The sequence below is a fragment of the Mesorhizobium sp. B2-5-3 genome, from assembly GCF_006441005.1.
Lineage (GTDB): Bacteria > Pseudomonadota > Alphaproteobacteria > Rhizobiales > Rhizobiaceae > Mesorhizobium.
The window spans coordinates 115344-170041 of record NZ_VFUS01000009.1; the positions used below are offsets into that span (position 1 = coordinate 115344).

Annotated in this window: 60 protein-coding genes and 2 pseudogenes (2 of these 62 cut by a window edge); 24 read left to right on the forward strand and 38 right to left on the reverse strand. The window is 61.6% G+C overall.

Going from position 1 to position 54698, the window contains the following annotated elements; translation table 11 throughout:
* Positions 1 to 1174 carry the 5' portion of an alkene reductase gene (locus FJ867_RS21500; protein ID WP_140818537.1) on the reverse strand. Its footprint begins 2 nt before the window's first position, so only the first 1174 of its 1176 coding nucleotides appear in the window; it begins with the start codon at positions 1172 to 1174; only part of the stop codon is in view: it crosses the left edge, with 1 base visible at position 1.
* Between the two features lie 111 nt (positions 1175 to 1285).
* On the opposite strand from FJ867_RS21500, the gene FJ867_RS21505 reads away from it, so the two are divergent.
* Positions 1286 to 2197: a LysR family transcriptional regulator gene (locus FJ867_RS21505; RefSeq protein ID WP_140818538.1), complete on the forward strand. Its 912-nt coding sequence runs from the start codon at positions 1286 to 1288 to the stop codon at positions 2195 to 2197.
* 21 nt (positions 2198 to 2218) lie between these two features.
* Here FJ867_RS21505 and FJ867_RS21510 read toward each other — a convergent pair whose 3' ends face one another.
* Positions 2219 to 3646 (reverse strand): PLP-dependent aminotransferase family protein, encoded by a 1428-nt coding sequence (locus tag FJ867_RS21510; RefSeq protein WP_140818540.1) that lies wholly within the window; start codon positions 3644 to 3646, stop codon positions 2219 to 2221.
* Positions 3647 to 3731: 85 nt separating this feature from the next.
* Here FJ867_RS21510 and FJ867_RS21515 point away from each other — a divergent pair, with 85 nt between their 5' ends.
* From FJ867_RS21515 to FJ867_RS29120, 4 genes and pseudogenes are all read left to right on the forward strand, one after another.
* Positions 3732 to 4145 (forward strand): cupin domain-containing protein, encoded by a 414-nt coding sequence (locus tag FJ867_RS21515; RefSeq protein ID WP_140557381.1) that lies wholly within the window; start codon positions 3732 to 3734, stop codon positions 4143 to 4145.
* A gap of 13 nt (positions 4146 to 4158) precedes the next feature.
* Entirely contained in the window at positions 4159 to 4614 is a 456-nt protein-coding gene (locus FJ867_RS21520; RefSeq protein WP_140498278.1) for a carboxymuconolactone decarboxylase family protein, read from the forward strand.
* A 318-nt stretch (positions 4615 to 4932) separates the two neighbouring features.
* Positions 4933 to 5114 (forward strand): annotated as a pseudogene (locus FJ867_RS21525) (SDR family oxidoreductase); the annotation flags it as partial.
* Positions 5115 to 5406 (forward strand): annotated as a pseudogene (locus tag FJ867_RS29120) (NADP oxidoreductase coenzyme); the annotation flags it as partial. It abuts the pseudogene before it with no gap.
* A gap of 133 nt (positions 5407 to 5539) precedes the next feature.
* On the opposite strand, the gene FJ867_RS21535 reads toward FJ867_RS29120, so the two are convergent.
* Entirely contained in the window at positions 5540 to 6127 is a 588-nt protein-coding gene (locus FJ867_RS21535; protein WP_140498277.1) for a TetR/AcrR family transcriptional regulator, read from the reverse strand.
* 134 nt (positions 6128 to 6261) lie between these two features.
* On the opposite strand from FJ867_RS21535, the gene FJ867_RS21540 reads away from it, so the two are divergent.
* From FJ867_RS21540 to FJ867_RS21570, 7 genes are all read left to right on the forward strand, one after another.
* Complete coding sequence (locus FJ867_RS21540; RefSeq protein ID WP_140623885.1) at positions 6262 to 6903, forward strand: NADPH-dependent F420 reductase; 642 nt, start codon at positions 6262 to 6264, stop codon at positions 6901 to 6903.
* A gap of 46 nt (positions 6904 to 6949) precedes the next feature.
* On the forward strand, positions 6950 to 7903 hold the full coding sequence (locus FJ867_RS21545; RefSeq protein WP_140623883.1) for an SDR family oxidoreductase: 954 nt from the start codon (positions 6950 to 6952) through the stop codon (positions 7901 to 7903).
* Positions 7904 to 7934: 31 nt separating this feature from the next.
* A complete protein-coding gene (locus FJ867_RS21550; RefSeq protein WP_140557388.1) occupies positions 7935 to 8555 on the forward strand; it encodes an NAD(P)-binding domain-containing protein in 621 nt (206 codons plus the stop codon).
* A 46-nt stretch (positions 8556 to 8601) separates the two neighbouring features.
* Positions 8602 to 9711 (forward strand): epoxide hydrolase family protein, encoded by a 1110-nt coding sequence (locus FJ867_RS21555; protein WP_140623881.1) that lies wholly within the window; start codon positions 8602 to 8604, stop codon positions 9709 to 9711.
* Positions 9712 to 9721: 10 nt separating this feature from the next.
* The gene (locus FJ867_RS21560) at positions 9722 to 10066 is read left to right on the forward strand and encodes a hypothetical protein (protein ID WP_140673521.1); all 345 of its coding nucleotides are present in this window, start codon (positions 9722 to 9724) and stop codon (positions 10064 to 10066) included.
* 356 nt (positions 10067 to 10422) lie between these two features.
* A complete protein-coding gene (locus FJ867_RS21565; RefSeq protein ID WP_181167172.1) occupies positions 10423 to 10770 on the forward strand; it encodes a non-heme iron oxygenase ferredoxin subunit in 348 nt (115 codons plus the stop codon).
* Positions 10771 to 10820: 50 nt separating this feature from the next.
* On the forward strand, positions 10821 to 11486 hold the full coding sequence (locus FJ867_RS21570) for a substrate-binding domain-containing protein (protein ID WP_140673523.1): 666 nt from the start codon (positions 10821 to 10823) through the stop codon (positions 11484 to 11486).
* Between the two features lie 415 nt (positions 11487 to 11901).
* On the opposite strand, the gene FJ867_RS21575 is transcribed toward FJ867_RS21570, so the two are convergent.
* Positions 11902 to 12504, reverse strand: a complete 603-nt coding sequence (locus tag FJ867_RS21575) for an NAD(P)-binding domain-containing protein (protein WP_140673525.1) — start codon at positions 12502 to 12504, stop codon at positions 11902 to 11904.
* An 86-nt stretch (positions 12505 to 12590) separates the two neighbouring features.
* Entirely contained in the window at positions 12591 to 13325 is a 735-nt protein-coding gene (locus tag FJ867_RS21580; protein ID WP_140498268.1) for an SDR family oxidoreductase, read from the reverse strand.
* A gap of 277 nt (positions 13326 to 13602) precedes the next feature.
* On the opposite strand from FJ867_RS21580, the gene FJ867_RS21585 reads away from it, so the two are divergent.
* Together FJ867_RS21585 and FJ867_RS21590 are read left to right on the forward strand one after the other, a co-directional pair.
* Entirely contained in the window at positions 13603 to 14499 is an 897-nt protein-coding gene (locus FJ867_RS21585; RefSeq protein ID WP_140818542.1) for a LysR family transcriptional regulator, read from the forward strand.
* 115 nt (positions 14500 to 14614) lie between these two features.
* Complete coding sequence (locus tag FJ867_RS21590; protein ID WP_140560466.1) at positions 14615 to 15184, forward strand: GNAT family N-acetyltransferase; 570 nt, start codon at positions 14615 to 14617, stop codon at positions 15182 to 15184.
* A 109-nt stretch (positions 15185 to 15293) separates the two neighbouring features.
* Here the strand turns inward: FJ867_RS21590 and FJ867_RS21595 are convergent, their stop codons facing one another.
* The gene (locus FJ867_RS21595) at positions 15294 to 16133 is read right to left on the reverse strand and encodes a hypothetical protein (RefSeq protein ID WP_140649820.1); all 840 of its coding nucleotides are present in this window, start codon (positions 16131 to 16133) and stop codon (positions 15294 to 15296) included.
* A gap of 557 nt (positions 16134 to 16690) precedes the next feature.
* Here FJ867_RS21595 and folP point away from each other — a divergent pair.
* Positions 16691 to 17467, forward strand: a complete 777-nt coding sequence (gene folP / locus FJ867_RS21600) for a dihydropteroate synthase (RefSeq protein ID WP_246671017.1) — start codon at positions 16691 to 16693, stop codon at positions 17465 to 17467.
* 9 nt (positions 17468 to 17476) lie between these two features.
* Here folP and pqqE read toward each other — a convergent pair whose 3' ends face one another.
* The 8 genes from pqqE to FJ867_RS21645 all read right to left on the reverse strand — a co-directional run bounded on the left by pqqE (position 17477) and on the right by FJ867_RS21645 (position 25016).
* Positions 17477 to 18598 carry a pyrroloquinoline quinone biosynthesis protein PqqE gene (gene pqqE, locus FJ867_RS21605; protein WP_140818544.1) on the reverse strand — a complete coding sequence of 374 codons (1122 nt, stop codon included), beginning with the start codon at positions 18596 to 18598 and terminating at the stop codon, positions 17477 to 17479.
* Positions 18595 to 18885: a pyrroloquinoline quinone biosynthesis peptide chaperone PqqD gene (pqqD, locus tag FJ867_RS21610; protein ID WP_224680292.1), complete on the reverse strand. Its 291-nt coding sequence runs from the start codon at positions 18883 to 18885 to the stop codon at positions 18595 to 18597. The genes pqqE and pqqD overlap by 4 nt, the downstream gene beginning before the upstream one ends.
* The gene (pqqC, locus tag FJ867_RS21615; protein ID WP_140498254.1) at positions 18885 to 19643 is read right to left on the reverse strand and encodes a pyrroloquinoline-quinone synthase PqqC; all 759 of its coding nucleotides are present in this window, start codon (positions 19641 to 19643) and stop codon (positions 18885 to 18887) included. Before pqqC ends, pqqD begins: the two co-directional genes overlap by 1 nt.
* On the reverse strand, positions 19640 to 20578 hold the full coding sequence (gene pqqB / locus FJ867_RS21620; RefSeq protein ID WP_140498251.1) for a pyrroloquinoline quinone biosynthesis protein PqqB: 939 nt from the start codon (positions 20576 to 20578) through the stop codon (positions 19640 to 19642). Before pqqB ends, pqqC begins: the two co-directional genes overlap by 4 nt.
* A gap of 413 nt (positions 20579 to 20991) precedes the next feature.
* The gene (locus tag FJ867_RS21630) at positions 20992 to 21552 is read right to left on the reverse strand and encodes a PQQ-dependent catabolism-associated CXXCW motif protein (protein WP_140581044.1); all 561 of its coding nucleotides are present in this window, start codon (positions 21550 to 21552) and stop codon (positions 20992 to 20994) included.
* Positions 21549 to 22442 (reverse strand): substrate-binding domain-containing protein, encoded by an 894-nt coding sequence (locus FJ867_RS21635; protein ID WP_140524717.1) that lies wholly within the window; start codon positions 22440 to 22442, stop codon positions 21549 to 21551. Before FJ867_RS21635 ends, FJ867_RS21630 begins: the two co-directional genes overlap by 4 nt.
* Positions 22414 to 22938: a c-type cytochrome, methanol metabolism-related gene (locus FJ867_RS21640; protein ID WP_140515133.1), complete on the reverse strand. Its 525-nt coding sequence runs from the start codon at positions 22936 to 22938 to the stop codon at positions 22414 to 22416. The genes FJ867_RS21635 and FJ867_RS21640 overlap by 29 nt, the downstream gene beginning before the upstream one ends.
* Positions 22939 to 23114: 176 nt before the next feature.
* Positions 23115 to 25016, reverse strand: a complete 1902-nt coding sequence (locus tag FJ867_RS21645; protein ID WP_140498243.1) for a methanol/ethanol family PQQ-dependent dehydrogenase — start codon at positions 25014 to 25016, stop codon at positions 23115 to 23117.
* Positions 25017 to 25702: 686 nt separating this feature from the next.
* On the opposite strand from FJ867_RS21645, the gene FJ867_RS21650 reads away from it, so the two are divergent.
* A complete protein-coding gene (locus FJ867_RS21650; protein WP_140498241.1) occupies positions 25703 to 26056 on the forward strand; it encodes a hypothetical protein in 354 nt (117 codons plus the stop codon).
* A gap of 52 nt (positions 26057 to 26108) precedes the next feature.
* Here the strand turns inward: FJ867_RS21650 and FJ867_RS21655 are convergent, their stop codons facing one another.
* The 6 genes from FJ867_RS21655 to FJ867_RS21680 form a co-directional block, all read right to left on the reverse strand.
* Positions 26109 to 26972 carry a quinoprotein dehydrogenase-associated SoxYZ-like carrier gene (locus FJ867_RS21655; RefSeq protein WP_140515257.1) on the reverse strand — a complete coding sequence of 288 codons (864 nt, stop codon included), beginning with the start codon at positions 26970 to 26972 and terminating at the stop codon, positions 26109 to 26111.
* Positions 26973 to 27089: 117 nt separating this feature from the next.
* Positions 27090 to 28061 (reverse strand): quinoprotein relay system zinc metallohydrolase 2, encoded by a 972-nt coding sequence (locus FJ867_RS21660; RefSeq protein ID WP_140656735.1) that lies wholly within the window; start codon positions 28059 to 28061, stop codon positions 27090 to 27092.
* 34 nt (positions 28062 to 28095) lie between these two features.
* On the reverse strand, positions 28096 to 28836 hold the full coding sequence (locus FJ867_RS21665; RefSeq protein WP_140498534.1) for an ATP-binding cassette domain-containing protein: 741 nt from the start codon (positions 28834 to 28836) through the stop codon (positions 28096 to 28098).
* On the reverse strand, positions 28805 to 29551 hold the full coding sequence (locus FJ867_RS21670) for an ABC transporter permease (RefSeq protein WP_224519073.1): 747 nt from the start codon (positions 29549 to 29551) through the stop codon (positions 28805 to 28807). The genes FJ867_RS21665 and FJ867_RS21670 overlap by 32 nt, the downstream gene beginning before the upstream one ends.
* A gap of 77 nt (positions 29552 to 29628) precedes the next feature.
* Positions 29629 to 30615 carry an ABC transporter substrate-binding protein gene (locus FJ867_RS21675; protein ID WP_140498234.1) on the reverse strand — a complete coding sequence of 329 codons (987 nt, stop codon included), beginning with the start codon at positions 30613 to 30615 and terminating at the stop codon, positions 29629 to 29631.
* A 31-nt stretch (positions 30616 to 30646) separates the two neighbouring features.
* Positions 30647 to 30856, reverse strand: a complete 210-nt coding sequence (locus FJ867_RS21680; protein WP_140498232.1) for a hypothetical protein — start codon at positions 30854 to 30856, stop codon at positions 30647 to 30649.
* Positions 30857 to 31216: 360 nt separating this feature from the next.
* Here FJ867_RS21680 and FJ867_RS21685 point away from each other — a divergent pair, with 360 nt between their 5' ends.
* A complete protein-coding gene (locus FJ867_RS21685) occupies positions 31217 to 31597 on the forward strand; it encodes a cytochrome c family protein (RefSeq protein ID WP_140498230.1) in 381 nt (126 codons plus the stop codon).
* A 48-nt stretch (positions 31598 to 31645) separates the two neighbouring features.
* Here FJ867_RS21685 and gph read toward each other — a convergent pair whose 3' ends face one another.
* The 10 genes from gph to FJ867_RS21735 form a co-directional block, all read right to left on the reverse strand.
* Entirely contained in the window at positions 31646 to 32347 is a 702-nt protein-coding gene (gene gph / locus FJ867_RS21690) for a phosphoglycolate phosphatase (RefSeq protein ID WP_140515137.1), read from the reverse strand.
* Positions 32344 to 32901, reverse strand: coding sequence for a thioredoxin family protein (locus FJ867_RS21695; protein WP_140515138.1), 558 nt, complete (start codon positions 32899 to 32901; stop codon positions 32344 to 32346). Before FJ867_RS21695 ends, gph begins: the two co-directional genes overlap by 4 nt.
* A gap of 21 nt (positions 32902 to 32922) precedes the next feature.
* Entirely contained in the window at positions 32923 to 33609 is a 687-nt protein-coding gene (rpe, locus tag FJ867_RS21700) for a ribulose-phosphate 3-epimerase (protein WP_140524711.1), read from the reverse strand.
* Between the two features lie 61 nt (positions 33610 to 33670).
* Positions 33671 to 34609: a CbbX protein gene (gene cbbX / locus FJ867_RS21705; RefSeq protein WP_140818546.1), complete on the reverse strand. Its 939-nt coding sequence runs from the start codon at positions 34607 to 34609 to the stop codon at positions 33671 to 33673.
* A gap of 7 nt (positions 34610 to 34616) precedes the next feature.
* Positions 34617 to 35051 carry a ribulose bisphosphate carboxylase small subunit gene (locus FJ867_RS21710; RefSeq protein ID WP_140498220.1) on the reverse strand — a complete coding sequence of 145 codons (435 nt, stop codon included), beginning with the start codon at positions 35049 to 35051 and terminating at the stop codon, positions 34617 to 34619.
* Positions 35052 to 35069: 18 nt separating this feature from the next.
* Complete coding sequence (locus tag FJ867_RS21715; protein ID WP_140498217.1) at positions 35070 to 36563, reverse strand: ribulose-bisphosphate carboxylase large subunit; 1494 nt, start codon at positions 36561 to 36563, stop codon at positions 35070 to 35072.
* Positions 36564 to 36584: 21 nt separating this feature from the next.
* On the reverse strand, positions 36585 to 37664 hold the full coding sequence (gene fba / locus FJ867_RS21720) for a class II fructose-bisphosphate aldolase (RefSeq protein ID WP_140515142.1): 1080 nt from the start codon (positions 37662 to 37664) through the stop codon (positions 36585 to 36587).
* Between the two features lie 11 nt (positions 37665 to 37675).
* Positions 37676 to 39685, reverse strand: a complete 2010-nt coding sequence (tkt, locus tag FJ867_RS21725) for a transketolase (RefSeq protein WP_140818548.1) — start codon at positions 39683 to 39685, stop codon at positions 37676 to 37678.
* Between the two features lie 10 nt (positions 39686 to 39695).
* On the reverse strand, positions 39696 to 40568 hold the full coding sequence (locus FJ867_RS21730) for a phosphoribulokinase (RefSeq protein ID WP_140498210.1): 873 nt from the start codon (positions 40566 to 40568) through the stop codon (positions 39696 to 39698).
* Positions 40569 to 40576: 8 nt separating this feature from the next.
* Positions 40577 to 41623, reverse strand: coding sequence for a class 1 fructose-bisphosphatase (locus FJ867_RS21735; protein ID WP_140515144.1), 1047 nt, complete (start codon positions 41621 to 41623; stop codon positions 40577 to 40579).
* Positions 41624 to 41747: 124 nt separating this feature from the next.
* Between FJ867_RS21735 and FJ867_RS21740 the strand changes: the two genes are divergently transcribed.
* Positions 41748 to 42680, forward strand: a complete 933-nt coding sequence (locus tag FJ867_RS21740) for a LysR family transcriptional regulator (RefSeq protein WP_140498205.1) — start codon at positions 41748 to 41750, stop codon at positions 42678 to 42680.
* 101 nt (positions 42681 to 42781) lie between these two features.
* Here FJ867_RS21740 and FJ867_RS21745 read toward each other — a convergent pair whose 3' ends face one another.
* From FJ867_RS21745 to FJ867_RS21770, 6 genes are all read right to left on the reverse strand, one after another.
* Positions 42782 to 43408, reverse strand: a complete 627-nt coding sequence (locus FJ867_RS21745; RefSeq protein WP_140524706.1) for a hypothetical protein — start codon at positions 43406 to 43408, stop codon at positions 42782 to 42784.
* Positions 43408 to 44268, reverse strand: coding sequence for an ABC transporter permease (locus FJ867_RS21750; RefSeq protein WP_181167723.1), 861 nt, complete (start codon positions 44266 to 44268; stop codon positions 43408 to 43410). Before FJ867_RS21750 ends, FJ867_RS21745 begins: the two co-directional genes overlap by 1 nt.
* An 11-nt stretch (positions 44269 to 44279) precedes the next feature.
* Positions 44280 to 45068, reverse strand: a complete 789-nt coding sequence (locus tag FJ867_RS21755) for an ATP-binding cassette domain-containing protein (RefSeq protein ID WP_140498199.1) — start codon at positions 45066 to 45068, stop codon at positions 44280 to 44282.
* Positions 45069 to 45138: 70 nt separating this feature from the next.
* A complete protein-coding gene (locus FJ867_RS21760; protein ID WP_140557423.1) occupies positions 45139 to 45582 on the reverse strand; it encodes a hypothetical protein in 444 nt (147 codons plus the stop codon).
* Between the two features lie 29 nt (positions 45583 to 45611).
* Positions 45612 to 46562: a YVTN family beta-propeller repeat protein gene (locus tag FJ867_RS21765; RefSeq protein WP_224681759.1), complete on the reverse strand. Its 951-nt coding sequence runs from the start codon at positions 46560 to 46562 to the stop codon at positions 45612 to 45614.
* Positions 46563 to 46604: 42 nt separating this feature from the next.
* A complete protein-coding gene (locus FJ867_RS21770) occupies positions 46605 to 47834 on the reverse strand; it encodes an ABC transporter substrate-binding protein (protein ID WP_140818550.1) in 1230 nt (409 codons plus the stop codon).
* A 38-nt stretch (positions 47835 to 47872) separates the two neighbouring features.
* On the opposite strand from FJ867_RS21770, the gene FJ867_RS21775 reads away from it, so the two are divergent.
* Genes FJ867_RS21775 through FJ867_RS21795 form a run of 5 tightly spaced genes read left to right on the forward strand, consistent with a single transcriptional unit; the run spans position 47873 to position 52468 of the window.
* Positions 47873 to 48118, forward strand: coding sequence for a hypothetical protein (locus FJ867_RS21775; protein ID WP_140818552.1), 246 nt, complete (start codon positions 47873 to 47875; stop codon positions 48116 to 48118).
* A complete protein-coding gene (locus FJ867_RS29125) occupies positions 48115 to 49941 on the forward strand; it encodes a (5-formylfuran-3-yl)methyl phosphate synthase (RefSeq protein WP_140818554.1) in 1827 nt (608 codons plus the stop codon). Before FJ867_RS21775 ends, FJ867_RS29125 begins: the two co-directional genes overlap by 4 nt.
* Before the next feature lie 3 nt (positions 49942 to 49944).
* Positions 49945 to 50496 carry a flavoprotein gene (locus FJ867_RS21785; protein ID WP_140515154.1) on the forward strand — a complete coding sequence of 184 codons (552 nt, stop codon included), beginning with the start codon at positions 49945 to 49947 and terminating at the stop codon, positions 50494 to 50496.
* Complete coding sequence (locus FJ867_RS21790; protein WP_140818556.1) at positions 50489 to 51883, forward strand: DUF6513 domain-containing protein; 1395 nt, start codon at positions 50489 to 50491, stop codon at positions 51881 to 51883. The genes FJ867_RS21785 and FJ867_RS21790 overlap by 8 nt, the downstream gene beginning before the upstream one ends.
* Positions 51884 to 52468: a DUF447 domain-containing protein gene (locus FJ867_RS21795; RefSeq protein ID WP_140581018.1), complete on the forward strand. Its 585-nt coding sequence runs from the start codon at positions 51884 to 51886 to the stop codon at positions 52466 to 52468.
* A gap of 20 nt (positions 52469 to 52488) precedes the next feature.
* Here the strand turns inward: FJ867_RS21795 and FJ867_RS21800 are convergent, their stop codons facing one another.
* The gene (locus tag FJ867_RS21800) at positions 52489 to 53535 is read right to left on the reverse strand and encodes a hydantoinase/oxoprolinase family protein (RefSeq protein ID WP_140515157.1); all 1047 of its coding nucleotides are present in this window, start codon (positions 53533 to 53535) and stop codon (positions 52489 to 52491) included.
* Here FJ867_RS21800 and FJ867_RS21805 point away from each other — a divergent pair.
* Entirely contained in the window at positions 53485 to 54276 is a 792-nt protein-coding gene (locus tag FJ867_RS21805; protein ID WP_140818558.1) for a HisA/HisF-related TIM barrel protein, read from the forward strand. The genes FJ867_RS21800 and FJ867_RS21805 overlap by 51 nt on opposite strands.
* A 135-nt stretch (positions 54277 to 54411) precedes the next feature.
* On the opposite strand, the gene fae is transcribed toward FJ867_RS21805, so the two are convergent.
* Positions 54412 to 54698, reverse strand: the 3' portion of a protein-coding gene (gene fae, locus FJ867_RS21810; protein WP_140498176.1) for a formaldehyde-activating enzyme. Its footprint extends 220 nt past the window's final position; only the last 287 of its 507 coding nucleotides appear in the window; its start codon lies beyond the right edge, outside the window — the gene reads right to left on this strand; the stop codon is at positions 54412 to 54414.

Here is a 54698-nt window from a genome sequence, read left to right on the forward strand (position 1 = left end):
AGGCGGCCCTGCTTGCGGCGCCATTCTTCGAATAGGTGGGGAAGTCCGTGTACCCCACCTCGCCATTGCGGGTGTAATAGACGGACCGGTCCGCTACGGCCAATGGCCAGCCGCTCCGAAGACGCTCGACGAGATCCGGGTTCGCGATATACGGCCTGCCGAAGGCAATCAGGTCCACCAGCCCGGTATCGAGCGCTGCCTGGGCGCGCTCGACGTCATTGAAGCCGCCGCACCAGATGAACGCGCCGGGGAACGACGCTCGCGCCTTGGCGAGCATGTCGTGGTCGAGATGGCGCGCCTCGAACGTGGCCGATTCCATGTTGCCGTCGGGCAGCAGTTCGTAGAGCAGATGGACATAGGCCACGCCGCGGCGCCCGAGCTGCTCGACGAAGTACAGGAACGTCTCCTCGACGAGCGGATCAGCGGGCATTGAACCATATTTGCCGAACGGTGAGAGGCGAACCCCCACGCGTCCCGCGCCGAATTCCGCCACGACCGCGTCGACGACTTCCATCAGGAAGCGCGCACGATCTTCCATGCTGCCGCCGCCGTAGCGGTCGGTGCGGGTGTTGAGCACCGAGTTCATGAACTGCTCGATCAGATAGCCGTTGGCGGCATGGATCTCGATGCCGTCAAACCCGACCTCCCGCGCATTGGCGGCGGCTTTGGCGAAGGTTCCCACCATGGCCGTCACTTCCTCGGTGCTGAGCGGCCTCGGCGTCTCTGCCGCCATGAAGCGCAACCGGCCGTCCGGGCCATGGGCGAACACCTCTGAGCCGACGGCCCGTTCCGCGGTCACGCCCACTGGCGCCTGGCCGTTCGGCAGAAGCGAGGAATGCGCCAGTCGGCCGACATGCCACAGCTGCATGAAGATGGTGCCGCCCTGACGATGAACCTCTTCGGTCACCGGGCGCCAGGCCTGCTTCTGGGCTTCGGAGTGAATCCCGGGAATGCGCGCGTAGCCGTGGCTGGATTGATCCACGTCGTTGACTTCGGAGATGATCAGGCCGGCGCTGGCGCGCTGACCGTAATATTTGACGGTCAGTTCGTTCGGGAGGTCGCCATCTGTCGGAAGGGCGCCCTCGGAGGTGCGGGTGCGCGTCATTGGCGGCATGACGATGCGGCTCGTGAGGTGGACGGGACCTAGATCGAAGGAATCGAATAGAGAGGGCATGGGGCGGCTCCTGTGGAGAATTAAAGCTCCGAAAGATATAAAGGGATACTCCTCAGCAGATTAGTGCCGGCCTGGTGGACTCACTAATGCATCTGAAGCTACAATAACCCGATGAACTCGCGTTTCGATGGCATCGCCGAATTCGTCGCAGTGGTTCGGCTCGGTAGTTTCACGGCGGTTGCCGCGGAAATGGGCATGGCCAAGTCCGCGATCGGCCGGGCGGTGTCACGTCTGGAGGCGCGCTTGGGCTCCAAGCTGCTCCACCGGACGACCCGCCGCCTGACCTTGACGCCTGCCGGAGAGGCCTGGCTGGAGCACTGCGTCGCGGCACTCGACGAACTTGAGCGTGGTGAGAGCGCCCTCGCGCTCGCGCGGGACACGCCGGGCGGCGAAGTTCGCATCGATCTGCCGACTGCGTTTGGCCGACTGCACGTCATGCCCGTACTGTTAGGGGTGGCGAAACGCTATCCGGCGCTGAACCTCAATGTCAGCTTCACCGACCGGCGGGTCGACCTGATCGGCGAAAACATCGACCTTGCCGTGCGTATTGGCAATCTTGAGGATTCGAACGACCTCGTCGCACGACAGATCGGGGTCCAGCAGACGGTGATAGTCGGAGCGCCTGGCTATCTCGCACAGCGGGGCGTTCCGCGATCCTGGAGCGATCTTGCCGGACACGATTGCATCGTCGGACGGCGGCAAGGCAACCGCATCGCGTGGCTGATGAAGCAACCGGACGGCTCGACAGCGCGGCAAACCGTCCCCGTCAAGCATGAACTACAGGATTTCGAGACGGTGCTGATGGCCGCTAAGGCAGGACACGGTCTGACGCAACTTCCGTCATGGATGGTGGAAGGCGATCTTCAAGAAGGAACCCTTCAGATTGTCCTGGATGGCCTGTCAGGCGGCGAACTGCCGATCAGCGTCCTGTGGCCGCAGACAAAGGCGCTGCCGGCGAAGATTCGCGTTACCATAGACGGCCTCGTTCAGTGGTCGCTTGTTTCAACGAGTGTCGCTGCCTAGCACGTCTTACTTGGAGCAGTCTCAAATCGGCTGTCCGCCGTCGATCTGCCTAATCGCCTCGAAGAGCCGATCACAGGATTTTGCCAGGTTCTTGCCCGGCGTGGTGGCGACCCCGAGCAAGAGGCCGGATTCGGCGGTGGCGGGCGACGCATACCACGCGGAGAGCGGTGCGGGCGACATGCCGAAGGCCGAAACCTCGCACGCCACGGCAATGTCCGATATTTCCCTCGGCAGCTTCAGCAGCACGGCCAGGCCCGGCGTTGCGATCTGGTCGGCATTCACATTCGCCCAAAGCTGCTCGAGCAACGTCGCGCGCCTTGCGACATAGGCCCGCTTCGTGCGGCGGAGATGGCGAATATAGTGGCCCTCCCGCATGAATTCGGCGGTCGCGAGCTGCACTGCCGGTCCCGGGGCGGGCGCTAAGCACGCCGCGACTTCAGCGAAAGCGCATACGAGGCTGGCCGGCACGATCGCGAAACCCAGCCGAAGGGTCGGGCTGATCGTCTTGCTGAAGGAGCCGATGTGAATGACGCGTCCGTCGCGGTCGAGCGACGCGAGCGCCGGCGCGGCCCTGCCGGTCAGCTGAAGCTCGCTCAGATAATCGTCTTCGATCACCCAGGCCTGGGTCGAAGCTGCCCATTCGAGCAGGCGCAGGCGCCGCTCGAGCGACAAGGTCGAGCCGAGCGGCGCATGTTGACCCGGTGTGACCAGGGCAAGCTTCGCGGTCGGATGCTGGCACAGTGCGTCATCGAGATCGATGCCGTTGCAATCGACCGGGACCGGAGCGAGAGACAAACCGGCGAGTTCGAGCCCCTTTCGGGTCCATGGGAAACTGGGCTCCTCGATCCAGGCGGTCTCCCCCGCCAGCTTCAGAACGGATAGCGCCAGGCCGAGCCCCGCACCGAAACCTCCAGTGATAATGACCTGCGACGGCAGACAGATGATGCCCCGTGCTACGGCGAGGTAGCCAGCGATTTCCCGCCTCAACTCGAGTTCGCCGCGAGGATCGGGGTAGAGGGCGGCGGCAGCGGCTTCGGCGCGGATGGCGTGCGCGCGTATCCGCGCGAACAAGGTGGCGGGGAAGATATCGCTTGCGGGGATGCCCATCTGGAAGATCCGGGGACCCTGCGTCATCTCCTGATAAATCCGCATGAAGGAGCCTTCATCCGGCACCGGCTCGGATTTCGCGACGGTGCGGGGGCGCTGTGCGACGCGCGTTCCCTCAGCTGGCGTTGCCTCGATCAACTGGGCGGCCGCGAGCTTCTCATAGGCGGTCCGGACGGTGCCGCGCGCGACGCCCAGCTGTGCTGCCAGGTCCTGCCATGAGGGCAACCGTGCGCCTGGTTCCAGCGCGCCTTCCTCGATTGCGACGGCCACGCCCTTGCGAATTTGCTCCGCAAGGGAAGTCTTGGCGGCGCGATCCAAATCCAGGTCCAGCGGCTTGCTCATGAAGCCTCAGTACACGATTTTTTTGCGTTCTTGGTGCTTTTTCCTGGCCCGATTCGCCGGCATCTAGACGGGCAAGGAGATGCCAATGCGAATTCGTGCCATTTTCACCGCCGCCTGCGCCGCGATTGCCATCGTCGGGCCGGCCTGGGCGCGCGACGACCAATCGGAGACGGTCACGCCGAAGTTCGAGCAGGTGATCCCCAACATCCCCGGCAAATCGATGGTCGTCGTCGAGGTCGATTATGCGCCGGGCGCCGCTTCGCAGCCGCACCGGCATGCCAGGTCCGCCTTTATCTTCGCCTATGTCGTCTCGGGCGAGATCGAGTCCAAGGTGAACGATGGCGAGACCCGCATCTACAAAGCGGGCGAGAGTTGGTCGGAGCTGCCCAACGCAACCCATTCGGTCAGCCGCAACGCCAGCAAGACCAGGCCAGCGAAGCTGCTTGCGGTCTTCGTCGTCGATTCCGACGACAAGGCCCTCACTACTCCCCTCAATTGAACGGATCGGAACGATGGCCAAGAGGCTCGACTACAACCAGATCGCCCCGAGCGGCGCCAAGGCGCTCGGCACCGTCTACGGCTATGTTCTCCAGAGCGGCTTGCCTGCCGAACTGGTCGAGCTCGTCTATCTGCGGGTCTCCCAGATCAACAACTGCGCCTATTGCCTTGACATGCACACGCGTGACCTCGTCAAGAAGGGCGTGAAGATCGAGAAGATCGCGCTGGTGCAAGCCTGGCAGGAAGGCGGCAGCCTGTTCAGCGAGAGAGAGCGCGCCGCGCTTCGCTGGGCCGAGAGCGTGACCAATGTTGCACAGACCGGGGTTCCGGACGCCGCCTATGAAGCCGTGCGTGCCGTCTTCGATGAAAAGCAGCTCGTCGACCTGACGATCGCGATCAGCCTGATGAACAGCTACAACCGAATGGCCATCAGCTTTCGGAATACGCCCCAGGCCGTTCTCGAGAATTGATGGAGCAGAATAATGAATGGTAACGTGATTTCCAGGATCAAGATCCCGGACAGCAAATTGGCGCGCGAGGCGACCGAGTTCGTTCGCGACAGCAAATCGAGTTCCTTTTCAATCACTCTGTTCGCTTGCGCCTTCTGGTGATCGTAACCTGACAGATGGCGGCCCTAAGGAGAGGCGGCTCAACTCGCAAGCCGGCAGCCCCATTGTCGTCGGTCAGGAGTGTGCACGGCGATTCCGAAACCGGCCGTTCCGTATGCGGCCTGAGAAGCGGTACACTCACGTTTCAGCTTGGACTTTGCAGCTATTCCCGCTTGCATCGCGACCGAACTCGCGACCGAAGCGCTCGGAGAGGACGGCTTGAAGGCTTACGGCTCAATGACTGCGTTTCAGCGCATGGGCGATCCGGCAGAGCTCGGGGCGGCGGCACCCTTCCTCGCCTCATCGGACAGCAGCTTCATGACAGCGAGGTAGCGGTCGACGGCGGCCTAGCCCAACTCTGACAGCCGTCTTCCAAGTTCATTGAGCAGGCCTTCTCAGGTGCAAACTGGTCAAGGGTTTCAATCATTTGATCGCTGCCATCCTTGACCAGAATCCGGCCGTAAAGGGCGGCAGGAGAGTCATATTCCTGGCGAGCGATGATGAAGACGCCGCGGCGCAGATTGGTACGCTCGCGGAAAATCTCGGCTTTGCGCCGATAAAGCTAGGCGGGCTTTCCGAAGGCGACTGCTCGTGCAGGCGCGCAGGAACAACTGGGGCCGGCTGGTCTTCAAGGACCTGGTCAAGTTTGACTGATGAACATGACGTCCCCACCGGCAGGGACACGATGCACGCATCGGATCGAGCACTATCCGATGCGTGCGGCCGAGGTGATGCTTGGAAGCAAACGATGAAGTGCTCCGCCTCTCGTCAGCAGTATGATGAATACTTAGTTTTGACGGTCGAGCGCAGCAGAAGCCGATCCGGTCGACGGGTTCGCCAGGATGGCGCCCGTAATGATGCGAAAGAGATGATCGGCCCGCGGCGCGAATGAGGGTTGGTCGACCGCCCAGCCGAGCGCCGTCATCAGGGCGAACAGGTCATCCCCATTCATGTCGGGCCGCGCCGCGCCTTCGGCCTGTGCGCGGAGCAGCAGTCGCGCGCTCGCCGAGTGCACCGCTGCGCATGAAGCGTAAAGAGCGGAGTTCGGATTCGTGTGGGCGGCGGCCATCATGGCGACGACGCCCCTATAGCTTTGGGCGAACGCCAACCACTCCTGGAACCAGGAGATGAGCGCTTCGTCAGGCGAATCCGAGGTTTCGAGTTCATCTGCCCTCTGAGTCAGTGCGTCCAGATTCGTACACAGCAGCGCCTCGAACAGGGCTTCTCGCGTCGGGAAATGACGAAGCAGCGTGGCTAACCCGACCTCGGCCCGACGGGCGATATCGCGCATGGACGCATTGATACCGTGCTCGGCGACGACGTCACGCGCGACCGCGAGGATATGGCTGTAATTTTTTTTTGCGTCGGCTCGCATGAGATGCCTTGATAAGCGGATCAGTGATCCGTATATGTGGATCGATGATCCAGTTACTAAGCGGATCGGTGAACCACTAAATAGAGTGCGTCTGCACAAATGGCAACAAAGGCGCTGCCCGCCCCGCAAGGAAAATGAACATGAGCACTATCAGCATCATCGGGTCAGGCGGTATGACCGCAGCGATCGGCGACCTTGCCGCCAAGGCCGGACACACCGTCGAGGTGATGAGCCGCGACAGTGCCAAGTCGCGGGCGCTGGCCGAGCAGGTCGGAGCCGGCGCGACGACCGGAACGTTTGGCGCCGCTCCGGTCGGGGACATTGTCATCCTGGCGGTTCCCTATTCGGCCGTTCTCGACGTGGTGAAGCAGTACGGCGAAAAGCTGGCAGGCAAGCTCATTGTCGACATCACCAACCCCATCAAATCCGACTTCACGGGTTTCTTGACTCCTGAAGACAGTTTCGGCGCGCAGGAGATCGCCAAGGTTGCTCCTGCCAATGCCACTATCGTCAAGGCGTTCAACACCCAGAACGCCCGGGTCTTGGCTGCCGGTCCAATCGGGGGCCATCCATTGGACGTGTTCATCGCCGGGGACGACTCTCAAGCGAAGGCGCGCGTCTCGGCGTTCATCGACAGCCTCGGACTACGTCCGATGGATACCGGGCGGCTGATTATGGCCCGAACGCTGGAGCACGCCTGCATGCTGTGGCTGGGCCTCATGACCCACTCCGTCAAACACACCAACTTCTCAATCCGCGTCAGCCTCCTCGGCTGAGCCCGCGGCACCACGTCTCGCATCACATTACCCAAGGAGCAGCAGCATGCGCGTTTTCGTTACCGGCGGGACCGGCCATATCGGTTCGTATGTCATCCCCGAGCTCATCGCGGCCGGACATGAGGTCATTGGCCTGGCCCGGTCGGACACGTCCGCGACTGCGGTATCGGCACTCGGCGCCAAGGTACGTCGCGGGGATATCACCGACCTCGATGGGCTCAAGGTCGCGGCGGCGGAGTCCGACGGCGTCATCCACGTCGCGCACCGGCAAGACCTGCTGCCCTCCGGCGGGATCGACGCCGTGGCAGCCGCGGAGCTCCAGATCATGCTCGCCTACGGCGAGGCGCTGGCGGGGACCGGAAAGCCGCTCGTCGTCTCAGGGAGCATCGGCTCGCCGGGGTGGGAAGGCCTGGGCCGGCCAGCCACCGAGGAAGATCCGGCTCTTCCCGGCGGCGAAGCATACAAGGGCACCCTGCGGGTTCGCAACGCCGTGGAACTCGCCGTGATCGGCTTAGCGGGACGGGGCGTGCGGTCTTCGGTCGTCCGAATTCCTCCCATCGCGCACAGCACGACCGATGCCGGCTTCCTCCAGCTGCTGATCGGTCTCGCGAAGGAGAAGGGCGTAATCGGTTACCCCGGAGACGGCGCGAACCTCTGGCCGGCTGTGCATGCCCGCGACCTGGCCTCCCTGTTCCGCCTGGCGCTGGAGAAGGGGCCGGCTGGCAAATATTGGCACGGGATTGAGGGCGAGGGCATCCGGTTCCGCGAGATCGCTGAGGCCATTGGCAGCCGTATGGGCATGCCTGCTGTGCCCATCCCTGCGGACGTACTGATGTTGCCGGGCTTCTTCGGCTTTCTCGCGAACTTGGTCACGCTGGACCTTCCGGCGTCCAACGCCATCACCCGCCAGACGCTCGGCTGGGAGCCAGCTCAGCCGGGCCTGCTCGAGGACCTCGACAACGGCCATTACTTCCCGGCGGATCGTATCGCGATCCCGTGATCCGTCCACCCAACTCACAAGGAGACAACACATGAGCACTATCAGCATCATCGGCTCAGGAGCCATGGCCGCCGCGATCGCGGGCCGTGCCGCCAAGGCCGGACATACCGTCGAGGTTGTCAGCCGCGACCCCGCCAAGGCGCGGGTGCTCGTCGACCAACTTGGAGTCGGAGCGACCACCGGGACATACGGCGCCGCCCCCGCGGGCGACATCGTCATCCTCGCCGTGCCGTACAGCGGTGCCGCGGCGGCGGTAGCCGACTTTGGGAAAGCGCTCGATGGCAAGGTGATCGTCGACATCGCCAACCCGGTTGCCCCCGACCTCTCGGGCCTCGTCACGCCCCACGGCAGTTCCGGCGCGCAGGAGACCGCAAAGGGCCTCCCCGCCGGCGCGCATGTTGTGAAGGCATTCAACACGATCTTTGGTCACGTGCTTGCGAAGGGCGGACGCCTCGACGCGTTCATCGCAGCCGACGATGCGGAGGCGAAAGCGCGCGTCTCGACGTTTCTCGAAAGTCTCGGGCTGCGTCCGCTCGACGTGGGCGGCTTGCACATGGCCCAGACGTTGGAGGCGCTCGGTTTGATGATGATTGGCCTCGCCAAAAACGGCGCCGGCACCTGGGACTTCGCCATGAACGTCGATATCGGCTGAACCACCGACATCAGCCCTCCGCTGCACTACAGCCAAGGAATCGATCATGATCACTCCCTTCCAGATTCCCTATGATGCGGACCAGGCCGCTGACCTTCGTAGCCGCCTCGCACGGACGCGTTGGGCCGACGCGGTAACTGACGACTGGACCATGGGAACCGAGCGCGGCGTCCTCAACCAGTTCATCGATTTCTGGCGTGACGGCTATGACTGGGCGCAGCGACGAGACCGGCTTAACCAGCTTCCCCATTTCCGGACGACGGTCGACGGCCATGGCATACACTTTCTGCATTTTCGCAGCGGCCAAAGGGGATCGATCCCGCTACTGCTGATGAACGGCTGGCCGTCAAGCTTCGTGGAGTTTCAGCGTATAGCACCGCTGCTTACCCAGGGAACGCCGGCATTCGATGTCGTGATCCCCACCATGCCCGGCTTCGGCTACTCGGACAGGCCAACCCGGCCCTACGAGGCGGAGCCCAGCGACCTTTATCCGAAGCTAATGACGATGCTGGGCTATGGGCGGTTCGTCGTGGCTGGGACTGACATCGGCTCCGGCCTTGCCACGCGAATGGCGCTTCGGCATCCGGCGCGTTTGCTGGCTCTCCATGTCTCGGCGGTCGCGCCGAAGCCGATTCCAGAAGATGCATCGCCCCTGTCGAAGGCCGAGATCGACTATGACGAGCGCCTCCAACTGTGGAGCCGGGAGGAAGGGGGCTATCAGGCGATCCAGAGCTCGAGGCCACAAACTCTCGCCTTTGGGCTTGCCGACAGTCCTGTTGGCCTAGCCTCGTGGATTGTCGAGAAATTCCGGGCCTGGACGGACTGCGATGGCGACGTCTTCTCTGTCTGGCCCCTCGAAGCCTTGATTGACACCCTGATGATCTACTGGATGACCAACACGATCGGGTCGTCTGTCCGCTACTATTACGATGCCGCCCGGCTGCGGCCGCCGCTGCGGGCAGATGACTTCGTGCATGTCCCCACCGCCGTCGCGATGTGGCCACATGATCTGGCGCTCGCGCCGCGCGAGCGGGCCGAGCGGCTCTACAATGTGCAGAGTTACACCGTCTTTCCGCGTGGCGGGCATTTTCCGGCCTGGGAAACGCCGGAACTCTACGCCGACGATTTGCGAAAGATCGCGCTCGCCGCGATCTGAACGAACAAGCGTGTTCCGCTTCACCCACGAGCGGGCACGGATCGTGGAGATTGCCCGCCAGCGGCGTGCCGAGCAGGCGAGGCTGGCCAAGCTCGAAGAACAGCGGGTGGAATATCTCGATCGCAAGCTCGCGCAGCCAGAGCAGCGTGATCGACTACGGACGTTTCTGATGACGCTTCCCGCTGACTCCATCTCCGAGGAAACGTTCGGGCGAAGAAGGAAGGTTACCGCTAGAGCCATTCACGGTCCACGATCTTCGGCATACGGGATCAGTGTTTTGGTACATCTGCCCCAGACGATTTTTCCATCTCGAAGCGAGCTAGCAAGTCACTATCGTCGCCAATTGCCGGCTTGATGCTGCCTTGGCAGCCCGCTTCCAAGTTCGCGTTTCCGGCTCCTTTGGAGCGTTCCGTGCACGAATTGCAGGCCCCTCCGGCCGTTCGCATCGCGATGGACGTGAGGGCATTGTTTCTGATCACCAGATTGGCGCTTCGCGCATTGTCTCGGGCACGACCGGTTCGAACCCTCCGATAGATCTCCGTGCCTGACATATCGCCGCGTCCGGCTGCCATGCAGCCGTATTTTCGGCGATTGCTTGCCTGTGGTCGATCACTCGGCATGGGGTTCATCGATATCTCTATTCCCACAATGAATTTGCGAGCGAAGGAAAGAGAACGAAAATAAACGAAACAAACGGATATGGGGAGGCGCATGGACGCGCAGACTAATCCAGAAAGCAGGCAGTGGATCCAGGCGGTCCGTGCCGACAGTCTTCCTGTCGACGATGCGACGCGCATCGAGCACCAGGGGGTATGTATCGCCATCTTTAATCTTGCCGGCAAGTTCTACGCCACTTCAGGCATTTGCACGCACGCCCACGCCTTCCTTTCGGAAGGCTATATCGACGGCCAGACGGTGGAGTGTCCTTTGCATCAGGGACTGTTCCACATCCCCACCGGCACACCGCTTTCACCGCCCGTTACCGAGCGGCTGAAGACCTACGAAACCAAGGTGTCGGACGGCTACGTCCACATCCTGGTGGAAGGAGGAGTGACTTGAACTTGTCGGGATATATCCCGGGCTGAAAGCAAATATGGAGGAGACCTAAAATGCTGAAATTATCACGTCGCCATCTGCTGAAGACAGCCGCGGCGCTTTCCGTTCTCGCTGCTGCACCGCTGACGACAGTTCCGGCCTTCGCCGAAGACTCCGTCCACGCCGTTCTCAATGGCCTGATCAAGAAATACTCCGACGAAGCCAAGGCGGGCATATCGAATGCCGACGTCAGTGCGCTGTTCGAAAAGGACGGTTTCCGGGACTATCTCAACGTCTATCCGGTCGGCGACCTCGCCGGCGGATTCGTCTGGAAGCCGGGCATGGGCGCCAGCTTCGTCGGCCCTTACAGCAAGCTGCAGATCAAGGCGCCTTTCACGGATTATCTGCCGTTGCCTGAAGGTCCGGTGCTCGACGCCAGCAAGAAATATCGCATCGGCCTGGTCGTCCATGGCTTCAATCATCCCTGGCTGATCAGCCTCGCCGACACCGCCGCCTGGGAAGCCAAGCGCCATCCGAATATCGAACTGGAGGTGATCGACGCCGAGTTCGACGACAACAAGATGGGCCAGGTGATCGATACGTGGATCGCCAAGCAATATGATGGCATCGTGCTGTGGCCGAACCGTGAAGCGCCGATGGGCCCGCCCGTGGACCGTGCCATAGCCGCCTTGGCGCCGGTATTGTTTCCAGGACCGAGTACCTTCCGGACGATCGTTTGACGGCGCTTTCGATCTCGGATCACAAGCCGTTCACGCAATCCTTCGCGGCGTGTCTGAAGGTTCGCCAAACGCTACGTCCGATAGAGGCTTTCATGCAGCTGGTCAGGGATCATTAGAGTGACCGCGGTACTTCCGCCCTTTTAGGGCGTTGCCCAGCAACCAAGTGCCTTTTTGCGCCGCCGCATGGCATTGCTGCCGGCGCAATCGGTCAGTCCGCAGCCCAAAGCTCTACGACCAATTGCGGCCGCCGCATGGCGCAGGCTTGACCGCTCCCCGCTCTTCGAACGGCGCCTATACGCCGTTAGGCCCACCCCAGCCTTCGCGACCTTGTGGTCTTCAAATATTCGGTCGCGCGCTGCTCGAAGAAGTTAGCGCGCGACCAGGTCTCGGCGTTGATCACGCGGTTGTAGATTGACTACTGCTCCTTCTTGAACAAATCCTGGAAGATGAGGTGGCCCCAGGTGCGGCCGCGTGCGTGCACAAGCGCGCCACCCTCGTCGAGCTTTCCCAGCTTGACGGGTGCGAACCCGAGTTGTTTGGCCAAGGCCGCCACGGCGGCGGTCGCGTCCTCGTCGTCACCAGACAGAAAGACGACCCGGTGGCCGCCCTCGACGATCGTATCGGCAGCCAGGGTGGCCGCAGCCAGGTGATTGAACCCTTTGACGAGCTTGGCGCCGGTGAACGCCTTCGCGACGAAGGCGGAGGACGGCAGACCGTCCAGCTCTTCGGGGAGAACTCCAAAAGTGTTCATCGCGTCGATGACCGTCTTGCCTTCCCAGTTCGGCAGGGCTTTCGCGACCTCGCGATGCTCCCAGAACGGGACCGCCAAGATGATTGTGTCGGCCTCGAGCGCATCCCGCAGCGACTTGGCAATGACCGTGGGTCCAATCGCCCGAGCCTGCGGCGCCAATGCCTCGGGCGGCCGACGACTCGCGACGGCCACCTTGATGTTCTTACGGGCGAAGGCCTGGGCGAGGGCCTGGCCTATCTTGCCGAATCCTACAATTGCATAGCTCATAATACTTCTCCGATCCGTGTTGATGTCGATTCCCGGCCCTCAACGGCGCTGGTTAATTGAATGGAGTGCCGGCCGGGCGTGGCGCCTCAGAGTTGCGCAAGGCCGCCGTCGACGGCGACCTCGCTGGCGGTCATGAAGCTGCTGTCCGACGACGCGAGAAAGGCGGCGACGGCCCCGATCTCCGCCGGATCGGCCATTCGCTGGAGCGGCGTCATCGCGGCGAAGACCTTCTGGCCCTCCTCGCCCAGCGCTTCCTTCGCGAGTTCGGTCGCGGTCGCCCCGGGCGATAGCACGTTGACCCGGATGCCGGTGCCCTTCAGGTCCTCCGCCCAGGTCCGCGCGAGGTTGCGCACTGCCGCCTTGCTCGCGCTGTAGGCGCTCATTGCCGGGGCGCCCGTGGTGCCGGCGCTCGATCCGGTCAGGATTATCGAACCGCCCTGGCCCATCAGCGGCAGCGCCTTCTGGACAGTGAAGATCGTACCCTTCACATTGGTGTCGAAGGTTTCGTCGATGTGCTCGGCGGTGATCTCGCCGAGCGCAAGCTGGCTTCCCGCCCCGGCATTGGCGAAGACGATGTCGAGGGTTCCGCGCTCGGCCTTCACCGTCGCGTAGAGTCGGTCGAGGTCGGCCTCATCCGAGACCGAGCCCGTCACCGCGCGGGCATTGGGCCCGAGCTCGGCCAGAGCCGCGTCGAGCGTTTCCTGCCGGCGGCCGAAGATGAAGACGAAGGCGCCCTCCTCGATGAAGCGCTTTGCCGCGGCGCGGCCGATGCCGGTAGCGCCGCCCGTGATGACTGCAACCTTACCGTTTAGCTTTCCCATGACTTTTCCTTCCAGGCTCTGCCTTTGATCATTCGGGAAGAACCCCGAGAGCCTGGAAATAAGTCTGCAGGGGTCAGGCTTTGAGTGCGGATGTGCGCACATCGGTGGTGCAAAATCGATCCGGTCGGACGACTGCCGCCAGCCGCGACGAATCGGTGTCCGTCGTTCGGAATTGGGCCGCGCTCGTCGACATAAGCTATGATAACCGCCCACACTGCTGTACGACTGCGTTGGATACGGGCTTTGGAAAGCGCACCGCGCGGTGCGGGATCGCGCCATGATCGACTGGGATGATGTTCGCTATTTTCTGGCCGTGGCGCGCGGAGGCTCGGTGCGGGCTGCCGGCGAGCGCCTCAGTGTGAACCACTCGACCGTGCTACGACGCGTTGCACAGCTCGAGGAACGCCTCGGGGCGCAAATGTTCGAAAAGCTGCCTTCGGGCTACCGCCTGACGGCTGCGGGCGAGGAGGTGCTCGAGCTCGCGAACCAGATGGAAGCGTCGTCGCACCAGTTGGAGACACGCGTCTTCGGGCGCGACCAGAGCGTGCGCGGGCTTCTGCGGGTGACATTGGCTCCGACCCTTGCGACACACCTGCTCATGCCTGATTTCGCCGAGTTCGCGCGTCTGCATCCGGACATCGAGATGGACGTCTTGTCGTCCGGGGAGCTGGCAAATCTGACCAACCGAGAGGCCGACGTGGCGATCCGCGTCGTCTATGACCGCAAAACCCTGCCGCTCAATCTTCACGGCCTGAAGGGGCCAGAGTTGTTCGGCGGCGTCTATATGTCCCGCGATCGACTTGCCGCCTGGCATGCGGGCGCGCCCGATCCCGTCCGGTGGATCGTCATAAGCATTCATGGAATTCCGGACTGGGCTCGCGAGGGCGAGGTTCGCACCACGGAGGTTCCATTCAGGACCACGGACGCCGAGGCACAGATCGTTGCGATACGGCAAGGGCTCGGGATCACGACACTGCCGTGCTTCGTCGGAGATGCCGACCCCCTGCTGGTGAGGGTGCCGGGTACCGACCTGCACATGTACGGAACGCTCTGGCTTCTCACGCAGGGGGAGACACGCAAGACGAAGCGCGTGCGGCTCTTCACGGAATTCGTATCCCGCAGGCTCGCCGCGTACGCTCCGCTTCTCGCGGGACTTTCCATATCGCGCGACTGACGCCTGGCGGGTTGACGGCCTGCCTTGCCGACGGCTTTCCGGGGGGGCTTGCCGGCTGCTTATGATCGCCGCTTTCCGGCTATCATTGGCGCCGCCTCAGGTGGAAAATGCTTCGATGGAAACTGTGCGATTTCCCAAGCTCACGACACCAAGGCTCGTGCTTCGGGCGCCGAGAAAACGGGATATCCCGGCATGGTTTGCGCGCGCGACGGATGTCGAATCCGCCTCTCTTGCCGGCGATCCTGTTCCCGACGACATAAGCGCGGGCGAGCGATGGTTCGCCCGTTCGCGTCAGCGTTTCGCTGACGGTACGGCGATCCAGTGGTCCATAGATCAAGTAGGAGTTTCGGAAGCGATCGGGACAATAACCCTGTCCTTCGGCGCAACCGACGCCAAGGCAGCCGCATTGGGATTTGTGCTCGCGCGTGCGCATTGGGGGCACGGACTGGGCAGCGAGGCGGCGCGCGAAGTTCTCCGCTACGCTTTCGAAACTCTGGCGCTTGAACGGGTGACGGGCGAAGCGGCGGCGCGCAATTTTGCCTCGGTGCGGATATTTGCGAAGCTTGGATTCAAACATGTCGAAAGCTTCATCGACGAGTCCGACGGCGAGCGTTGCGAGCGCTTTACGCTCGACCGAGACATCGGGCCGTCACTGTTGGCAAGCAACGCCATGCCGGACTGCTAGGGCTCTGAGCCATGGCAAATAGCGTTGCTCCGGCGAGTCGATACTGACCTGCGCTTGCGCGCCTCTCTCGACAAGACCAACGGCTGGACGCGATCGAGCGCAGCCAGGTTCAGTTGGTGCTGGTTGTGGCAGTGAACCCGCACTGCTTCTGTTCCATATCGATCTGCTTCGTGATGCGGACGGCGTTCTGTGCGTAGGCTTCCGTCACGGAGCCACTATTCACGGTCTTGTCCTTCAGCGGACTCACGCCTGCGCAGAGGTGGAAAACATGCGGCTCGGTGGACTTCGCGGCTCCGTTTTCGGGCGCGATCCAGTAGACGACGTCCTGACCTGCGGGGTGGCTCGCGTCTCGCGTCGCCGCCGCCACCGCGGCGGTGTCCGTGGCGATCGCCTGCGCCTGAGCGGCGACGTCGGGCGAACAGGCAGTGGTGGGCTGCCCCGACTTGATCTGGGCTGCGCATGCGTTCATATCCTGGGTGTATTGTTCGACCGACGGGGTTTTGAAGCTGATTCCCATGACCGTCGCGAGCACGGCCAGCGCAGCGCCGACGCCGCCGGCAACCTTCTTGGTCCGCGGGTCCATGTTTTTGTCGGTGAGGATGAGGAAAACCAGCGGGAGAAAGGCAATCAGCGTGATGATTGCGCCGAGCTGGTTTTGGAAGAAGAACCTGGCCGTGTCGGATGCACGGGCCGGATCATGCCTGTTCGCCGCCTTCCACAGCAAGTTGCCGGCGATTGCGAAAATCGCGATGCCGACCAGAAGGCCGATGATCAGCGGCAGGTGTGCCTGATCGAATTTGTTCTGGCGAAGCAGCATAATCCCGTAGATTTCGCCGCCAATGGCGACGATCCACGAGAGTGCGGCGAAAAGACGAAGACGCGTGGCGGAGGACTTCTGGCCCTGCGTCGCTTGCCAATCCTTGGTAACGTCTGACTTGTTGTCGGTCATTGACCAGATCCCCTGATATCGACACTTAGGCGGGCGGCGTTAGCAGCGTCATTGAACGAGCATTACTTGCCTTAGCGACGCGGGCAAAAATGTGAGCGCCACGGCAGGCTTAATCCTCATACATATTGCGCATGAGTGAATCCGTCCATACTCATTGAGGCAGACGCCTATGCAGCGATGGCTCCGTTAATCTCTGGCCCGAACTGACGACACCAGCCGAAAATCGAAATTGCCATTGCCATCTCCGTGGTTCCTTCCTCGGCGGCTTTCGCACACCCTGCGGCGCCCGAACATTCGCTTCTCGCACTGTGGGGTTATGATAGCCTGGGCGACCGAAAGATCGAATACGACGCGAATTCCACAATGACGATGACCACGACACCAACTGCGGTATTGCGTGGCATGGAGCTCAGCATCCCTCGCGAGAATGCACCCGGCAGACTATGTCCGAGCGATCACCAGGGAGGCGTGGCGTCGATGCTCGCCGCGCTCGCCCGATGAACCGTTGGCAACTTGCTCATGGACGGTATCTCGATCTTGGTGCGAGATCGTTACTGATGGGGATCTTGAACGTTACGCCGGACAGTTTTTCCGACGGTGGAGAATTCGATCGGCCGGAGCGGGCACTCGAACAGGCACGGCGTATGATCGGCGAGGGCGCGGCGATCATTGATGTCGGGGGTGAGTCCACCAGGCCCGGCGCCGGCAGCGTTTCGGCGCTTGAGGAACAATCGCGTATCCTCCCGATCATCGAGGCGCTGTCGTCGGACGGCGACTGCATCGTTTCGGTTGACACCTATCGGGCCGAGACGGCGCGTCTCGCGGTCGCGGCGGGTGCACATATCGTCAACGACGTACACGGCCTGCAGCGCGAACCCGACATTGCGCACGTCGCAGCGGAAGCCGGCGCTGGCCTCGTCATCATGCACACCGGGCGCGACCGGGAAAAATTGGCCGATGTAATCGCCGACCAGTTCCTGTTTCTGAACAGATCGCTGGAGATCGCTCGCAACGCCGGCATTCCGGACGACTGCATCGTGCTGGACCCAGGCTTCGCTTTCGCCAAGAGCGGAGAGGAGAACCTTGAACTCATGGCTCGCTTCGGCGAACTGCGCGCTCTTGGTTTTCCATGGCTCGTCGGCACCTCGCGCAAGCGGCTTGCCCATCACCTGGTCGGCGACAGCGACGAAGGGCGGGACGTTGGCACAGCTGCAACCAGCGTCATCCTGCGGTTGAAGGGTGCTTCGATTTTTCGTGTGCACAATGTCGGGATCAATCGCGATGCCCTGGCTTTCGCCGACGCAGTGCGCGAGCGCGAGAATACGGCGGAATGAAAGAACCTGTCAGGCGGGCTCGGTCACGACGCCGATACGCCGGTAGGTGAATGGTTCGTCCTCCGAAGGAACTGTCGCGGTACGCTTGGCTTCGTCGATCAGCATCGCCATGCGCGCGTGGATCGGCGACTTCGCGCAAGCCGGATCCGTTGCGGCGGCATCGCCGGCGATCACCATCGCCTGGCAGCGGCAACCGCCCCAGTCGATCTCGCGTCGTTCACAGCCGCGACAGGGTTCCTGCATCCAGTCCGTGCCGCGGAAGGCATTGAACGCCGGCGAATCGGCCCAGATCGAGGAGAGGGTGTGTGGTTTGAAACGCTCGAAGCTGAGCGACGGGATCGTCTGCGCGGCATGGCACGGCAGCACGGTGCCGTCAGGCGCCACCATGAACGCGTCACGCGCCCAGCCACCCATGCACGGTTTGGGGTAGATGGCGAAATAATCCGGTGTCACGAAATCGATGTTGATAATGCCGGCCAGCCGCTCGCGTGCTTCCGCAACGATTTCCGCCTGCCGGTCGACTGCTGCACGCTCGGGCATCAGCTGATCGCGATTGATCAAAGCCCAGCCAGCGTACTGGACGTTGGCGATCTCGAGCCTCTCCGCGTCCAGCGAAAGGGCAAGATCGATGAACCCCGGTACCTCCTCGATGTTATGGCGATGGATCGGCGCGTTGATGGTGAGAGGCAAGCCGGCAGCTCGCGCGCGGCGTGCCGTCTCCAGCTTCTTGTCGTGGCTGCCTTTGTGGTTGCCGATGCGTTCGGTGGTCTCAGGCCGTGCGCCCTGAAAGCTCAATTGCAGATGGTCGAGCCCGGCTTCGGCAAATGCTTCGATGCGGCCTTCGGCGATGCCGACGCCCGCGGTAATCAGATTTGTATAGACGCCGCGCGCTGAAAGTCCGGCGATCAATTGCTCGAGGTCGCGGCGCAGCGTCGGCTCACCGCCTGACAGATGCACCTGCAGAACACCGAGATCGGCGGCCTCCGAGAACAGGCTGAGCCAGGTCTGTGTGTCGAGTTCGCGATTGGCCTTCTGCAATTCGAGCGGGTTGGAGCAATAAGGACATTGCAGCGGGCAGCGATGTGTCAGTTCCGCCAGCATGCCGATAGGAGGGAGGAGGGGCGTGTTCATAGCTTCACCAGCAGCTTGTCCGACCACTCTTGCAGGAAGGCGATGACGTCGGCCGCCACGGCCTCCTCCTCGGCCTCATAATCCGTGGCAAGGCCGGCGATGATTTCGCCGACCGTGGACCGTCCGTCGCAGCGCCGCAATATGTCGAGGCTGATATCGTTCGGCCAGAATATTCTCTCCGGTGAAAGCACGGCGAACGCCTGCCGCACGGAATCGTACTGTATGCGCACGTGCTTCGGCAGGAAGGGTATCGATCGCAGCGACACCAAGGCTCTTTCGCGCAGCATCATGGGGCTGCCTCGGGGCGGAAGGCGCCGGGCGGTATGTTTCCCGGCTCGCCATAGGCGTGTTGAAGCGCATCAAGCATGGCCCAGAGTATATCGCATTTGAACACCAGCGCATCTATTGCCTGCTGCTGGCGTTCCGCCGTATCAGCATGGCTGAGCACGTAGGTGAGGGCGAAGTCGGCGTCGCGCGAGGCTTGTTCGGGCCGTTGCTTGAAATAGGCCAGCGTATCCTCGGTGATATAATCGTATTTGGCCAGCATCGCCGGTACGCGCTCGCCGATGATAAGCGGTGAGAACATCTCGGTCAGCGACGACGCGACCGCCTCGAACAGCGTCCGGTTGGTGCAAAAGGAGAGGTAGGCCCCCACGGCGAACCGTGTCGCCGGCAGTGCCAGCCTTTCGCTCTTCACGGCCTCGGCGTCCAGACCGAGTGAGGTTGCCAGATGCAGCCAGCGCGCGATACCGCCGCTCCAGCCGTCCTCGCCATCATGGTCTTCGATACGTTTGCGCCAGGCGGCGCGAAACGCCGGATCCTCGGCATGTGCGAGGATCATGGCATCCTTGCGCGGGATGACAGCCTGGTAGCAATAACGGTTCAGCGCCCAGGCCTTCATCTCGGCCTTCGACAGCGCGCCGCTGGTCATCCTGTGATGGAAGGGATGATGATTGTGGTAGCGCTCGGCGCCGACCTGCCTCAGCACGGCTTCGAGATCGCTCGTGGACAGGCCGCCTTTGGCCGCATCGCGGAAATCGTTCAAAATTCCATCTCCATGCCGTCGCCTGCGACTTCCCAGCCTGCCGCCTTGACCGCCGCGTGTTCGGCCGAATTCTCGTCAAGGATCGGATTGGTGTTGTTGATATGGACGAAGACGCGGCGGCCCAGCCTCACATCGGCCAGGCTGGCGATCGAACCCGCGTCTCCCGAAATCGCCAGATGCCCCATGCGCGCGCCGGTTTTCTGACCGACGCCGGCGACGATCATCTCGTCGTCGGTGTAGACAGTGCCGTCGAACAGAAGACAGGCTGCATCGCAAAGACGCGCGCGCAGCGTCGCATCGATGCGCGCGCAGCCCGGGATGTAGAAGACAGAATCGCGGCTGCCGATACCCGCAATTCGGACTCCAATCGTGTCACCGGCGTCGGAGCTGAAATTGGCATCCGGATGGTCTTTGTCCTCCAGATAGAGTGCTATCTTTCCAGGCACCGGAAAGCTCTCGATCATCACGCCGGTCTCGCTGCCTTCCGCATCGCAGATGACCAATTCTTTCGCTGTCGGCAGGATGCGCCGCGGCACGACCGCCGGATCGAGAACGTTGAAAATCGAATTCGCCTCCAGCGTCGCCAGAACCTGCGCCGTTGCATAGATGGCGAAAGGCTGCCGCTCGCGCAGGCTGAGCAGTCCGGCGATATGATCGACATCGGCATTGGTCAGCACCACCGCGCGGATAGGCGTCGAACGCAGCGGCGCGTCGCGCGCAGGTTGCAACTCTGGCGTTGCCGCGATCTGCTGGCGAATGTCGGGTGAGGCATTGAAAAGAACCCAGCCGACGCCATCCGTCGAAGCGATGACACTTGATTGGGTTCGTGAATGCACGCCAGCCATCCCGGAGCGGGCCGCACGACTGAGACGATAATTACAATTCCATTGCGGAAAGCCGCCGCCTGCCGCCGATCCGATGATCCTCAAATGCATGAAAACGCCCGCCCCGCGGCTTCTCTGACCAGCAGGCAATTTGCAGCCCTGAAAAGTGCCGCGCGCGCCCTACACGCGTCAAAACCTTTCGCCAAAACCCTTGCGGGGATGCGTGCCCCTGTTGCCAGGGACACGCACCTCTGCGGCCTACCTCTTGGGAGTAATTTCGGCAGGCAGATACCGAGAAATTTCCATGCCCGCAGCAACCTGGCACATGGTCGGTTTTTTCCAGTTTTTCTTCATGACATTTCTCCTCTTATACCAGTCCGAAGGGACCGATCCCTGTTGTTAGCCAACCATTGCAGGGCACCGAAGCAATGGCTCGTCCATCACGTCTCAAAATGGACAAACGAAAAAGTAGGTTTTGAAAAATCGAAAAGCAAAACTACCGGGAATAATAGCAAAACCTTCCTTCAATTGCTCGTTTCATATGGTCTTTTCACCTCCAGCGGAAGATTTGCACCTTCCCACCCATCAGCGCCGAGTGGATACCAGATTACCGAACTGTAGCCCCACTCGATCGCCCGTTTGGCGGCATTCCAGGACATCCAGCAATTCGTCATGCAATAGAACAGAATCGCTCGCGATTTGTCCGTGCCGGCCTTGGCTTCGAGGCCTTGGCGAAAATAGCTGGTGGTCTCTTGCGAAATAGCGCCGTATCCCACGTTGGCCAGCCATGTACTGCCTGGAATGTCCTTTCTAACCTTGTCTCTCCATATCGTTCCTGCCGGCAAATTGGTCGGCTTGGGCGTGTTCGGCATCACGTCGAAGAAGACTGCTTTCTTCGCTCGCCACAGCGCTTCAGCTTCCGCCGTCGTCACCACCCTGGCGCCTTGCAGCGTCGGCGGCACCGGCGCCCGATAGTCGTCCATCCGGTACCCCCTGGGTTCGGCGATCTCGCCAGCCCGCGTCGGTTCGGCCAGACCCATAAGGCTCGCAGCGACCAGCAAAAAAACAGCCTCCTTTCCCTTCATTGGGTGATCGGATTGTCGTGTTCATCGATCAGCGGCACGTTGTAACTCAGCAGGAGCCTGTTGATCTCCGCCTGGTTTTCCCTGATCACCCGGTTGAGCGTCCGCTTCCATTCCTGGTCGGACGGACGTACGCCCATGGTGATGCGGTAGGACATGCGCGAGCCGGTTTTTTCCTTTACCAGCGGAACAATCGCCACATCGGCTCCAAGTTGCTTGGCATAGTAGCCTGCCATCGGTCCCCACAGGACCGCCGCGTCGATCTTGTGGGCCAGCATGTCCTTGATCATGACCTCCCCCATGGAGGGGGTGACACGCGTATCCACCGCAAGCGGATAGATCTTGGCGGTCCGCAGAAGCTTGTTGGCGGCCATGTTGGCGGTTGGCGGCGTGCGCTCGACAACCCCGATCGTCTTGCCCGTGAGTTTGGGATCCTCGATCGTTTCGACGCCCTCCATATCGTTGCCCTTCGGGTAGACCAGCACATATGTGGAGCGATAATAGGCGTTGGTGTTCTGCACCAGTTCATCGCCTTGGGCATAGCCCATGATGATGTCGCATCGGTTCGCTCCCAGCGTGTTGCGAACGAAGCCGGTGACAAGTGGAAACCAGGTATAGGCGACGGACTTCCGTCCGGTTTTCGCGGCTACCAGTTCGGCGAGTTTGTTTTCGAAGCCTTCGCCGCTCTTGTCGGTGAAGGGCATATTCGAAGGATCGGCGCAGACGCGCAGAATGTCGGGATCGACCAGTTCTCCCGCCGCGCCGAGGCCGGCGCCTTGCGCCTGCGCGTTCGATGGCAACAAGGCCAGTGCGCCGAGAATCGGCAGAACGACGCGCAGCTTCAATGCACCGCAGCCGTTCATGTCATCCGCCCATGCAGGATGCTTCGGCATCCTTCGCCGCCTGCGGCTTGTCTTCGTGCTTGGGCGGCCTGCCGCGTGGCGCCGCACCATCGGCGCGCGCGCGCAGGTAGACATAGAGATCGTCCAGGTAGCAATAGACGTTCTTGTTGTCGCCAAAGGCAGGCATGACGTTTTCCTTGCCGCCGCCGACATTCTTGCGGCCCTCGGCGACGATCGAGAGGAACGTGGCGTAGTCCATGGTTTTCAAGCTGTTGACCAGGGCCGGCGCGTAGCTCGAACCTGTCGCATCCTGTCCGTGACAGACATGGCAATCGGAGTGATACCGGCGGTAGCCGCTGAACGTGTACCAGTCGACGGTTCCGTTCTCGATCTTGTAGGTCGGATTTCCATCCGCATCCAAATACTTGCCGCCTTCTTGCTTCACCGCCTTGGCTTTTTCCATGCTGTCCTCGGCCCACGCCACGCCTGAGCTTGCCAGAGGCAGCAGAGCCAGGACGAAAGCCGAAATTACAATGCGAACGGACATTCAAACGCTTCCTTCATTTGCCGTGGACACGGTTTTGCTGCCGTGGCCGGCATTGATCGGTGTGTCGGGGGTGCAACCGCATCGAGAGCCCGGCCATGGTTTCGGATGATCCGGGCTCTCGTTTTTCAAACCTCCGGTCCAACAAGACCTGAGGCGTGCTTAAGGTTCCCCGCCCGTCAGTCCGGGAGACCGAAGACGGTGAGCTGACCGCCCAGCGTCGTATAGTCCGCAAGTGCCGCGTAGCCGCCGACGGCACCCAGGCCAGCGGTACCAACGACCGCGGACTGATCGCCTTGCGCACGGCCCTGATCGACGGCGCCATGCCAGGCAGCAGCGTTGTCAGGCGAAAGCAGACCGCCTGCCAGACCGATACCTGCCCACCCACCGACGCCGGACAGAACGGCGATGTACTGCTTGCCGTCATGCTCGTACGTGGTGATGTTGCCGATGATGCCGGACGGGGTCTTGAACTTGTAAAGTTCCTTGCCGTCCTTATCGACCGCCTTGATGTAGCCTTCGAGCGTGCCGTAGAAGACGACGTCGCCATCTGTCGCCAACGCGCCCGACCACACGGAGAACTTCTCAGGCTTCGACCAGACGATCTCGCCCTTGGCCGCATCCCAGGCAATGAAGTTGCCCATGCTGCCGTCGCCGCCAGGTGCCGGGTACATCGACACTGTGGCGCCAACATAAGGCTGACCGGCGGTGTAGCTTACCTTGTACGGCTCATAGTCCATGCAGACATGGTTGGTCGGAACATAGAACAGGCCGGTTTTCGGCGAATAGGCAGCTGGCTGTTGATCCTTCGTTCCAAGCGCCGCTGGGCAAATACCCGTCGAGTTGGTGTCTTCGCCGTTCTGCTGGGTCGAATATTTCGCCACGACCTGCGGGCGACCATACTGTTCGCTCTTTGGGTCCATGACGACTTCCGTCGCCCAGTTCACCGCTGGATCGTATTTCTTGGCGACGAGAAGCTCGCCGGTGGCGCGATCCATGGTGTAGGCGAAACCATTACGATCGAAATGCACCAGCACGTCGTGTTTGGCGCCATTGACCTCCATGCCGTCGACGAGGATCATCTCGTTGATGCCGTCATAGTCCCATTCGTCATGCGGGGTCATCTGGTAGAGCCATTTGGCAACACCGGTATCGGCATCGCGGGCCATGATCGTCATTGACCAGCGGTTGTCGCCAGGCCGTTGGACCGGGTTCCATGTCGAGGGATTGCCGGTGCCGTAGTAGACCAGGTTCAGCTTGGGATCATAGGAATACCATCCCCATGTCGTGCCGCCGCCTGTCTTCCATTGCTCGCCTTCCCAGGTGTTGGTGCCGGAATCCTTGCCTACCGGCTTGCCCAGCTGGGTGGTTTTCTCGGGATCGATCAGGGTGTCGGCGTCGGGACCTTCCGAATAGGCTTTCCAGGCAAGTTTGCCGTCTTTCAGATTGTAGGCGGCCAGCCAGCCGCGAACGCCGAATTCGGCGCCGGACACGCCGATGAGTACCTTATCCTTGACCACGACGGGGGCAGCCGTGCCGGATTCGCCTTTGCCGCCGTCGGTCATGTCGCCATTCTTGACCGACCAGACGACCTTGCCGGTCTTTGCATCGAGGGCGACGACCGTGGTGTCGGCCTGATTGAGAATGATCTTGCCGTCACCATAGGCAACACCGCGATTGACCGTATCGCAACACATGATCGGAATGACATTCGGATCCTGCTTGGGCTCGTATTTCCAGAGGATCTTCCCGTCATTCTTGAGGTCGAGCGCAAAGACATTGTTTGGGAAGGGCGTATGGACATACATCACATCGCCGATGATCAGCGGTCCACCCTCATGCCCGCGCAGCACGCCGGTGGAAAAGGTCCATTTGACCTGCAGGTTCTTCACATTATCCGCAGTAATCTGGTTGAGTTTGGAATAGCGGGTGTTGGCGTAGTCACCCGTCTGCATCGCCCAGTTCTTCGCATCCGAAGCGAGCTTTGCAAGATCCTCGTTGGCCGACGCCGTATAGGCCGCGCCGAGCGACAGAAACGCCGCAGTGGTTAGAATATACGTAGCTTTCGTAAGTACACGCATCCGAATTCCTCCCGGGGTTCACAGTGATGAATCGACTGTCAGGCCCACAAGGGCTCGCCCAAGCGATTCACGGGGGGGAAATATTTCCGGCAGCGTGTCACGACCTAAGCCAGATGTGCAGAGGGCACCGTTACTGCCCACCTCACTTTGGCCTACGAAAGACTGTCGCCGCTCCCTAATGACGGTGACGCCCTTGAAGCCGGAAACAGGGAAAGGCTATGTCATCCCAAAAGGCTAGGCAAGCAAAAAAGGCCTAGTGCATTGTTGCACCGCAATATTCTAAATGATGCACTGCAATATGTAGAAATGAACAGAACTACAAACTTAATATGAAGTGTTTTACGCCTCCGTGGAGACCGAGAACGGTATTAAGATAGTCTTACGGGCGATCTTTTGATTTTAATATACACCAGGGTTATTTGCTAATGTTTATCACTGCCCATCTTGGATGGCATGTAAAAAGTCTCGCCGTTGCCCGGTATTGAGCGAGATGCGAAGCGGTCGTAGGAGCCTGGGCGCGGAGCCGGTGATCAAGTCGTCATCCATAGCTATCGCTCGTGGACAGCCCTTTCCTCCTTTGGTCGTATACGGAACCCATGGGTGCTTGACTGGCTTTACGGCGCGTTGCCAACTGGCACGCCGATCTCGTCCGGGCGCATCGAACCCGGACCAACCGGAGGTTTCTCATGATCAGATATGTTGGATTCTCGACCTTGCCGCTGCTCTTCACCGCGACACTGGCCATCGCAAACCCGGCAGGTGCTGCGGGAGACTATCCCACAGTAACGGTTGTCGACTACGTGCTCGGCTGCATGCGAACGAACGGCCAGACGCGTCAGGCGCTGGAAAGCTGTTCCTGCTCGATCGACGTCATCGCCTCGATCCTTCCCTACGACCACTATGAGACGGCCGAGACCTTCAAGAGCATGTCTTTGACGACGGGGGAAAACGCGGGGCTGTTTCGGGAAAGCGCACCGGCGAAGGCAGCCCGTACAGAGCTGAAGCGTGCGCAGTCTGAAGCCGACGTGCGTTGCTTCTAAAGATCAAGCGTGCCCATCGCGGTGGCAGTGCGGCATACCGTATTTCGAGACTTCAGAGCCCCGTTTTCTCCAGCGGCCACTGATTGCGGAATACCTTGCCATCCGTGTCGATCGCTTCGACCTGGATTTCACCATTGCCGTGCGCCGTGAAATCGAATCGGAAATTGGGGTCTTCCGAAATCGATATTCCACCTTCCATCGAGAGGATCGGCCGGCCGGCCTGCGAGATCGACAGCTTCTGAACAAAATGCGCGGGAATGAAATACTGGGTCAGTGGATCCCGCTGCAGGCCCGAATTGTTCGGGTGGCGGATCATCAACTGCAACTCCTCTGCCTTGCTCATCGTCTCTTGGGGTGGGAACTGGCGCAACTTCATCTGCCCCATCGTCGCCATGGCCTCGTCCTGGTTCTTGACCGCAGGGGCGGAGCAGCCGCCTGACGCCTTGACGAAGGTCTGAGCCATGTGGAGTTGGCCGCCTTGAGTCTCCGCTATGGCACGCAAATAGGAATAATCGTTGACGCGCACGCGTGTCGACAGATGTGTCACCCCGGCGTCCTTGCCGATCTGGAACGTTGCCGCCACCGGCGCAGGATTGGCGTCGATGATCAAGGTCACGGATTTGATGCCGTCCGGCGCCTTGGCTGGGTCGACATAGATGTCGACAGGCACGATGGCGGCATCTTGCGCCCGCTTTGGCGCTTCGATCCTGACCACGCCGGTATCGACCAGAATAGCTCGGTCGCCGAACACGTCGCCTTTCAAGTCTTCCCAGATCTTCTCCGAAGAAGCCGTTGTTTGCTGTGCGTTGGCGGCTGAGGAGACGCCGAACAGCGTACCGATGGTCAAGATGATTGCGGCCAAGAATGGTGCAAGCGACAAGGCGAACTGCCTGCTCGCGTAAGCGTGATTTTGCATTTCGATGCCTCCACCAATGCAACAGAGGTGGTGCCCAGGCTGGCGTTTAGAATATGCCTTTGACGACGCGTTGGCAAATCGCCCCACTTCATGATCTCTGGCGCATGTCGGTGTGGTCTATTCCCATTCGAGTTCAGCAAAAGCAGCCGTTGCGTTGCGCTCATTGTAGTCGTCGAACAGGTGCCATTTGCCCCGTTCGCTTCCGGCGGCGGTTTTGACGGCCTCTCGGAGCGGCGTCCCGTCGGCGATCGCCTTGCGGATATCGCGCGCCAGAATCTCGAAATAGCGCCGTTCTCCTGACAGCGCCTGCGGCCAGTCGGCCGGCACCGGACCATGACCCGGAACGACGCGCGCGGCGCTGATCGCGGCGAGCGCATCCATCTGGCGGAGCCAGCCAAGCAGCGATCCGTCGAGCGTCGGCAAGGAGCCCATGAACACGAGATCGCCGGCAAAGAGCGTGCTGGTCTCGGGGTCGAAGACGGTCAGGTCGTTGTCGGTGTGCGCAGCCTTCCATGCCCGCAGTTCGAGCATGCGCCCCCCGAGATCGAGTTCCAGGCGATCATCGACCAGCATCGCCGGCGAAACGATCTCGACTCCGTTCATAAGCGCTTCGCCGACCTGTTCGCGATAATTGTGCAGATAGAACGCACCACGCGCCTCGAGGGCACGCGGCAAATTGCGATGGCCAACAATGGTCGCGCCGATCTCCCGGAATGCCGCATTGCCGAAAATGTGATCGGGATGCATGTGGGTGTTGATCAGGAAGCGAACCGGTTTTGCGGTTATCTTTCCGATCGCGGCGAGCAAGGCGTGCGCCTCGGTCAGGCTGCCGCCACTGTCGACGACGGCAACTGCATCGGTGCCGACGACGACCCCCAGATTGCAGATCGCACCGTCGTTGGTTGTAGTCATCAATTCATCCACGCCCTGGAAGGCGAAGACGCCGTCGGCGATTTGGCGGACCGAGAACCGCAGGCCGCCGGCCGCGGCCAAGGCGGCTCGTCCGAGGCAGCACGGCAGCAAGGCAGCACTGACGGCGGTGCAGGCAAACCCACTCACAACCCTGCGTCGTAGCCGATCAATCGACATGGGGTCCTCCGATATGCATTCGCCATCAGGGCGTTCAGGTGACGCCCGGGAACCTTTGCCGGAACGACCGCAGAAGGTCGCTCATCACCTGTGAATTGCGATGTTGCCGAGGCAACCGCACGTCGAACACGCCCAGCACATGTGCTGGTCGCGGCGCGAGCACGATGATGCGATCCGACAGCATCAGCGCCTCGCGCAGATCGTGCGTTATCATTAAGGCGGTCGTAGGCCGTGCCGACCACACCGACAGAAGCAGGTGACGAAGCCGCTCGGCGGTCTGGTGGTCGAGCGAGACAAACGGTTCGTCCAGGACAAGCATCGCCGGCTCGGTAGCGAAGGCCCTGGCAAGTGCTGCCCTGCGCGCAAGGCCGAGCGACAGTTCCGCAGGATAGAGCGAGCGCATGCCGGCGAGGCCGAGAGTTTCAAACAGACCGTCGAGGTTCTTCGTTCTCAAGCTTTTCGGCAAGGCCAGCCTGACATTCTGCTCCACCGTTCGCCACGGCAGCAAGATCGGCTCCTGGAACACGGCCGCAATGCGGTTGGAGCCTCCTTGCGGCAACTGGAAGGATCCGGAAAAATCCTTGTCCAACCCAAGCAGGATACGCAGCGTCGTGGTTTTGCCGCAGCCCGACGGTCCCAGCAAGCAGGCGAATTCGCCTTGCCGGACCTCGAAGGAAAGGTCCTGAAGCGCCGTGATCGAGACGCCTTGCGCGGACCTGAAAGTCTTTTCAGCGATATCGACCCTAAGCGGGACGACGGCGCCAACGGGTTGCATGTCGTTCAACGGGTTGCACCAGAAGAAGTTCGATGACGAGCATCACCGCCACGAAAGCCAGTGTGTAGGCAAGAATGGCGGCGACGTCGAAGAGCTGGAAATAGAGATGGATCTGGAAGCCGACGCCGTTCGACCGGCCGAGCAGTTCGACGACCAGGACGATCTTCCAGATGAGGGCGATGCCGGATCGTGACGCGGCGGCAAGATAGGGTTGCAATTGCGGCAGCAGGATGTGGCGGATGCGATCGAGAGGACCGAAGCGATAGACAGTGGCCATTTCGGCGTAGCTCGGATCAAGCGCCCTGGCGCCCTCACGCATCGTCACCACGACATTCGGGATTTTGTTCACCGCCACCGCGCCGATCGCCGCCGCCTCGTTGAGGCCGAACCAGATGTAGCCGAGGACGATGACCACCAGCGCCGGGATGTTGAGGAACAGAATTACCCATGGGTTGAAAAAGCGGTCGGCGCGACGATAGCTGCCGAGCAAAACGCCGATGACCGATCCTATGATCATCGCGACGATATATGCCGCGGCGACCCGGCCGAGGGTCGCGCCGAGATGATAGAAGAGGTCGCCGCTCGCAGCCTCCCTGAGGAGCACCTGCCAGACCTGTCCCGGCCCCGGGAGGGCACGGCTCCGCCAGACACTCGCCGCAAGGCTCCACAGCAGGCAAAGCCCGAGCAAGGAAACCGCCACGGTCAGCGCGGGCATCAGCGTTGTCGCCAAGCTGGATCGCCCGGACATGCTCGTCGGGGCACCTCGCGTGCCGTTGCTGGTTTCCGGTGCGGTCATTCCGTGCGGTCCTGCCAGAATGTGCCGGGCGCCATCTCGGGCGCGCTGCCGACCAGCTTCGCGCCACCGATCGCCGCCAGCACGTGATAGAGCTTGCCGGCGTCGGCCGCTTCCTCGGCGACCGCCCGCCTGGGGATGCCTTGGCGGTAGCGGTCGCGCAGTTTTTCCAGTTCTTTGCCTTCCGCGCGAATGATCGGCGCCAGGCGCAGCCACTCCTCGTCGGATCTGGCCAGCAGGTCCTTGGCTTGCGCGGAGGCCCTGACGAAGCCCCTGGCGGCCTCCGGGTTCTCGTTCGCCCATTGGTCGTGGAAGACGTAACCGAGTGCCGACACAGGTCCCAAGGCGCCGAGCGCACGCGCCGCATCGTTCACGCCCATCAATCGACGAAAGCCGTTGGCCTCGAGACGGGCGCAAAAATGCCAGAAATTCAGCACCGCATCGAGTTCGCCCTGCATGGCCTTTTCCGAAATCAGCGGTGGCGCGCCAAAGATGATGTCGCTGGTTGCCAACAGGTCGACCCCGTAGTCGCGTCTGGTCAGAGCCTGTATCAGGAGCCAGCTCTTGTCGAGCGGGCCGCCGGCGACGCCGATCTTCCTGTGCTTGAGGTCGGCGACCGTCCGGATCGGCGACCCCTCCTTCACCATGATCGCCCCCACAGCGGTCGAATAGGGGGCTAATGTGAGGTCGCCGCCTTCCGACCGTTGGCGCGAGACCCACAACCAGTCGGAGACGATCATGTCGATCGCACCGGCCAGCAAGGCGACGTTGGTCGCGTCCTCCCCGGCGAAATCGATGATCTCCAGATCGATCCCGTTCGCCACATCGAATTTGTGTTGCCTCAACGTGTCGAGTTCCCAACTCACGGTTCCAAACTTCAGGACACCAACGCGAATCCTGGCTGCTGCAAAGACAGGCCTTGCGGCAAGAGCAGCGACCGTGCCGAGAACCGCCAGACGCAGCGTGTTGCGCCGTGAAATCATCATGACACCTCCTCCCTGGGCTCCAGGACGTCAATCAGATCGCTCGTTCCTTGCTCGGAAAGGCGCATTTCCAGCGCATGACCTTGAGGGCCGGGTGTTCCTGAGACCATTTCGCGATCTCGCTGGGTGCAAGGAACATGCATTGGAGCAGAGAGCCGCGGCTCTCGAAATAGAGGTGTTCGTCTCGGCAATTGCCCGGATTGGTGCTGAGGCACACCGTTAATATGAGATCGACCATATCCATTTAGCACCTCTTGCGCTCCGGGACGCCTGTCTCGACTGGTCCGGCCCAATGAGGAGCCTGGACAAAATCGCCAGTTGCCGGATTCCCGAGGTGCCAGTGGAGAAACCGGATGTCTTGAAGCTACGCATTCGCCCGATAGCCGTCAACAAAGACGAATACCGGTACCCTGGGTACCCAAGCCTCTATACCTTTATACGATTGACTTTCACCGCACGCCAACTAGCTTTCCGATTCGCGCGGCGCCGCTTCACAAAGGGAAAGCGGATACTCCACTCCACCGCGTAAGGTGCATGCCAATGGATGAAAGATCGGCATGCGCAAAATCGTCCAGGGCACCCAGACGATCCATGAGGAAATGCCATGCGCGCAATCGCATTTTTCGCAGTCGTGTTTGCTGTGTCCTTCATCACAAGCCAATCCCAGGCACAGGATGCCGCGGCGGGTGAGAAGGTCTTCGCCAAATGCAAGGTCTGCCATGTCGCCGACCAGGACAAGAACAAGGTCGGCCCGTCGTTGAACGGCGTCATCGGCCGGACGGCTGGCACACACCCGGGGTTCAGTTACTCCCAAGCGATGGTCGCGGCAGGCAAGTCCGGCGTCAAATGGGACGAACCCACGCTGACGACTTACCTTCGCGATCCCAAGGCCATGGTCAAAGGAACGAAGATGGCGTTCGTCGGCCTCAAGCAGGACCAAGACATCGCCAACGTCATCGCCTATTTGAAGCAATTCTCGAAATAGCGGCGCCGCCGGCCGTTCGAACTTGCGTCCGGCCGGCGTTCGCCCCGATCAAGCACCGGCTTGCAGCCCCTGCATCGCCGCAGGCAGGTCGAAAAGGCTGTCGCAAACCTGGTCGGCACCAAGCTCTTCAACCGGAAAATGGGTGTATCCGCCGCGCAGCAGAATGACGGGCATGCCGGCGGCGCGCGCGGCGCCTGCATCGGCACCACTGTCTCCGACCAGCAGCGCGTCACAGGGGTCGACTCCAAGCTGGGCGAGCGCCAGCAGCAGAGCATCGGGCGCGGGTTTCAGGCATGTCACCGCGTCTCCGCCAATGATCGCACGGAAATATTCCGTCAGTCCGAAATGCAGCAGGATCTCGCGAGTCGCCAACTGCGGTTTGTTGGTCGCCACGCCCATGGCCATTCCCTTCGCGTAGAAGTGTGTGAGAACCTCCCTGACGCCAGGCATCAGTCTTGTCAGGCCGGTCAGATGTCGGCTGTAGATCGGCGCCATGACGCGGTTGGCCTCATCGAGCGCGTTGCCGACGAGCGGCGCTCCCGACGCCGCGAAGGCCCGCTCGATCAATTTCCTGACGCCGCCACCGATCATGGCCTTGACCTGGTCCAGGCGCAACGGCGGCAGATCGCGGCTGGCCAGCAACTCGTTGACGGCGGCCGCTATATCAGGCGCCGAATCGACCAGTGTGCCGTCGAGGTCGAACAGGATCGCCTTCGGCGGTCGAAGCGACCTACCTGCGCCGACATTCATGCAGCATCCTTCCACTTGATCGAGCAGCCGATCGAGGCGATCTGGTCGAACGGACCATCGCCGGTTCGAGCAACCTGCTTCATCGCCTCGAACAGATCGCGTCGCAGCCCGAGCGGTCCGGATTCGCGTCGCGACGCGTCCAGCCGGCCGCGATATTGCAGTCTCAGTTCGCTGTTGAACCCGAAGAAATCGGGAGTGCACACCGCTGAGTAGTCGCGCGCTACAGTCTGGGCCTCGTCGTGCAGGTAAGGGAAGCTGAAGCCGTTCGTCACGGCGAAGCGCTTCATGTGGTCGAAGGAATCGTCCGGGTAGGTGTCGGCATCGTTGGAGTTGATGGCGACGAAGCCGATACCTTCGGCCTTGAGGTCATTGGCGTCGCGCACGATGCGAGAGATCACGGCCTTCACATAAGGGCAGTGATTGCAGATGAAGGCCACGACCAGGCCATTCGGGCCGGCGTGACCGAAGATGGAATGCGACGTGCCGTCGACGCCGGGCAAAACGGCATCGATGGCGGGCCAGCCGAAATCGCATACAGGTGGGACCGCAGCCATGTTCGTCTCCCCGACAACGGTTTACGCGGCTTTCCGGATCGCGCCATCGGCCGCCTGTCTGATGGCGCCGATATTGGCACGATAGGCTGCCTCGGTGCCTCCCTTGAATACAGCCGAACCGGCGACCAGTACGTTGGCGCCAGCCGCGGTGACCAGCGGGGCGGTTTCGGCCGTGACTCCGCCGTCGATCTCGATGTCAATCGGGCGATGGCCAACCAAAGCCTTGATCCGTCTGACTTTCTCGATGACCGCTGAAATGAAGGCCTGGCCGCCGAAGCCTGGATTGACCGTCATCAGCAGCACCAGATCGAGCCGGTCGAGCACATACTCGATGACGCTCTCCGGCGTCGACGGATTGAGCGACACCCCGGCCTTCTTGCCAAGATTCCTGATCGCCTGCAATGAGCGGTCGAGATGCGGTCCAGTCTCGGCATGCACCGTGATGATGTCGCAACCGGCATCGGCGAAGGCGGCCAGATAGGGGTCGGCCGGCGCGATCATCAGATGGCAGTCGAAGATCTTGTCCGTTCGGCCACGGATCGCCTTGATGACCGGCGGACCGAAGGTGATGTTGGGCACGAAATGCCCGTCCATCACGTCGAGATGGATCCAGTCGGCGCCCGCCTGAACGACAGCTTCGACCTCGTCGCCGAGCCGCGAGAAATCCGCGGAAAGCACGGAGGGCGCGATGATTGTCCTGGTGACCATGGTCGTCGTCTCCAATTTCTGTCTTCCGTGTCGGGTCGCCGCCCGCCAGCCGGCTTCGCCCTCAGCGCGTCTTCGTCTCCGGTTCGCCTTCGAGCTTCCCTTCCGCGAATACGCGGCTGCCGCGGATATCGGATTCCTCGATGGTAATAAGGTCTGCCTTGGTCAGGGCACGGCTTCGCGATGCGAAAAGCCGATTGGCCTGGCGAAGCCGCGCCCGGTCCAGCCCATTGCGCACCGAGCGCGCGTTGGAGAAATGCGGCAGCCTCATTCGGATCGGAAGATACTCTTCGAGGGCCTGGGCGGCCGCCTCGCTGAGGCGATAATTCTGCTCCGCCAGCATGATCTCGGCGATCGATTTCAGCTCACTGACGCCGTAGTCGGGAAAATCGAGGTGGTGAGCGATGCGCGAACGCATGCCGGGATTGCTGTCGAAGAAACGATCCATCTTGTTCTTGTAGCCGGCAAGGATCACGACCAGGTCGTCACGATTATTTTCCATGCATTGCAGCAGGATCTCGATCGATTCCTGGCCGTAGTCGCGTTCGTTCTCGGGCTTGTAGAGGTAATAGGCCTCGTCGATGAAAAGCACGCCGCCCATGGCACGCTTGATCACGTCGCGCGTCTTGGGTGCGGTGTGGCCCACATACTGGCCGACGAGATCGTCGCGCGTCACCGCGACCAGGTGGCCTTCGCGGACATAGCCGAGTCGATGCAGGATTTCGGCCATCCTCAGCGCCACGGTGGTCTTGCCCGTGCCGGGGTTTCCCGTAAAGTTCATATGCAGTGTCGGTGCGCCCGAGGTCAGTCCGAACTTGCGGCGAAGCCGGTCGACCAGGAGAAGGGCCGCGATCTCGCGGATGCGGTTCTTGATCGGCTTCAGTCCAACGAGTTCGCGGTCAAGCTTATCCATCACCTCGTCGATGCTGGACGCTTCGAACTCGGCCTGCAGATCAACCAATTCGTCCTGCGCGGCTGCGCCTTTGGCTATCGTGTCCAGCATGGCTCAGCTAGCTCCGCTCGCCCTCGGGCCTGTCGGTGGCATAAGGCACGATCGAATAGCCCTGGCTGCGGCCGTCACGCTCCTGGCGCAGCAGCCGGAACCCGGGTTCGCTGGGTGGCCGGTTGACGATGAACGACATGCGCGGCGCTTCCCATCCCTTGGTCGAATCGAAGGCGGTTACCCGGACATACATGTTCGGACAGGCTTTCCGGCAAGCGTTGACTTCGAGCAGGATGCCCGCCGGGTCTCTCAAATCGAACATCGGGTTGCCGTACATTTCCCAATAGGTGTTTCGCGGATGCGGATCGTCCGTGTACTCGACGCTGACGGCCCAGTGGTTCTTCAGCGCATATTTGATCTGCGCCGAAATCTGCTCATCGGTCAGGTCGGGCAGGAACGAGAACTGTCCCTGCGTGACCTTGTTTCCCGGATTGGTCATCATGGCGACGGTTCCTTTCTTCTAGAAGCTGGGCGTTGCGGTTGGCACGAAGTCGGCCGTGTCGGTCGATTCATAGTTGAAGGTGACATCCTTCCAGGTCTCCAGGGCAGCCTTCAGCGGGGTGCACCATTTGGCCGCCTGTTCGAGGATTTTGGTTCCTTCGCGCAAATAATCGCGTCCCTCGTTGCGGGCCAGGATCATCGCTTCCAATGCAACGCGATTGGCCGTCGCGCCTGCCTGGATGCCGTCGGGATGGCCGATCGTGCCGCCACCGAACTGCAAGATGACGTCCTCGCCGAGATAATGGATCAACTGGTGCATCTGGCCGGCATGGATACCGCCCGAGGCGACGGGCATCACCTTGTTGAGCGAGGCCCAGTCCTGATCGAAGAACAGCCCGGTTTCGAGGTTCTGCGGCGTGCGTTCCTCGCGCAGCGTGTCATAAAACCCCTTGATCATGAGCGGGTCGCCTTCCAGCTTGCCGACCACAGTGCCGGCGTGGATATGGTCGACGCCGGCCATGCGCATCCATTTGCAGATGACGCGAAAATTCATGCCGTGGTTCTTCTGGCGCGAATAGGTTGAGTTGCCGGCGCGGTGCAGGTGCAGGATCATGTCGTTGCGGCGTGCCCACTTGGCCATCGACTGGATCGCCGTGTAGCCGATGACGAGGTCGATCATGATGATGCAGGAGCCAAGCTGTTTGGCGAATTCGGCGCGCTCATACATCTCCTCCATCGTGCCGGCGGTGACGTTGAGATAATGGCCCTTGACCTCGCCGGTGGCAGCTGAAGCCTTGTTCACCGCCTCCATGCAGTAGAGGAAGCGGTCGCGCCAGTGCATGAAGGGTTGCGAGTTGATGTTCTCGTCGTCCTTGACGAAGTCGAGGCCACCCTTCAGCGCCTCGTAAACGACGCGGCCATAGTTGCGGCCTGACAGGCCGAGCTTCGGCTTCGTCGTCGCGCCGAGCAGCGGACGGCCAAACTTGTCGAGCCGCTCACGCTCCACCACGATGCCGGTTGCGGGTCCCTGGAAGGTTTTGAGATACGCGACCGGGATACGCATGTCTTCCAGTCGCAGCGCCTTGACCGCCTTGAAGCCGAACACGTTGCCGATGATCGATGCGGTCAGGTTGGCGATCGAGCCCGGCTCGAACAGGTCGAGGTCGTAGGCGATGTAGGCGAAGTACTGTTGCTCGGTCTTGGTGCCGGGACCGGTGTTTGGAACCGGCTCGGATCTGAACGCCTTGGCGCGGTAGAGCTCGCACGCTGTCAGCCTGTCGGTCCACACCACGGTCCACGTCGCGGTTGAGGATTCACCGGCGATGGCGGCCGCTGCCTCCTCGTGGTCGACGCCGGGTTGCGGCGTGATCCGGAACATGGCGATCAGATCGGTCTCCTTGGGCCTGTAGTCCGGCTCCCAGTAGCCCATCTTCTTGTAAGGGATGACCCCTGACTTGTAGCGTTCCTTGCCTTCCTTGAGCGTACCCGCTGGCAGCATATCGATCTTGTTCATGACAGGTCTCCTGTTTGTTGCTCAGGCGGCTTTCGCGGTTGCGATATGGGGCGCGAGTTTTCCCGCGGCATAGCGTTTGGCCATCTCGTCCATGGCGATGACCTTGATCTTCGAGGCGTTGGACGCCGTGCCGAAACGCTCGAAGCGGTCTCGGCAAAGATCGTGCAAGGCGTCCATGGCGGGCTTCAGGAATTTTCGGGGATCGAACTCGCGCGGATTCTCCGTCGCGACGCGGCGGAACTGCCCGGCCATGGCCATGCGGCAATCGGTGTCGATGTTGACCTTGCGCACGCCGTAGCGGATGCCGCGCTCGATCTCCTCCACCGGGACGCCAAAGGTCTGGGGCATCTCGCCGCCATATTTGTTGATGATGTCCTGCAGTTCCTGTGGCACGGAGGAAGAGCCATGCATGACCAGATGCGTGTTGGGTAGCTTCTCGTGGATCGCCTCGATCACCTGCATGGCCAGTATGTCGCCGTCCGGCTTGCGGGTAAATTTGTAAGCGCCGTGCGAGGTGCCGCAGGCGATCGCCAGCGCGTCCACCTGGGTTGCGGCCACGAAGTCGACCGCCTGATCGGGGTCGGTCAAGAGTTGGTCGTGGGAGAGTGCGCCCTCGGCGCCGTGGCCATCCTCGGCCTCGCCCTGGCCGGTTTCCAGCGATCCGAGCACGCCCAGTTCGCCTTCGACGGAAGCCCCGACCCAATGCGCCATGCGTGTGACTCGTTCGGTTACGGCGACGTTGTAGGCATAGCTTGCCGGCGTCTTGGCATCTGCCATCAGGGATCCGTCCATCATCACCGAGGTGAAGCCGTGGCGGATCGCGGAAAGGCAGGTGGCCTCGTCGTTGCCGTGGTCCTGATGGATGCACAGCGGAATGGTCGGATGCATTTCAGTCAATGCCTCCATCATTTTGGCCAGCATGACGTCGTTGGCGTAGGACCGGGCCCCACGTGAGGCCTGGATGATGACGGGCGCGTCGCAGGCTTTGGCCGCCTCCATGATTGCGAGGCCCTGTTCCATGTTGTTGATGTTGAATGCAGGCACGCCGTAGCCGTGCTCGGCGGCATGGTCGAGAAGCTGGCGAAGGGTGATGCGGGCCATTGTGGGTCCTCCTAGATGATGAGATTCAGCGCCGCCGCGGCAACCGCTTCGGATGTTATGTTGAAATGCCGATAGAGATCGGGGGCAGGGGCGCTGGCGCCGAAGCCGGCCATGCCGACGACAGCGCCCGTCTCGCCGACCCAGCGGTCCCAGCCCAGCCGGACCGCCGCTTCGACCGCGATCCGCGGCGCGGAGCCGAGAACGGCCTTGCGGGTGGCGTTTTCCTGCTCTTCGAAAAGCTCCCAGCACGGCATCGAGACGACCGCGGCGGCGACGCCATGCTCGGTCTCCAGCCTTTCGGCAGCGGCAACCGCGATCTCGACCTCCGAGCCGGTGGCGATCAGGGTGACGGCGCGGTGCCTGGCTGGTTCGCGCAGGATGTATGCGCCCTGGCTGGAGCGGTTCTCATCGCTGTGCGCTTCACGCAGCATCGGCAGGTTCTGGCGCGACAGCACCAGCACGCTGGGCCGATCCCTGCTCTTCAGCGCGAGTTCCCAGCACTCCGCCGTTTCGATGATATCCGCTGGGCGGAAGACATTGAGGTTCGGCGTCGCACGCAGCATCGCCAGGTGCTCGACCGGCTGATGCGTCGGGCCGTCCTCGCCGAGGCCGATGGAATCATGCGTCATCACGTAGATGACGCGCTGACCCATGAGCGACGAGAGCCGTATCGCGCCACGCGCATAGTCCGCGAAGCAGAGGAACGTACCGCCATAGGGCACGAAGCCGCCATGCAATGCGATGCCGTTCATGGCGGCGGCCATGCCGTGTTCACGAATGCCGTAGTGAATATAGCGGCCGGCATAGTCGCTCGGCGCAATGCGGTTCATGCCCTTGGTGATCGTCAGATTCGAGTGCGTCAGATCGGCCGAGCCGCCGACGGTCAATTCCGTGGCGCCGTTGATGACCTCCAGTGCCATTTCGGAAGCTTTTCGCGTTGCCACCTTGGTTGCCTTCTCGACATGCCCTCGCCGAAAGGCATCGAGCGCTTCGAAGACCGCGTCGGGCAGTCTGGCGGCGACCGCGTTCTCGAAGGCCTCTCGCTGCGGCGAGGCGGCAAGCCGCTGCTCCCAGGCGCCCCGCATCGCTTCGCCGCGGCCGGCAATTTCGCGCCAGGCGAAAAGCACGTCGTCAGGCACCTCGAACGGCGCGAAGGTCCAGCCAATGTTCTCGCGGGTCGCGGCGATCTCTGCTTCGCCCAGCGGCGCGCCATGCGTCTTCTCCGAACCGCCGAGATTGGGGGCGCCCTTGCCGATTACAGTGCGGCAGGCAATCAGCGACGGTCGATCCGACTGCCGCGCCGCCTCGATAGCCGCGGCGACGGCTTCCATGTCGTGGCCGGAGACCGTTTGGACGTCCCAGCCGGCGGCTTTGAAGCGCGCCGGCTGGTCCATCGACGTGGACAGGGAGGTTGGCCCGTCAATGGAGATCGCATTGTCGTCCCAGAAGACGATCAGGCGGGAAAGCTTCAGGTGGCCGGCGAGGTCGATCGCCTCGTGGCTGATGCCTTCCTGCAGGCAGCCGTCACCTGCAATCACATAGGTATGATGGTTGACCAGATCGGCACCGTAGCGGGCAGCAAGCATGCGCTCCGCCAGCGCCATTCCGACCGCCGTGGAAATGCCTTGTCCGAGCGGGCCGGTGGTGGTCTCGACACCAAGCGCGTGGCCATATTCGGGATGTCCGGCCGTGCGGCTGCCCAGTTGCCGAAACCGCTGCAACTCCTCGATCTGCATGTCTTCATAGCCGAGCAGATAGTGCAGCGCGTATTGCAGCATCGAGCCATGGCCGGCTGAAAGCACGAAACGGTCACGGTCGGGCCAGCCCGGCCTGGAAGGATCGATATTGATGAAGCGGTTGAACAGCACCGTTGCGACATCGGCCATGCCCATCGGCATGCCGGGGTGTCCCGAATTCGCTTTTTGGACGCTGTCCATCGCCAGCACGCGAATGGCGTTCGCCATGTCGAGCTCCGAGACGACGGCGGTGGCGGCAGGCTTTAGTGCTGTTTGGCTGGTCATGGCGTCCTCCTCACGACACACGGCTCTTGCGTTCGATCAATTGCAGGATGAGCGGCGTCAGGATCAGCTGCATGGCAAGGTCGAGCTTGTTGCCTGGCACCACGATGGAATTTGGCCGCGACATGAACGAGTCGTGGATCATCGACAGCAGATAGGGAAAATCGATGCCGCGTGGATTGGCGAAGCGGATAACCAGCATCGATTCGTCAGGCGTCGGAATCCAGCGCGCGATGAAGGGGTTGGACGTATCGACAATCGGCACGCGCTGGAAATTGATGGCGGTCTGCGAGAATTGCGGGACAATGTAGCGGACATAGTCGGGCATCCGGCGCAGGATCACGTCCATCACCGCCTCGGTGGAATAGCCGCGTGTCGAACGATCGCGATGGATTTTCTGGATCCATTCGAGATTGATGACCGGCACGACGCCGATCTTGAGATCCGCATGCTTCGCCAAATTGATCGTGTCGGTGACGACACAGCCGTGCAGCCCCTCGTAGAAGAGCAGGTCGCTGGGACCGAACTCGCGCCATTCGGTAAAGCTTCCCGGTGGCGTGCCGTACTGCTTTTCCTCTTCCTCGTCATGGATGTAGGTGCGGGTTCTTCCGGATCCCCGGCGGCCGTATTCCGCGAACACCTCTTCGAGAATCCCGAGTTCGTTGGCCGCGGCATGGAAGTGGGTGAAGTTCGGATTGCCGGCCTTCTCCTCTTCGGCCACCTTTGCCTTCATCGCGGCGCGGTCGTAGCGGTGGAATGCGTCGCCTTCGATGAACGCGGCCTCGATGTTCTCGCGCCGGAAGATCAGCTCGAAGATACGCTTGACCGAAGTGGTGCCGGCGCCCGACGAGCCGGTGATGGTGATGATGGGGTGCTTGGCTGACATGGTGCTGCTCAGGCTCTGAAGAGGCCACGGCGGCTGAACAGCGGCGCTCGTTCGCCGATGTTGCTCGGCTCGGTGTGGTAGCGGGTGACGCGCGCGACCTCCCGCGCCGACCCGAAGACCATCGGCACGCGCTGGTGCAGGCTGTCGGGTTCGATGTCCAGGATGCGGTTGATCGTATCGGTGGCCGCACCGGCAGCCTGTTCTATGAGATAGGCAATCGGGTTGGCCTCGTAGACCAGGCGCAGCCGTCCCTGACCGTAGCCCTTGCGCCGGTCGCCGGGGTAGAGAAACACGCCGCCGCGCATCAATATGCGGTAGCAGTCGGCGACCAGGGAGGCGATCCAGCGCATGTTGAAATCCTTCTCTCGCGGTCCTTCGGTGCCCTCCAGGCAGTCGTCGACATAGAGCCGCACGGCCTCGTCCCAGTGCCGGTAGTTGGCGGCGTTGATGGCGAACTCCTGGGTGCGTTGCGGAATGATCCGGCTCTCGTATGCCTGGACGAAGGTGCCGAGCCTGGCCGACAGGACGAAGATATGCGTACCGCTGCCGAGCGACAGGACGAGCGCCAACTGCGGCCCATAGATGAAGAAACCGGCGCCTAGCTGATTCACGCCCGCCTGCAAAAAAGAGGCGGCCGGATCGGCATCCGGCGCGCCAGTTGCGGGCAGGAGCGAGAAGATCGTTCCGATCGACACGTTGGTGTCGATGTTGGAAGAGCCGTCGAGCGGGTCGATGGCAATGGCGAGTGGTGCTTGCCTGTCGAGCAGGACCGGCTGCTCCAGCTCCTCGGAAGCGTAGAGCGCGACCGGAGCGTGGCGCATGGCGTCGAGGAAGATGTCGTCGGAGAAGACGTCGAGATCCTTCTGGACATCGCCGTCGGCGTTGGCGCCACGGGTCCCGGCAAAGGCGGCGCCGAGCACACCTTGATTGATGGTATTGCGGATCTTGCTGGCGGCCTGTGTCAGCTGACGGACAGTCGTTACGACCGCGGAGCGAAGTTCGTCCGGCTGGCCGAGATAGGAGTTCAGAAAAGCGTCGAGCGTTGCCGCTGGCATCGTAACCTCCCGATCCAGCCGCGTCTCCTCGGATCGGCTGGATCAGGGGAATGAAAACAAACGACACTTGATAAGTAAAATTCAATAACTTTACGTTGGTACTAAAAATAATTTAGTATGAGACATGAGAAACCTCACGCTCAAGCATTTCAAGACCATCCAGGCCATCATCAGGCACGGAAAAATTGTGAGTGCGGCCAAGGCGTTAGGTCTGTCTCCTTCAGCACTGACAATTCAGTTGCGGCAAATGGAGGAAGAATTCCAACTGGCTCTGTTCGACCGGACGTCGGACGGCATGCGTCCCACTGCCGCAGGTTTGGCCGTCGTTGAGGCAGCGCAAGCTATCGAGGAGCATCTCGGTCTGCTCGAAGACAAGATCGACGCCATCAAGGGCGTTCGTACGGGTAGCTTGAGGCTCGGCGTCGTTTCCACCGCCAAGTATTTCGCGCCGCGGTTGATGGCTGCGTTCATGAAGGAACATCCCGACATCGACATGCGGCTTGCCATCGGCAATCGTGCCCAGACAATCGACAACCTCAAGAATCACGACATCGACATCGCGCTGATGGGGCGCCCGGCGAAAGAGGTACCGGTGCGTGCTTCGGTCTTCGGCGATCACCCGCTGGTCATCATCGCGCCGCCCGAACACCCGCTGGCGGCGGCGCGCGATATCTCCAAAGAGCGCATTGCCGAGGAGCATTTCCTTATTCGCGAGCCCGGCTCCGGAACCCGCATCTCGCTGGAAATATTCCTGAGCGACGTGCCTGGCCGCATCGACGAACTCGGTGTCGAGATGGGCTCGAACGAAACGATCAAGCAGGCGGTGATGGCTGGTCTGGGCATCGCCTTCATTTCTGCCCACACCATCGCCGCGGAAACGGAAGCTGGCCGGCTCGTCATCCTCGACGTTGTCGGCATGCCGATCCGCCGACAATGGTTCTCGGTGATACGAACCGATCACGCAATCTCGCCGGCCATGGCTACGTTCAACGATTTCCTGATGCGCAAGGGCGCGATGTATCTGCCCCTGTTCGGTAAGCTTTATCCCGATTCCTGAGCGGGATGACCGACGGATGGCGTTCGGAATCGACCGGAGCGAGACGCCGGACGTGTCGCCTGCCAAGAGACGTGAAATCCGTCGCAAGGTCGACTGAAGGTCTATTTCTTCCGACCGAGCGTTTCCGAGACGGTCCTGGACAATTGATAGAGCCGCTGCTCGATTATCGTCGGCACGTCGCAGACATAGGTCAGCGACTGGACACGTTCGTTGAAAATGCGCGTCGCGAAATTCAACTGGTCGGTTCGCCGTTCGACTTCGTCCGGATCGGCGTCGGCTTTGGCACGTAGGGCGTCGACGTCGGATGCTTCCTTGCGCAATTCAGCCGCCATTTCGAGCTGTTTGTGGGCATAGCGGGAAATGCCGGAAATCACGTGCGAACGCTCGGCGTCCATGTGGTCGAACATTCCCTGCACCAGCATCGCCATCTTTGGTGCGACCTGCTCCGCCGGCAGAGAAGCCACGAAGTCCTTGATCTCCTTCTGGGCTTCGGCAATCGGCGTCCGTCGGGCCGCCACCGCCTCGACCAGCGCGGAGACGCCCGAATCCTTCGACCAATCCTTCGCCGCCGGGGGAAGCTCCGGCCCATTCCAGATCTGGCCGAGCGAGAGCTGCGGCACCTTGCGCTGCATGCAGGGCCAGTCGGGATCGGTGTTTGCCGCCCTGGCGTCCATCGGGACAAGCATGGCGACCAGAACCAGGGTGTGCACAAGTCTCATTCGCGCCATCAGCCGTTTCCTCCCGTGTCCTGTTTGCGGGTCATCAGGCCGCGCGAAGGATCGTACGCAATGATGGCGCCGCCCAGAAACAACAGCGTGCAACCGGCGACGACGCCCAGCGACAACCAGTCGATCTGCCCATAGAAGGCGAAGCGGATCAGTTCGACGGCATAGGTGAACGGATTGGCGAGGCAGATCTTGTAGAGCAGGGGGCTTGCCTCCTGGATACGCCACAAAGGATACAGCGCCGGAGACGCGAAATAGCCTGGAAAGATGACGAAGTTCATGATGCCGGCGAAGTTTTCGAGTTGCTTGATCATGGACGACAAAAGCATGCCGAGCGCGCAAAGCATCATGCCCGACAGAAACAGTGCCGGCAGCACGTAGAGATAGCCGAGCGGCGGCGCCCTGACGCCCCACAACCAGGCGACGATCAGAAATGCGTAGACTTGCACGATCGATACGGCCACGCCGGCCAACATCTTCGACACCAGCAGGAACCAGCGCGGAAATGGGCTGACCAGCAGGATGCGCATGTTGCCCATCTCGCGGTCGTAGACCATCGACAGTGAAGACTGCATGCCGGAAAACAGCAGGATCATGCCGCACAGACCCGGAGTGATGTAGACCTCGTAGAGCACATAGGTCTTGTAAGGAGGGATGATCGACACGCCGAGCACCTGCCGGAAGCCGGCGGCGAAGATGAACAGCCAGACGAGCGGCCGCACCAGTGAGGAAATGAACCGTTCGCGTTGGTGCAGGAAGCGCAGGCACTCGCGCAGGACGATGCCTTTCAGGCAAATGAGATAGTGGCGGAGGCCGAATGGTTCAGACCCTACCGGTTTGATGCCGACAACTTTTCCGGGCATCGCAGGAGCGCTCATGACGATGTCTCCGCCATGCCTGCCGCGTCGATGCGGCTGAGCTTCGAAAAGGCATCGCGAATGGAATTTCCTCCATTTGCCTGGACGACATCCGACACCTTGCCCCTGGCGACCAGGTCACCCCGCCGCAGCACGACGACATGATCGGTATCGTCGACTTCATCGATCAGATGCGTGGCCCAGAGCACGCCGATACCATCGGTTTCGACGAGCTTGCGGATGGTGGCGAGGATGCCAGCACGCGACTCGATGTCGAGGCCGACGGTCGCTTCGTCAAGCAGGAGCAGGGAAGGTCGGTGAAGCAGCGCCCGGGCGATCTCGATGCGCCGCATCTGACCGCCGGAGAGGCTGCGTGCCTTGTCATGCTGGCGGCCCTGCATGTCGACTGTGTCAAGCAGCGCGGCGATGCGCTGCCGGGCTTCGCGTCCGCCAATGCCATGCAGCGAGGCATGGTAGGAAAGATTCTGATAGACGCTGAGATCGAGGTCGAGCGTGCGCGCCTGGAACACGATGCCGACCCGTCTGAGCGCTTCGCCCGAAGCGCTGCGGATGTCGTGGCCGAAGATGCGGATCGACCCGTGACGCGTGTCATAGAGGTGGCTGATCAGGGAGAACAGTGTTGTCTTGCCGGCCCCGTTGAGGCCGAGCAGGACGGTGAACGTCGCCGGCAAGATCGAGAACGAGACCTCTTTGAGTGCCCGCTTCGGTCCATAGGAGTGGCTGACGGCACTGACGTCGAGTGCCGCCGCCTCGTCTCCCGGTCCGCTTGTTCTCACATGCTGCATGCCCGGATCGCTCCTTCAGGACGCGTTGGCAGGACGCACTGCTATCTAGCGCGCCTGATTTCCTTTGGTCTCACTTGATCGTGATCTTGCCCTTCAGGCCCTTGTCGGCGAGGTCGGGAACCGACCAGGTATACTCGCCGGGGCGAACTGTGTGGAATTGCACCTGGATCGTTCCCGCGTCGTCGAATTCCAGCCAGGCCGGTCCGCCGTCCATATGCACCTCCAGATCGTCGATGACGATCTGGTCCATCCACACATTGCGGAACAGGTCGGTCACGAACTTGTATTCGAAACCGCCCTTGGAGGTGATCTTCCAGCGATAGCCTTGGCCGGCGATCAGCTCGAAATCCTTCTGATTGACGGCATAGGTGGAATCGGCCGAGCCGATAATCAATTCCGGCAGGTTCTTGCTGGCACGCGATGGTTTTGGCGTTGCGTCATCCGCGCTTGCGGCGATCGGAGCAAGCACAAATCCGGCGAGCGCGGCGAAAATAAACCTATGGCGAAATTTCATGTCGCGATCCTCCCCATGATCAATGTCTGCTATTTGGGCGAAATGGCCACACCCCAAGGCTGCTGGCCTACGGTGAGCGATTGGACCGGCTCGTCGGTCGCCGTATCGATGAACGTGATGTCGTTGGAGTTGCCATTCGTGGTGATCAGCGTTTTCTGGTCGGGTGTGAAGGCCAGGTGCCAGACGCGTTGGCCGACGAGGATGTATTTCTCGACCTCGTAGGTGTCGGTATTGACCACGGCGACATGGTTCGCCGGGCCGAGCGCGACATAGGCTTTCTTGCCGTCGGCGCTGATGGCGATGCCTACCGGCTGGATGGTCTCAGCCCGCAATCCCTGGATCGCGAACTGGATCTTCTTCACCACTTCGCGTTTGGCGTTATCGATGACGCTGACGGTGCCGCCCACTTCGGCGCTGACCCAGACCTGCGAGCCGTCCGGCTTGAATTCGGCAAAGCGCGGGCGCGTGTCGACCAGTACGTTATCGGTTACATCGTGGGTGCCAGTGTCGATGAAATGCGCCATGCTGGTGGTTTCCGAGGTGTTGACCATGGTCTTGCCATCAGGGCTGATACCCATGCCTTCCGGTTCCACGCCGACTGGAATCTCGGCCATGACCTGCTTGCTCTCGACGTCGATGGCGGTGACGAGGTTGTCATCCTCATTGGCGACATAGAGCGTCTTGCCGTCAGGCGAGAGCACGAACAATTCGGGATCGGGGCCAGATGGCAGCGTGCCGACGATCTGCAGCGTCGCGGTGTCGATGATTTCGACCGTGTCGTCGTCACTGGCGCAAAGATAAACGAGTTTGCCGTCATGCGAGATGGTGATGCCGCGTGGCCTCTGGCCGACCTCGACGGTCTTCACCACTTGCATGGTGGCCGTGTCGACGACCGTCATCGTGTTGTCCTTCTCGTTGGAAACGTAGGCCGTATAGGCCGATGCCGGGCTGGCCGTGAGGCCGGCCGCGAGAATGGCCAATGCACAAGCTCGTGTCTGCACGCAAATTCCTCCCCTTTGGCCCTACTTGAGAACGCATTTCGTTTCCGGCTGATCGATACCAAGCGTATCGAGTTCGGAGAATTGGTGGAGATAGCCCTCCTGCGGCGATGTCGACACGACCGACTTGGTGTCGCCAAGCAGGATCGGCTGGCGAAGCTGGAGGTTCCATTTGCGGAAGGTGAGCTTCTGTCCCTTGAAGGCGGCAACCGAGAAATCGCCCGATCGGATGTAGTCACTGATCTTTTTGGCATCGTCGCCTTTGGTGCGCGTGGTGGCTTCGCCGACGGCACGCACTGCTGTCCACGCCGACATGTCCTTGGAAAGCATCCGCCGGCTCGTCGTCTTCAGGAAGCGGCTCTGCATCTGGATGCCGCCCCATTGCTCGCTGGCGGGATGCCACGACGATGCAACAAGCCCGGCCGTACCGGCGACCAGCCGCGGCGTCCAGGTGCGGTAGGGCACGTAGGTGCCAAACACCTGGCTTTCATCGGCGACAAGCACAATGTCGTGCTCCGGCAGATTCTGCGTGAATACGGAAATCTGCTGCTGTATCTGCGTGGCGCCGGTGTCGGTACGCCTGGCCGTGCCGGTGTCCTTGAATTCCTTCTCGGCGACGATCTGGCCGCCGAAACGGGTTGCCGCGCGGCGCAACGCGTCGGCGTAGAGATGGTCCTGCTCATGCGAGCCGTAGAGCAGCACCCAATTCGGCCACTTCTTCACCATGAGATACTGCGCCAGCGCATCGGCAAGCATGCTGCGCGTCGGCGCGATATGAAAAACACTGATGCGGCAGTCCTCCTCGCGCAGGCTGTCGTCGGTGGCGCCGATGTTGAAGATCAGCACGCCCTTGTCGCGGGCTATATCGGCGATCGACAGCAATTGTTTGGCCGAGAGGTCTGCGACGACATAGTGGTCACCTTTGGCGATCAGGTCCTCGAATGCCTGAACCGCGTCGGCTTCGGGTTCGATCTCGGTCACGTCGAGGCTGAATTTCTGGTCGGTGAACTTTCCGGTCGTGTTGTTATCCCCGATTGCCACATTGGCGCCGGCGACACCTTCGTCACGCGGCGGCAGGTCGAGCATGGAAAGCGTCAATTGCGGCGCGTAGGCCCGCAAATACCCTATCTTGATTTCAGTGACCTTTTTTTCCGGCTTCGCCACCGCTTCCTGGGCTATCGCGCCCGGAGCGTTGACGGTCAGGGAAAAAAAGCACAAAAAGGCGGCGAGAGTGCCCGGCACCGCGCTCGTCATCGATAGTAATTACCCATTCTTGCGCTGAGATCCGACGGTTGTCGGAGCAGCGCCAAGTCCAGGTGCCCATGGTCAACTTAGCCGACCCGCAAAATTTATCAAACCCTATCGGACGACTTTTCGCGTCTGCCCTGGCTCGCTGCCTTTTTGACAAACATGCCATGGCGGCTGAAAAGATTGCCATCTTCGATTACGAGGTCGTTCGCAGCTATGTCATCCGCGACGTGCGTGAGAATCGAGCGGACGAAATCTTGTCCTCCAAACTGGAGAAACTGTTCAAATGACCAGAATGCTGGCCAGCATCACCGGCATCGAAGAGGCGGAGATCGTTCTTTCGGGCGGCGCCGACATCGTCGATCTGAAGGATCCGAAGGCGGGAGCGTTGGGCGCGGTACCCACGGAAACCATCCGCCGAACGATTTCGTTCATCGCTGGTCGGGCTCCGGTCAGCGCGGTCTGCGGCGACCTGCCGATGGAACCCGAAACGATCCGCGCCAAGGCTGAAGAGATCGCGGCGACCGGCGTCGATTATGTCAAGATCGGGTTTTTCCCATCGGCTCACATCCCTGCCTGCGCGGAGGCGCTCGAACCGCTGGCCGCGCGAACGAAGTTGATCGCTGTGCTCTTTGCCGATCTGGCGCCGGACTTCGAGCTCCTGCCGGTATTCGGCAGGCACCGCTTCCACGGCGTGATGGTTGATACCGCGCAGAAGGGAAAGGGCCGGCTGCTCGACCATTTGCCACCGGAGCGGATTCCGGGATTCGTCGATCGAGCCAAGTCGCTCGGTCTGATAGTTGGCCTGAGCGGATCGCTCGAAGCCCCGGATATTCCACGTCTATTGCCTTTCGCTCCCGATTTCCTCGGCTTTCGCGGCGCGCTGTGTGGCCATGCCGACCGCGCGGGTTCAATCAGCGCCGAGGCGGTCTCGCAGATTCGCGAATTGGTCCCGGCAGAGCCTGGGACGGGCGGTAAATCGAGCATCGACTATCGCCTGTTGGCAGCGAGAGGCTATTCGCCGGGCACCGATCCGACACTGGGCACGGACAGGATTTTCGTGCGGGATTTTGTTCTGCCGGTCCAGATCGGTGCCTACAGCTTCGAGCATGGTCATACTCAAAAGGTGCGCTTTGATGTGATCGCCGACGTGCTGCAAGTCACCGACCATCCCGAGGACATGCGCCATGTGTTCTCCTATGACATCATCATGGATGGCATTCGCACCATCGTCGCGCGGGGGCACATTCAGCTCAGCGAGGCTTTGGCCGAGCAAGTGGCGGCGCACGTTCTGGAGAACCAGCGCGTCGTGCGCGTCACGGTAAGGGTGGAAAAACTCGAGCTCGGGCCTGGCGGTGTCGGCGTCGAGATCGAACGCAAGCGCCAATCGGCAGGACGCGGTGTCGCCTCCGGCTCTGCCGGCCGAAAAGACAGAGGCAGTGTTTCCCGGCCGCGCCAGCAAGGCTCCGACGTCCTCGGGCGGGCCGTCGTCAAGCTTGGCGGCAGCACTGCCCATGCGGCGGAAATGACGAGCTGGATCGCGGCGCTGGCGGGTTCCAGGTTACCGATCGTCATCGTGCCCGGCGGCGGCCTGTTTGCCGATCAGGTGCGCGAGACGCAGACCCGCATGGATTTTTCCGACACCGCCGCACATGCCATGGCGATCCTCGCCATGGAGCAGTTCGGCCAAATCATCCTCGATCGGGACGAAAGACTGACGCCGGCACGATCGCTGGAGGAGATTGTGCGAGCATTGGACGAAGGCAAGGTTCCGGTGTGGCTGCCGTCGTCACTTGCGTTGCCGGCACCGGACCTTCCGGCCTCTTGGGACATTACCTCCGATTCCCTGGCTGCCTGGCTTGGCGGGAAGCTTGGCGCGAACGCGCTGTTGCTTATCAAGCAGACCGATGCATTCTTCGACAACGATACCCCTGACAGCCTGAAGGCCAGGGGCATTGTCGACCCAGGCTTTGCCGCCATGCTGCCCGACGGCATCGATTTCCGTCTCGCCGGTCCGAAGGATGCCGCCGAGGCGGGCGCGCTACTCGCATCGGGCAAGCTGCCCGGCATCGGGATTGTGGCTTCGACCCGCTCGGCAAAGAAGGCAGGATAGCCGATGGTGAAGCTGCACGTGCCGCGCTGGGCGTGGGTTTTGACGGGGTCCGGGCATTTTTTCACGGAGAGCTTCGCACTTGTTCGCCAACTCGAACATTGCGATGTCTTCGTGTCGAAAGCCGCCAATGAAGTGCTGCGCATGTACAAGCTCAAACTCGATTTTCCGGAGACGACGCGCGTGCTGCACGACAAGACGGCGAGCGCCATTCCCGTCGGCGAATTTTACCACGGCGTCTACCACACGGTCGTGGTGGCGCCTGCCTCGTCCAACACGGTTGCCAAATGCGTCTGGGGTATATCCGATACGCTTGCCACCAACGTCTTTGCGCAAGCCGGAAAGTGCCGCGTGCCGATCATCGTCTTTGCCTGCGACACCGCACCCGAACTCGAAACCATGGCGCCGCATGGCCTGGTCAAAGTCTATCCGCGCAGGATTGACCTGGAAAACACCGAGCGGCTGAAGGGGTTCGAACGAACCCAGGTCGTCGAGTCGCTCGCGGACCTCAACGCGGCGGTTCAGCAACGCCGGGCCGAGCTGTCCGGCCATGGCTGAGCGGCTGGTCTTTCTCACGGGACATCTGGCCAGGGCACGGTTGGAAAAGCTGCTATCCGGTCTGGGCGAGACGGAGTTTTCGTGGGAGGTGGTCGACATAGGTGTCAAGGTCGCCGCACTGATGACCGAAGACATCATAAAGCGGCGTCTCATCGCGCCCAACGCCGTTGACCGCTTTATCCTGCCAGGGCGCTATCGCGGCGATATCGAGCAATTGTCGAACCATTTCGGCGTGCCCTTTGCGCGCGGTCCTGACGAGATCGCGGACCTGCCGGCCTTTCTCGGCCGTGTCGGCGAGCCGCCGGATCTTACGCGTCACGATATGCGCATCTTCGCCGAGATCGTCGATGCGCCAATGCTGTCGATCGAAGCGCTCACGCTGCGGGCGGGGACGCTAGCTGCGGCCGGCGCCGATGTCATCGATCTTGGCTGCCTGCCTGAAACGCCATTTCCGTTGCTGTCGGAGGCTGTGCGCGAGCTCAAGGCACAAGGATTTCAGGTCAGCGTCGATTCGGCCAGCGCGGACGAACTGTCGATCGGTGCACGCGCCGGTGCGGACTATCTTCTCAGCCTCGACGAGAACACGCTGCCGTTAGTGTTCGGCCATGGGGCTACGGCAGTGTTGATCCCGTCCGCCCCCGGCGATCTGGATTCGCTTGGCCGCGCTATCGATGCGGCGCAAAGGGCTGGCATTTCCTTTATCGCCGATCCCGTGTTGGATCCGATCCACTTCGGCTTCGCCCAATCGCTCGGCCGCTTCATCGAGGCGCGCCGCCGCTGGCCGAAGATCGAATTGCTGATGGGCACCGGCAATCTCACCGAACTTACCGACGCCGACAGTTCTGGCGTTACGGCCGTTCTAACGGGGCTCTGCTCGGAACTCGGGATTCGAAACGTGCTAGCCGTACATGTCAGCCCTCACACGGTCCGGACGATCGAGGAGCACGACATTGCCCGTCGCATCATGTTCGCCGCCCGCAATGACGGTGCACTGCCGCGTAGCTATCACCCAGGCTTGCTGCAGATCCACGATCGCAAGCCCTTCACGGCCTCGACCGATGATATCGCTGGATTGGCGGCCGAGGTGCGCGACGCCAACTACCGTATCGCGGCAGCGGAGGACGGCATTCATATTTTCAACGGCAAAGGGCACGCGGTTGCCACGGATGCGTTCGAATTCTTCGCCGGACTTGGCGTGGAGACCGATGGTGCGCATGCTTTCTATCTGGGCGCGGAACTGACGAAGGCCGAGATCGCGTGGCGCCTCGGCAAGCGCTATGTTCAGGACGAGCCGCTCGCATGGGGCGTTGCCGCACCGGCTCCCGAAACCGACCGTACCCGTCTTTCCAAACCGGGCGAAACGCTTCGCGCGAAGAAGGAGGGCTAGGTGCCTTACATTCGCGAGACAATCATCACCACTGTCGACAAGACAGGAAAGGTCCATATCGCGCCGATCGGCATAATCTTCGAAAAAGACGGCTGGGTCATCGCACCGTTTCGTCCCTCGGTTACGCTCGACAATCTGGCGGCGGTGCCGTTCGCCATCGCCAACTACACCGACGACGTGCGCGTCTTCGCTGGATGCCTGACCGGGCGCAAGGACTGGCCGACCGTTCCCGTTGAAGATTTTCTGGTTCCCCGGTTGGCGACTGCGCTGGCGCATTCGGTTCTCGAAGTCGAGAGCGTTGACGATGATGGCGTGCGCCCTCGCCATTTCTGCCGCGTGGTTCGAGAGGAAATGCATGCGCCCTTCACCGGCCTTAACCGTGCCAAGGCGGCTGTTCTGGAACTGGCCATCCTGGTCAGCCGGCTCGGCATGCTACCCCGCGACAAGATCGAGGCCGAGATCGCGTATCTTTCGATCTCTATCGAAAAGACAGCCGGCGCCGACGAACGGGAAGCCTGGGGTTGGCTGATGCAGCGTGTCAGCGATCACCTGGCCGTCAAAGGGTCCAGCAGCGAGGACGCGTGAGCGTGACGACGCGAGCGCCGCTACGCTGCTTGCGATCGATATCCAGCCAGCAGCGCCACCGCCGATGCTGGTGCGGCGCGGCTGGCCTCGCCGCGAACAGCGTCATGGGCGGGGACGATGTCGGCGAAATCGACAAAGCGACGTTCCATGCGCTCGGCCAGCCGCCTGATCTGCCAGCGGCCCGTTCCGGCGCCGACGATCGGAACATCTTGAGCAAGACCCCAGGCAACCAGGGATGCTGCGTCGTGGATTTTCCGCAATTGCTGCTCGCTGAACCAGCGTGCGACTTCACCCCATTCCGGCGGCGAAAGTTCAGCGGCGTCGCGCCCGACCATGCGCGCCAGTCGCGCGATTGAGCCGTGGACGGTCTTTTCCTTGCCGTCGGCGGAAGGGTGCATGTCGTCCTCCTCATCGAGCACACCCAGGATCCGGTGCGCGTCGGCGATCGAGGCGAAATACTCGTTCATCAATGGCGTCAGCCTTCGATGGACAGGAGCAGACGAGGCTACGCCGAACAGAAATGTCCTGGTAAATCCCGTATAGACCAGTTCGCCAGTCAGAAGCCGTCCGGCATCGGTGTAGCCCTCATTGACGACGGCGCCGTCCTTGATGGCGATAATGTCGGTGGTGGTGGAGCCCATATCGACGAACAGGGCATCGCCGGCCAGTTTTGCCACCAAAGAGGCTGTCGCGTGCCAGTTGGCGGAGGCGACATCAGTGCTCAGCCGCGCTGCCTGCTCGACCTCGACAAAGCCGGATGATCCGGCATAGATCAGCTTTTCGCCTGTGGGAAAACGATTGGAAATCTGACCCAGCAGCGTCGTCACGCCGATATCGCGGGACGCAAAGATGTCCGATAGTTCGCCCGTCATGGTGAACGCGTTGAGATCGGCTTCCGCATAGATCGGAGCTGTTTCGTCGAGGGCCGAGGTCAGGCTGTGCAACCCTTGCCAGAGCGGCGTGGCGATCGTTACCGCGCCGACGATGCGGCCGCCTTGCGCGCGCGTCACCTTCAGATGCGCGCCGCCAATGTCGAAGCCCGCAATGATGCTCTTTCTTTTTTCCACACTTCAAGCTTTCATGACAGCAGTTGGTCGGCGAGAAAAGCGTTGCGCATCATTCCGGTTCTCGACTTGAAAGGCGGCGAGGTCGTTCGCGCCCAGCAAGGAAAACGCGATCGCTACCGGCCGATCGTTACCCCGCTCAGCCGAAGTTCCGATGTCCTCGCCGTCGCCGAAGGGTTGCGCACGCTTTATCCCTTTTCGACCTTCTACATCGCCGATCTGGACGCCATCGGAGGCGGTACTCCAAACAGCGACGCACTTGCCCGGCTGAGGGCGATGACGCAGCCGCCTGAGCTCTGGGTCGATGCCGGCGTAGCAGACAGGAAAACACTTTCGGCGGCGCTCGCTGAACGTTCGGTGCACCCCGTGTTGGGCTCCGAATCGCAGCAGGACGATGTGCTGCTCCGGCATTTTCGCGATCATCCCGATCTCATCCTGTCCCTTGATTTCCTTGGCGATGATTTTTGCGGACCGCGTTCTCTTCTCGCTGAGCCCGAGCTTTGGCCGCAAAAGGTGATCGTCATGACGCTGGCCAAAGTCGGTGCGGCCGCCGGCCCGGACTTCAGGCGGCTGGAGGAGGTCAAGGCCAAGGCGGGAAGTCGCGCGGTCATCGCGGCCGGCGGCGTCCGCGATGACAACGATATCCACGCATTGTCAGCGATGGGCATCGCCGCAGCGCTGGTCGCAACCTCACTGCACAACGCCACGCTCACACCTAGTCACCTGGCGTCGCTCGGCGCCTGATCACAGTTGCTCCTCACCCCCGAAAGGCGGGCGCCCTTCGGGAGTGTCGCTTCAAAAGCCCAGAACCCTTTTCAGCCGGCGCAACAGACCATCCGTTTCGGAAGATGGCTTTTCCTGTGCGGGGCTGTCTCTTGTCTAGGCCGCGAACGGATGCTTGACGTTGTCGCGCTGAGCGGTGGCTTCGGCGGCGGTCGGGGTTCCTGCGATAGCGCGCTGGATGGCCTCCTTTGTCGCCTCGTAGTTGTATTTCTGGATCTTGGCGTCGTCGGCCGCGTCCCAATGGATGAATACGCCAACGCAAATGAACACGTCGTCCGCTTCGTTTGCCGGAATTGTCCCGTCCGCGACGCTGTCCTGCACTGCCTTTGCAACGGCGTGCTGCGCCGGGCCGAACATCTGTACAGCCTGCTTGGCGCCCTTGA

Coding starts and splice junctions, on each gene's coding strand:
- FJ867_RS21505 (WP_140818538.1), top strand. CDS start 1,286: ATGAACTCGCGTTTCGATGGCATCGCCGAATTCGTCGCAGTGGTTCGG.
- FJ867_RS21510 (WP_140818540.1), bottom strand. CDS start 3,646: ATGAGCAAGCCGCTGGACCTGGATTTGGATCGCGCCGCCAAGACTTCC.
- FJ867_RS21515 (WP_140557381.1), top strand. CDS start 3,732: ATGCGAATTCGTGCCATTTTCACCGCCGCCTGCGCCGCGATTGCCATC.
- FJ867_RS21520 (WP_140498278.1), top strand. CDS start 4,159: ATGGCCAAGAGGCTCGACTACAACCAGATCGCCCCGAGCGGCGCCAAG.
- FJ867_RS21535 (WP_140498277.1), bottom strand. CDS start 6,127: ATGCGAGCCGACGCAAAAAAAAATTACAGCCATATCCTCGCGGTCGCG.
- FJ867_RS21540 (WP_140623885.1), top strand. CDS start 6,262: ATGAACATGAGCACTATCAGCATCATCGGGTCAGGCGGTATGACCGCA.
- FJ867_RS21545 (WP_140623883.1), top strand. CDS start 6,950: ATGCGCGTTTTCGTTACCGGCGGGACCGGCCATATCGGTTCGTATGTC.
- FJ867_RS21550 (WP_140557388.1), top strand. CDS start 7,935: ATGAGCACTATCAGCATCATCGGCTCAGGAGCCATGGCCGCCGCGATC.
- FJ867_RS21555 (WP_140623881.1), top strand. CDS start 8,602: ATGATCACTCCCTTCCAGATTCCCTATGATGCGGACCAGGCCGCTGAC.
- FJ867_RS21565 (WP_181167172.1), top strand. CDS start 10,423: ATGGACGCGCAGACTAATCCAGAAAGCAGGCAGTGGATCCAGGCGGTC.
- FJ867_RS21570 (WP_140673523.1), top strand. CDS start 10,821: ATGCTGAAATTATCACGTCGCCATCTGCTGAAGACAGCCGCGGCGCTT.
- FJ867_RS21575 (WP_140673525.1), bottom strand. CDS start 12,504: ATGAGCTATGCAATTGTAGGATTCGGCAAGATAGGCCAGGCCCTCGCC.
- FJ867_RS21580 (WP_140498268.1), bottom strand. CDS start 13,325: ATGGGAAAGCTAAACGGTAAGGTTGCAGTCATCACGGGCGGCGCTACC.
- FJ867_RS21585 (WP_140818542.1), top strand. CDS start 13,603: ATGATCGACTGGGATGATGTTCGCTATTTTCTGGCCGTGGCGCGCGGA.
- FJ867_RS21590 (WP_140560466.1), top strand. CDS start 14,615: ATGGAAACTGTGCGATTTCCCAAGCTCACGACACCAAGGCTCGTGCTT.
- FJ867_RS21595 (WP_140649820.1), bottom strand. CDS start 16,133: ATGACCGACAACAAGTCAGACGTTACCAAGGATTGGCAAGCGACGCAG.
- folP (WP_246671017.1), top strand. CDS start 16,691: ATGGGGATCTTGAACGTTACGCCGGACAGTTTTTCCGACGGTGGAGAA.
- pqqE (WP_140818544.1), bottom strand. CDS start 18,598: ATGAACACGCCCCTCCTCCCTCCTATCGGCATGCTGGCGGAACTGACA.
- pqqD (WP_224680292.1), bottom strand. CDS start 18,885: ATGCTGCGCGAAAGAGCCTTGGTGTCGCTGCGATCGATACCCTTCCTG.
- pqqB (WP_140498251.1), bottom strand. CDS start 20,578: ATGCATTTGAGGATCATCGGATCGGCGGCAGGCGGCGGCTTTCCGCAA.
- FJ867_RS21630 (WP_140581044.1), bottom strand. CDS start 21,552: ATGAAGGGAAAGGAGGCTGTTTTTTTGCTGGTCGCTGCGAGCCTTATG.
- FJ867_RS21635 (WP_140524717.1), bottom strand. CDS start 22,442: ATGCCGAAGCATCCTGCATGGGCGGATGACATGAACGGCTGCGGTGCA.
- FJ867_RS21640 (WP_140515133.1), bottom strand. CDS start 22,938: ATGTCCGTTCGCATTGTAATTTCGGCTTTCGTCCTGGCTCTGCTGCCT.
- FJ867_RS21645 (WP_140498243.1), bottom strand. CDS start 25,016: ATGCGTGTACTTACGAAAGCTACGTATATTCTAACCACTGCGGCGTTT.
- FJ867_RS21650 (WP_140498241.1), top strand. CDS start 25,703: ATGATCAGATATGTTGGATTCTCGACCTTGCCGCTGCTCTTCACCGCG.
- FJ867_RS21655 (WP_140515257.1), bottom strand. CDS start 26,972: ATGCAAAATCACGCTTACGCGAGCAGGCAGTTCGCCTTGTCGCTTGCA.
- FJ867_RS21660 (WP_140656735.1), bottom strand. CDS start 28,061: ATGTCGATTGATCGGCTACGACGCAGGGTTGTGAGTGGGTTTGCCTGC.
- FJ867_RS21665 (WP_140498534.1), bottom strand. CDS start 28,836: ATGCAACCCGTTGGCGCCGTCGTCCCGCTTAGGGTCGATATCGCTGAA.
- FJ867_RS21670 (WP_224519073.1), bottom strand. CDS start 29,551: ATGCCCGCGCTGACCGTGGCGGTTTCCTTGCTCGGGCTTTGCCTGCTG.
- FJ867_RS21675 (WP_140498234.1), bottom strand. CDS start 30,615: ATGATGATTTCACGGCGCAACACGCTGCGTCTGGCGGTTCTCGGCACG.
- FJ867_RS21680 (WP_140498232.1), bottom strand. CDS start 30,856: ATGGATATGGTCGATCTCATATTAACGGTGTGCCTCAGCACCAATCCG.
- FJ867_RS21685 (WP_140498230.1), top strand. CDS start 31,217: ATGCGCGCAATCGCATTTTTCGCAGTCGTGTTTGCTGTGTCCTTCATC.
- gph (WP_140515137.1), bottom strand. CDS start 32,347: ATGAATGTCGGCGCAGGTAGGTCGCTTCGACCGCCGAAGGCGATCCTG.
- FJ867_RS21695 (WP_140515138.1), bottom strand. CDS start 32,901: ATGGCTGCGGTCCCACCTGTATGCGATTTCGGCTGGCCCGCCATCGAT.
- rpe (WP_140524711.1), bottom strand. CDS start 33,609: ATGGTCACCAGGACAATCATCGCGCCCTCCGTGCTTTCCGCGGATTTC.
- cbbX (WP_140818546.1), bottom strand. CDS start 34,609: ATGCTGGACACGATAGCCAAAGGCGCAGCCGCGCAGGACGAATTGGTT.
- FJ867_RS21710 (WP_140498220.1), bottom strand. CDS start 35,051: ATGATGACCAATCCGGGAAACAAGGTCACGCAGGGACAGTTCTCGTTC.
- FJ867_RS21715 (WP_140498217.1), bottom strand. CDS start 36,563: ATGAACAAGATCGATATGCTGCCAGCGGGTACGCTCAAGGAAGGCAAG.
- fba (WP_140515142.1), bottom strand. CDS start 37,664: ATGGCCCGCATCACCCTTCGCCAGCTTCTCGACCATGCCGCCGAGCAC.
- tkt (WP_140818548.1), bottom strand. CDS start 39,685: ATGACCAGCCAAACAGCACTAAAGCCTGCCGCCACCGCCGTCGTCTCG.
- FJ867_RS21730 (WP_140498210.1), bottom strand. CDS start 40,568: ATGTCAGCCAAGCACCCCATCATCACCATCACCGGCTCGTCGGGCGCC.
- FJ867_RS21735 (WP_140515144.1), bottom strand. CDS start 41,623: ATGCCAGCGGCAACGCTCGACGCTTTTCTGAACTCCTATCTCGGCCAG.
- FJ867_RS21740 (WP_140498205.1), top strand. CDS start 41,748: ATGAGAAACCTCACGCTCAAGCATTTCAAGACCATCCAGGCCATCATC.
- FJ867_RS21745 (WP_140524706.1), bottom strand. CDS start 43,408: ATGGCGCGAATGAGACTTGTGCACACCCTGGTTCTGGTCGCCATGCTT.
- FJ867_RS21750 (WP_181167723.1), bottom strand. CDS start 44,268: ATGCCCGGAAAAGTTGTCGGCATCAAACCGGTAGGGTCTGAACCATTC.
- FJ867_RS21755 (WP_140498199.1), bottom strand. CDS start 45,068: ATGCAGCATGTGAGAACAAGCGGACCGGGAGACGAGGCGGCGGCACTC.
- FJ867_RS21760 (WP_140557423.1), bottom strand. CDS start 45,582: ATGAAATTTCGCCATAGGTTTATTTTCGCCGCGCTCGCCGGATTTGTG.
- FJ867_RS21770 (WP_140818550.1), bottom strand. CDS start 47,834: ATGACGAGCGCGGTGCCGGGCACTCTCGCCGCCTTTTTGTGCTTTTTT.
- FJ867_RS29125 (WP_140818554.1), top strand. CDS start 48,115: ATGACCAGAATGCTGGCCAGCATCACCGGCATCGAAGAGGCGGAGATC.
- FJ867_RS21785 (WP_140515154.1), top strand. CDS start 49,945: ATGGTGAAGCTGCACGTGCCGCGCTGGGCGTGGGTTTTGACGGGGTCC.
- FJ867_RS21790 (WP_140818556.1), top strand. CDS start 50,489: ATGGCTGAGCGGCTGGTCTTTCTCACGGGACATCTGGCCAGGGCACGG.
- FJ867_RS21805 (WP_140818558.1), top strand. CDS start 53,485: ATGCGCGCCGCCAATGTCGAAGCCCGCAATGATGCTCTTTCTTTTTTC.